The following is a 57,671-nucleotide window of genomic DNA, read 5'->3' as shown; positions in this document are numbered from 1 at the left end:
CTGGCTTGATCGAGCCCTGAGCCTTTGGCCGACTGAGCTATTGCCGCATCGTGGTTTTGACCTGCAGACACAATCTGCGGCGCAGTGGTTGCCCGAGGTTCTGGCTCACAGTGCGGGAGCGCAATACCTGATGTGCCTTAGCCTGGACACGTGGGCCTGCGAGGAACAGATAACATTGTGTCCGCCTGAGGAGATGGCTGGCGAAGCGGTTAGTGCGGTGCTGCTGCGCCGCCAATCGGCGCAGACAGATCCGAGGTCCCACAGCCCCCTGAAGCTGTTTGCGCCGATCGAACTGGATCACCTTGCTCGCACTTCACGGGATCGCCCCGATACGCAAATTTTCGAAAGGTTGATGACAGCGCTGTGTGAGGTTACGGCCATTAATCTTGCGCGAGTAAGCGTGCTGATCTCAGGTGGCGCGCTCGATCGCCAGCGGCTCATCCAGCTCAACGAGTATGCCCGGGACTTTTTGCCCGGGTTGGATCTTGACCGACAGATCTGCCTCAGCCCCCTTGGCGCTCGATTCGGGCCAGTGACCGAGCAATGGGTACAAATCGGCCTCGCCTGGCTGACCGCCCGCGCTGAACCTGGCTGCGCCGTTTGGATATTGGACCTTACCTCGGCCAACCAGACCCAAGGCTGGCTGATCGGCTGAAGCATCAAGGACTCATGACAAAGGGAGTTTGAACGGTGAATTCAATCACTGACACCGCGATGTCCTCGTTCGGCCATCCGCTGAGCCAGGCCGAGCGCTTGTTGCAACTGACAACACCCCAAGGGCAAGAGCTGTTCGCGCTGCGAGCCCATGGTCAGGAGCGGTTGGGTCGAGTGCCGCGTTACACGGTCGACGTGATCAATCAGGCTGCAGCATTCGACCCGGAGCTACTCATTGGTCAGGCGGTGCAACTGGGCATCAAGCTGGACGACGGTAGCTACAGCCCCAGGCATGGCTGGGTGGAAAGCGTGCGTTACCTGGGAAGCGACGGCGGGCTGGACGACTGGCAACTGGTCTTCGCTCCCTGGTTCAGCCTGCTGGAATACCGTGTGGATTGCCGGATCTGGCAGGAAATGAGCCTTCCCGACATCCTTGCCCAAGTGTTCCAGCACTATAGCCAGGCGAGGGGAGCGTACCGCTTCGAACTGTCACGGGAATATCCACTGCTGTCCTACGTCACCCAGTTCAACGAGACCGATGCCCATTTCGTGCAGCGTTGGTGTGAGCAAGAAGGTTTGTTCTGGTATGTGCAACATGAGGTGGACAGTCACTGCATCGTTTTCACTGACAGTCTCATGTTCCTGCCGACCCTCACCCCGGCGACCCTGCGGTTCCACACGCAACAGGCGGCCGACCTGCAAGACAGCATCACTCAATGGAGCCCCGGTGCCCGATTGCTCAATGGTGCAGTGCAAGCAAGCAGCAATGACTATTTCTGTCATGCCCGATCACAGGTCACGCGAACCGTGGCGCTGCCTGCTGCATCGGCGCCACCGGATCTCGAACGTTATCAATACCGGGGGCAATATGCCTGGCAGAATCCCGACCGTGGCGATTGGCTCAGCCGTGTGCAGATTGAACAGGACGAATCGGCTGCCAGACGCATACAGGGACAAGGCGGCGTGCGCCAGATGCAACCCGGTCATGGATTCGAACTGGCCCAACATCCGTTGTATGAATTCAAGACGATCAAGGAGCGCCAATTCCTGATCATCGCGGTGGAGTTCTTCGCCCAGAGCAACCTGCCAGTCGGCATGCAGCGAATCAGCCCGCCCGGCAGCCTGAATGCGCTTTTCGAATCCGAGCAGCGCCAGTCGATGTACGCAGTGAAAAGCGAAGGCTTCTACCTGAACCGCTTTGAGACTCAGCGACTGAACATCGCTTATCGCAGCCCGTTCGCTCATGCCAAACCGGCCAGTCCCGGCCCGCAGACCGCAGTCGTAGTGGCCCCGAGCGGCCGCGAAGTCTTTACCGACAGCCTTAATCGGATCTGCGTGCGCTTTCATTGGGACCGCCTGGTAAAGGATGGCGAACTGGGCTCATGTTGGCTGCGCATGATGCAGGCCAGCAGCGGCCAGGAGTGGGGGAGTGTGAATGTGCCCCGCTCTGGTGAGGAAGTTGTGATCACCTTCCTCGACAACGACATCGACCGGCCACTGGTGATGGGGCAAGTCTACGGCGGGCATAAGCCCGCCTGGCACTCAAGCGGTTTGATGAGTGGTTATAAAAGCCGGGAAATCCAGGGGCGCGGCTACAACCAGTGGGTGATGGACGACTCCACGGGCCAGGTTCGTACCCAGATCCACAGCAGTCATGGACACAGCCAGCTGAACCTCGGCTACCTGATAGATCAACAGGGCAATCAGCGCGGCGGCTTGCGCGGCACCGGTTTTGAGTTACGTACGGATGCCTATGGTGCCTTGCGCGCGCAGCAAGGGCTGTATCTGAGCACATGGCCGCGCAACAACGCTCAAGGCGGCCAGGTCGATGTTCGAGAAGCCCGGCTGCAACTGACGAATGCTCAGGAGCGCGTAAGGGCATTGTCCGAGGCCGCTCAGCAGCACAATGCCCTGCCGATGCAGGGGGGCGTCGACAGCCTTGAGCAACTGACCGCCGACACTCAGCTTAACTATGGCAGCAATGACAACAGCGTTTCCAGCGCCAAGCGGCAAACGCGCAACGCGGGTGATACCGATGCAGCGATCAGCAGTGGCGGCCGGGGCCAGACCCCCGGTTACTACAAACCGTTGCTGATCGCTTCGGCCCCGGCCGACATCGCCACTGCGACGCCGCAAAATACCCACCTGCACAGCGGCAAGCAGTTGACTCTCTCAACGGGTGAGGACATCAACCTCGCCAGCGGCAAGTCATTGCTGGCCAGCGTCGCTGAAGGGATCAGCCTGTTTGCCCGGGCGGCGGGCGCCAAATTGTTTGCGGCCAAAGGCAAGATCGAAATCCAGGCGCAGAGCGATTGCATCGAACTCACCGCCAGGGACAGCGTGCGCATTACGTCGACCGCACGCACCGTCGAGATCGCCGCGCAGGAGGAAATCCTGCTCACCAGCGGCGGCGCCTACATCCGTATCAAAGACGGCAATATCGAAATCCATGCGCCCGGCACCGTTGATGTAAAGGGTGTAAAGAAAACGTTCAGTGGCCCGGCGCAACTCAATCGCGATAACCCGGCGTGGCCCACAGCCTCGCTCAGGCAAACGCTCACATTGATGGTGGGGCAAAGCAGTGTCGCAGGTTATCAGCCCTGGGCAGGCATGCCTTACAAGGTGTTCGCCGATGGCGCGCCGGCTGGAAACGGCGTCATGGATGCCAGTGGCCAAATCGCCGTTGATCATCATGCCACCACCAGCCGTTACCGCATCGAGCTGGCTAACGGGGTCAAGTACAACGTGCCGGTGGCCGGCGACTACACGGATGATCCGGACAACGCCGAACGGGCGAATCAGGGTTTTCAACGCCATTCGAGCCAGCCACATCCCGAGATCACGCCCCCGGATGACGCCAGTCAGTTCCGCCAGGCTTACACCCAACTTAACTCGCCGAAGCCGGAGGCTTGAAGATGACCACCCCCACGATCACTGTCCCGGTAGCCACCAGCAAAACCATGTCATGTCAGCTCAACCTGCCGTGGTTCGTGCAGAACACCGAATACCATCCGGTGCCCGCGACATTCGAACCTCTGGTCAACGGCGAGCGTGCGTTCGGTGCGGTGTATGACGCCATCCTGGCGGCCAAAAGCAGCGTGGAAATCATCTGCTGGGGCTTTCAGCCTTCGATGTATTTCAAGCGGGGCGACACCAGTTCGCTGTGCATTGGAGATCTGCTGATCAAGAAAGCCAACGAAGGTGTTCAAGTCCGGATCCTGTGCTGGTACGACACGTTGCGCGTGGCCCAGACTTCGGAGAATTCGACCCCGGGTGACAACGTTTCCAATTGGTTCGGCAAGTTCAGGCAAAACCGAAACGACGCGCAAGTCGAGTATGACAAGTTGTGGTATCGGCAGATCCGGCTTGCCTACACCGGCGCTGAAACCGGTCCGATCGAGCTGGGACAACGCTTCTTCCGCATGCTGATGTGGGGCAATGAGCCCTCGTTGAGCATCAAGAACATCGAGTTCGTTACCCGCGACTTCGGCTTGCTTGACCGGGCAGAGATTGCCTGGCGGCTGGCCATGAAATCGATGGATGAGGATCGCAGTACACGCAACAAAGTCATGAGTTCGGTGGCGATGTTTGCCGAACCGACCCATCACCAGAAAATGGTCCTGGTGGATTATGAAAAACCGCAGGTCGCGGTGGGTTTTGTCATGGGGCATAACACGCTGGATGCCTACTGGGACAACGACCAGCACGGCTACGAGCGACTGCACCCACAGTTCGGACGCAATGGCGAAACGCCCAGGCAGGATATTTCCAGCCGGGTGACCGGCCCGGTGCTTGAGCACCTGAATCACAATTTTTGTGTGGCCTGGAAAAAAGAAACCCGCATCGACCTGCTGGCTTCTCGTCAACACATCGCCCCGCAACTTCACGTACGACCAGGGCATGGCACCGCCGTCATGGCCCAGATCCTCAGGACGCAAAGCCAGGACAACAAGCGAGACATCGAGAAGCTGTATTTGAAAGCCGTCAACAACACGACCCGATTCATCTACATCGAGAACCAATACTTTCGCTGGCCACCCCTGGCGGAAAAAATCAAAAGCGTTGCGCAAGCCCTCATCGACGGCGGGCGCGATCTCGAAACATATGGGCCGCTCTATCTCTTCGTCGTCACCAACTCCACCCAGGAGGCCATGGGTGACGGCTCGGTCAATACGTTCCGCATGTTGAAGCAATTGGGGCGTCCGGAACTGATGCCGGGGGTGGCCAGAGCCGAACGTCGTGACCAATTGTTGGCCGACATTGAGCAAGCCAAACAAGCAGAACGTTTGGCCACGGTGAACAAAGGGGTTTTTGAAAGAATATACGGCACTGACCCTGAGGCGTCGGCGGCGCGCTATTTCGAAACGCTGAAAACCAACCTGGCGCAGGCACGGGCCAAGGTTGAAACGCTTGAAAAAAGACTTCCAGGCCTTGATCGGGAAATTATTTCACCGTCCGAAATTCCCGGGTTGAAAGTGCATATCTGTACGTTGGTAGCGCCAGACTCACCGCCCGGACAGTGGATGGATGTGTATGTGCACAGCAAGTTGATGATTGTCGACGATGTTTTCACCACCCTCGGCTCAGCGAACATCAATACCCGCAGTATGCAGGTAGACAGTGAGTTGAATATTTGTATTGAGGATCCTGCGGTTACGAAGCCGTTGCGGGAGCATTTGTTTGGGGTGCATACGGGGGGTGAAGCGTTTGGATCTGATATGGATGGGATGTTCAAAAGGTGGAATGAGATTCTTGTAGAAAATAACGCCCGAAGAGTGGAGGGACTGCAAAGAAAAATGGCAATGGATTTAAAATCTCCAGTTGCGTCGTTAGTTGAATTTTTGCAAGAGAGTCCTGAAAGAAAGAATTGGGACTGAGCGATGAAGAAAGTAATTATTGTTTTATTTTTTTGTTTTTTTATGTTGGCGTGTTCGAAAAAGGAAGAAAGGATGCTCGAACCTTCGCAAATAGACTTTGCCTACGGTAAATTGGGGTTTAAGTGTGTGTATGAACGCGATTCCTTGCCGGAATTGAACAAGGACGCGGACGTCCTCTATCGGTATGGCCTTTACTTGGAAAAACGTAAAGGACAGAAGGATTACAACGACATCGCCCGCTATTATCGTATCGCGGCTGCACATGATCATTACAAAGCCGCGACTAATCTGCAATATCTGCTGTCAACCGGACAGACCCATTCTCCCGACTCAAGCAAAGAGACCATTGATCTAGCTGAGTACTATGTGGCCAAAGGCATTCCTGGGTCCTATTACGACATGGCGCATTACCTGGAGTTAGGTTATGGCGTCAAACAAGATGTTGCTGCTTCCAGAGCTTACTTTCGGAGGGCTGCCGACTTGGGAAGTCCAGACGCTCAGTATTACATAGGCCGGCTTCTCTCTTACGTTCCCAATACGGCTGATATCATGATGGCAATGTACAAGTGTGCGATGGAACAAGGGCATCGATTAGCAGGAAGAAGTTATTCAAGTTATACGAAAGTAATCGGAAAGTATCAAGAAGCTCTGCACGGTTATCATGCGGCAACCCGAAATGGCGACGATCTGAGTGCGTATAGCCTCGCTAATGCATTCAAAGGACCACCTGTGTCTAATGAACTAAGCTATTTGGCATTACATCGAGATGACGAACGCGTCGATCGATACAATAAAATCAGCGACTTCCTGACACGCCACGAACACCTCGGCGCAAAAGTTCCCGACCTGGATGACATCGTCCCACTCCCACCTGCGACCCTTCCCGAGTGGGATGGCACCTTCCAATGGAAACGAGAGCGTGACTCGGCGGTGCCCGTCATTCCTTCCGCAGAGCTGATCGAGAAACTCAGCGCAGAGAAAGGCCTCGACCCTGCCACCGGCCTGCCACTGCCAAAACTCAGCGAGGCCACCTGAGCATTACCGTGTGGATTTGTAAGTGGGCAGTTTGGGAAGTGAATGGATGATAGCGAAGGTACTCAATGAAACGTGATGACATGCGGCGAAACTTGATAAGTAATCGGCTTGGGGTGGGTAGGCTGTTACTGGCGTTTGTCAGCTACTTGCTGATCACGGCCTGCTCAGAAAAAGACGAGCCAATGCCTGAATCTGCGTCGGCGGACTTCGCTTACAGTAGTCTGGAATTCAAGTGCGTTCACGAAAGCGATTCGTTACCGGTATTGGATCAGGACGCGGACATTCTCTATCGGTATGGTATTTACCTGGAAAAACGTAAAGGGCAAAAGGATTACACTGAGATCGCCCGCTATTATCGTCTCGCAGCTGCACACGACCATTACAAAGCTGCGACAAATTTGCAATACCTCCTGTCAACTGGGTAAGCAAGTTCTCCTGGCGCAAGTAAGGAAGTTATCGATCTGGCTGAATATTATGTCGCCAAAGGCATCCCCGGGGCGTACTACGACATGGCGCATTACCTTGAGTTGGGTTATGGCGTTAAACAGGATGTTGCCGCGTCTAGAGCGTATTTTCGGCAGGCAGCCGATTTGGGGAATCCGCACGCCCAATACTACATAGGTAGACTTTTATCTTATGTGCCCAATATGGCAGATGTTATGTTGAAAATGTACAAGTGTGCTATGGAACAAGATAGTGCCCTAGCGGCAAGATACTACGCAGTTTACTCGAACGGCTCGGAGCTATACCAAGAGGCCCTGCGCGCACATCAAACAGCTATCCGAAATGGCAACGTCACTAGCGCACATAGTCTTGAAAATGCTTTTAAAGGACCACCGCCATCTGATGAACTTTACTATATGGCATTAGAACAAGATGACGAACGCGTCGATCGATACGGTAAAATTATGTTTTTTTTGAGTCGCCACGAACACCTCGGAGCAAAAATCCCCGACCTGGATGACATCGTCCCACTCCCCCCTGCAACCCTTCCCGAGTGGGATGGCACCTTCCAATGGAAAAGAGAGCGTGACTCGGCGGTGCCCGTCATTCCCTCCGCAGAGCTGATCGAGAAACTGAGCACAGAGAAAGGCCTTGATCCTGCCACCGGCCTGCCACTGCCCAAACCCACCGGGAGCTTTAATTGATCATGGCCCGGCACTGGCTGCCCGCGAATGGGCATTCTGAATAAACGCGGCGCACTTGAGTCCATCGCGAGCAGGCTCGCTCCTACAGTCGTTCGGTGTCGTTCACAAAATCCGCTGCCGCCACGGATCACTGTGGGAGCCAGCCTGCTGGCGATGGCGTCCTTGAATTCTTAGTAGTCCTCCCCGCGTTCGGTAATGTCCTTCTCGACCATGACCGCATCCGGATCCTGCCCCGCCGGAAACTTGCCTTTGAGATTCCAGGCAAAGGCGATGATCTCGGCAATCGTGCGATACAGCGCTTCCGGAATACTGTCGCCGAGCTCCATCCGCGCCAGCAGTCTCACCAGTTCGGCGTTTTCGTAGATCGGCACTTCATAGTCGCGGGCGATCCGCAGGATTTCTTCCGCCAGTTCTTCGTCACCCTTGGCTGTGAGGGTAGGGGCGTGGCTGCCGTCGTATTTGAGGGCGATGGCCTGGCGTGGGGCGTTGGGATTGTTCATGCGTTCTCGTCGACCCAGCGTTGTTCGAGGCGGGTTTGTGGGCCTTGGGGCGGTTTGCCGTGGTGGCAATCGAGATCGCCGACGTTCAGGCCGCAATCGAGCATGCGCGCGCGCAATGTCGCCAGATTGCTTTCGATGAGGCTGGCGGTGTACGGCCGTTCGGCCCACAGCTGACTGGACAGGCTGCCCTTGATCAACTGCGCCTGGACCTGAATCGGCCCCAGCGGCTCCATGTCGAAGGCCAGATCGACCCGCCAAAGTTGTTGTTTCGGCTCGCGCTCGTCGCGGCGTTCCTGGGATTGATCGCTATCCGGTGCGTCTTCGCGCTGGAACTTGATCTGTAAGGGCACGATGTCCTGCAGATTGCGCATCGGCACTTCCAGCTGCCAGGTGCTCATCAAACGTCCGTCGTTGGTCACTCCGGTCTGCTCCAGGCTCGACAATTGATGACTTTGCAGGCGTGAAACCGCGGCGGCGGCGAGGCGCAGCAGGTGTTCGAGGTCGTCTTCGCCGTCCGCGCTCTGCAACATCCGTTCGGGCAGTGGAAAACTGGTGGGCGACGGCTTGGCACTGACCTGTCCGAGCATGCCCAACGCGTTGCGCACGAAACTCGGCATCGCCTGGGCCAGGGTGTTGGCGGCGATGATTGCACCGAGATTGGTGCTGGCCGGCAGCCCCGGCGTCAGTTGCGCGATCAGCTTGAGCAGGTCGCCTTTCATGTCGGGTGCCAGTGCCGGGTTCTGGCCGGTCAGCAGTTTCGATTCGAGGAACGCACCGCTGCCGGCGAGCGCCAGCGCAAGGCCTTTTGGTGTACTCAGCTGATGAACGTCCGGCAGGCCGGCCAGCAGCTTGTCTACCGCAGCACGCACGTCACTGGAGTTCTGGTTCGAAGGCGGCAGGTTTTGCAGGAGCTTGAGCAAGCCATCCAGAGAACCCTGACGGCTGGTCTGGCTGACCAGTTGCTGGGTTACCGCCAACTGTTCCTGACGGCTGCTCAGCGGTACGAATTTCAGCGTATGCGTGTCCTGCACCTGCGCGCTGAGCAAGGTGCCGATGCGCAAGGGTTGCGGGCTGTCGACACTCAGGGTGCTGCCGCTCAATGCGGTATTGAGCAGGCTGACCATCGAGCGAAACACCGTCGGTTGGCCGGGCACTTGAGGCAACACCTGGGAGGTCAACACTTTGCCCTGCAACAGCGTACCGACTGGCAGTTGCGCGGTGTCGATGCGGGTGAGCGTGGCGACGCTGGAAGCAATGGCTTGTTGAACGGTGATCGCCAGATTGCCCGCCGACGGCTGGGTGACAGCCACGCTGGTGCCCTGGGCCAGCGGTTGATTACTGGTGGCCTGGACCGTGGTCTGGCGGCCGCTTTCGAGGGTGACCTTGAGCAATAGCTGGAACGTCTGGTCCGCCTGCTTGAGCGACAGCACTTCAGCCTTGGCGGTCTGGCCCGCCGTGATCAGACCTTCGATGGGCGTCAGCAGCTTGAGCAACTCGCCGCTTACTACCTGTGGGCGCGCAGATGTCGGGGTGATCTGCGGTAGCGGGAGGATGTTCATTTCGCCTGTCATACGCGGTCACAACCTTGGGAAAATGCACTCTTTAGAGTAGGAGCTGGCATGTATAATGCCGCGCAGTTGTATACAGAGTGCCGGAAACATTGCAATTATTTGATCCAGCTCGTTAGTTCGGGCCGCCATTACATTTATCCTGCATCTCTTTAACGGCCGCGCCAGAGCCGACTTGAACCGTATAAGGCCCGTGAACCCTTGACCAGTCCTGTCCTGCAAACCGTTGCCCTTGCCTGTGAGCGAGACCTTCGGCTGCTCTTCGAAAATCTCGATTTGCGACTGGCCAGTGGCGAAATGGTACAGATCAGCGGCCCCAACGGCAGCGGCAAGACGAGTCTGTTGCGTCTGTTATCAGGCCTGATGCAGCCGACGGCCGGTGAGGTTCTGCTCAACGGCCAGCCGTTGAACGAGCAACGCACCGAGCTGGCGCGCAATCTGTTGTGGATCGGCCATGCCGCCGGGATCAAGGACTTGCTGACGCCGGAAGAGAACCTGAGTTGGCTCTGTGCCCTGCATCAACCGGCTTCCCATGAAGCGATCCGGGACGCTTTGGCCGCAGTCGGGCTGCGCGGTTTCGAAGATGTGCCTTGTCACACATTGTCCGCGGGCCAGCAACGCCGCGTTGCCTTGGCGCGTTTGTATCTGGAGAGTCCGCCGCTGTGGATTCTCGACGAACCGTTCACGGCTCTCGATAAACAAGGCGTGGCGCAACTCGAAGAACACCTGGCCGTGCACTGCGAACGCGGTGGGATGGTGGTGTTGACCACTCACCATACGCTGAGCCGCATGCCGGCCGGTTACCGCGATATCGATCTGGGGAAATGGGCCGTATGAGTGTATTCGGCCTGTTGGTGGCCCGTGAGGCCCGATTATTGTTCCGCCGTCCTGCGGAGCTGGCCAATCCGCTGGTGTTTTTTGCGATTGTCGTTTCGCTGTTCCCGTTGGCGGTCGGTCCCGAGTCTCAATTGTTGCAAACCTTGTCTCCGGGGTTGGTCTGGGTGGCCGCGCTTTTATCGGTCCTGCTCTCGCTGGACGGGCTTTTCCGCAGTGATTTCGAAGACGGATCGCTCGAACAGTGGGTCCTTTCGCCGCACCCCCTGGCTCTTCTGGTTTTGGCCAAGGTGCTGGCACACTGGGCGTTTTCCGGCCTGGCACTGGTTTTGCTCGCACCCTTGCTGGCGTTGATGCTCGGTTTGCCTGCCGCCTGTCTGCCGGTGTTGCTGCTTTCGTTGTTGCTCGGTACACCGGTGCTGAGCCTGCTCGGAGCGGTGGGCGCAGCGCTGACGGTGGGTTTGAAGCGCGGCGGCCTGTTGCTGGCGTTGCTGATTTTGCCGTTGTACATCCCGGTGTTGATCCTTGGCAGTGGCGCCTTGCAGGCCGCCTTGCAAGGCATGCCGGCGACCGGTTATCTGCTGTGGCTGGGTAGCCTGACCGCCCTGGCGATAACCCTGACACCTTTTGCAATAGCTGCTGGCCTGAAGATCAGCGTCGGCGAATAATAACGAGGCCTGGTCATTTTTTGATCACTTCTTTTGAAGAAAGACAGGCCCTGGCTCTTCACAGTAAAGAGCAACCGTGACGGAAACACTATGAACTGGACGTGGTTTCACAAGCTCGGCTCGCCCAAATGGTTTTACGGCATCAGTGGCAAAATGCTGCCATGGCTGAGTGTCGCGGCGTTGCTGCTGATCGGCGTTGGAGTGGTCTGGGGCCTGGCGTTCGCCCCGCCGGACTACCAGCAGGGCAACAGCTTCCGCATCATCTATATCCACGTTCCGGCCGCCATGCTGGCGCAGTCCATCTACGTGATGCTGGCGGTGTGCGGCGTCGTCGGGCTGGTGTGGAAGATGAAACTGGCCGACGTCGCCCTGCAATGCGCAGCGCCCATCGGTGCCTGGATGACTGCCGTGGCGCTGGTCACCGGGGCGATCTGGGGCAAACCGACCTGGGGCTCATGGTGGGTCTGGGATGCACGACTTACGTCGATGCTTATCCTGCTTTTCCTGTACTTCGGTCTCATTGCGCTGGGCAACGCCATCAGCAATCGTGACAGTGCGGCCAAAGCCTGCGCGGTGCTGGCGATTGTCGGCGTGATCAATATCCCGATCATCAAATACTCGGTGGAGTGGTGGAACACCCTGCACCAGGGCGCGACTTTCACCCTCACCGAAAAACCGGCGATGCCCGCCGAGATGTGGCTGCCATTGCTGCTGACGGCGCTGGGTTTCTACTGCTTCTTCGGCGCGGTATTGCTACTGCGCATGCGCCTTGAAGTGCTCAAGCGCGAAGCACGGGCCAGTTGGGTGAAAGCCGAAGTGCAAAGCAGCCTGGAGGTCGCTCGATGAGTTTTGCGTCATTCGGCGATTTCCTCGCCATGGGCCATCACGGCCTGTATGTCTGGTCGGCCTATGGCATTTGCCTGGCAGTGCTGGCCCTCAACGTGGCGGCGCCGATCCTGGCCCGCAAGCGGTATCTGCAACAAGAGGCGCGTCGTCTGCGCCGGGAGAACGGCAAGTGAATCCCCTGCGTAAAAAGCGTCTGATCATCATTCTGGCGATTCTGGTCGGCGTCGGCGCTGCCGTCGGCCTGGCCCTGAGTGCCCTGCAGCAGAACATCAATCTGTTTTACACACCGACCCAGATCGCCAACGGCGAAGCCCCCCAAGACACGCGCATCCGCGCGGGCGGCATGGTCGAGGCCGGTTCCTTGCAGCGCTCCGGCGATTCGCTGGACGTGAAGTTCGTCGTCACCGACTTCAACAAATCCGTGACCATCGCTTATCGCGGCATCCTCCCGGACCTGTTCCGCGAAGGGCAGGGCATCGTTGCCCTGGGCAAACTCAATGCCGATGGCGTAGTGGTGGCCGATGAAGTGCTGGCCAAGCACGATGAAAAGTACATGCCGCCGGAAGTGACCAAGGCGTTGAAAGACAGCGGTCAATCGGCTCCAACGCCCGCGAAGGAGGGTTGATCCATGACATCCGGCATCTTCATTCCCGAGCTTGGCCATTTGGCCATGATCCTGGCCCTGTGTTTCGCTCTGGTTCAAGCCGTGTTGCCGTTGATCGGTGCCTGGCGCGGTGACCGTTTCTGGATGAGCCTGGCCCAGCCAGCCGCGTGGGGGCAGTTCGCGTTCTTGCTGTTCGCCTTCGGTTGCCTGACCTACGCCTTCATGGTCGATGACTTCTCCGTGGCCTATGTGGCCAATAACTCCAACAGTGCGTTGCCGTGGTACTACAAGTTCAGCGCGGTGTGGGGCGCCCACGAAGGTTCATTGCTGTTGTGGGCCTTGATCCTCGGCGGCTGGACCTTCGCCGTCTCAGTGTTCTCCCGGCAGCTGCCGCAAGTCATGCTGGCCCGCGTCCTGGCGGTGATGGGCATGATCAGCACCGGTTTCCTGCTGTTCCTGATTCTCACGTCGAACCCGTTCAAGCGCATCCTGCCGCAAGTGCCCGGCGATGGCGCCGACCTTAACCCGTTGCTGCAAGACATCGGCCTGATCGTGCACCCGCCGATGCTGTACATGGGCTATGTCGGTTTCTCCGTGGCCTTCGCTTTCGCCATCGCCGCGTTGATGGGCGGGCGACTCGACGCGGCGTGGGCGCGTTGGTCGCGTCCGTGGACCATTGTCGCCTGGGCTTTCCTTGGCATCGGTATCACCCTCGGTTCGTGGTGGGCTTACTACGAACTCGGCTGGGGCGGCTGGTGGTTCTGGGATCCGGTGGAAAACGCCTCGTTCATGCCCTGGCTGGTGGGCACGGCGCTGATTCACTCGCTGGCGGTCACCGAGAAACGCGGCGTGTTCAAGAGCTGGACCGTGCTGCTGGCGATTGCTGCGTTTTCGTTGAGCCTGTTGGGCACTTTCCTCGTGCGTTCCGGTGTGTTGACCTCGGTTCACGCCTTCGCCTCCGACCCGGAACGCGGCGTGTTCATCCTGATCTTCCTGCTGTTTGTGGTCGGCGGTTCGCTGACCCTGTTCGCCTTGCGCGCACCGGTGGTCAAGAGTCAGGTCGGTTTCAACCTGTGGTCCCGGGAAACCTTGCTGCTGGGTAACAACCTGGTGCTGGTGGTGGCGGCGTCGATGATCCTGCTCGGCACGCTGTACCCGTTGATTCTCGATGCCATGACCGGCGCCAAGCTGTCGGTCGGCCCGCCGTACTTCAACGCGCTGTTCATTCCATTGATGGCGTTGCTGATGCTGGTGATGGCGGTCGGCGTGATCGTGCGCTGGAAAGACACCCCGGTGAAATGGCTGGTCAGCATGCTGACCCCGGTGCTGCTCGGCAGTGCCGCGCTGGCGGTGGTGGCCGGCGTTGCCTACGGTGATTTCAACTGGGCAGTGCTGGCGACCTTCATGCTCGCCGCCTGGGTGTTGCTGGCCGGCGTGCGTGACATCTTCGACAAGACGCGCCACAAAGGCCTGATCAAAGGCCTGCCAACCCTGACCCGCAGCTATTGGGGCATGCAGGTGGCGCACCTGGGGATTGCCGTGTGTGCGCTGGGTGTGGTGTTGTCGAGCCAGAACAGTGCCGAACGCGACCTGCGCCTGGCGCCGGGTGAATCGATGGACCTGGGCGGTTACCAGTTCGTGTTCGAAGGCGCCAAGCACTTTGAAGGTCCGAACTTCACGTCCGACAAGGGCACCGTACGGGTGATCCGCGATGGCAAGGAAATCAGCGTGCTGCATCCGGAAAAACGCCTCTACACCGTGCAGAACTCGGTAATGACCGAAGCCGGGATCGACGCCGGTTTCACCCGTGACCTTTACGTCGCACTGGGCGAGCCGCTGGGCGATGGCGCCTGGGCGGTGCGCGTGCACGTCAAACCGTTCGTGCGCTGGATCTGGTTCGGTGGCTTGCTCACGGGCCTGGGCGGGTTGCTGGCGGCGCTGGATCGGCGTTATCGCGTCAAGGTCAAAAGCCGCGTGCGTGAAGCACTGGGCATGTCGGGAGCCACTGCATGAAGCGTTGGTTAATGTTGTTGCCGCTGGCGATTTTTCTGCTGGTGGCGGTGTTCCTCTATCGCGGTCTGTACCTGGACCCGGCCGAGCTGCCTTCGGCCATGATCGGCAAGCCGTTCCCGGAGTTTTCCCTGCCAGCGGTGCAGGGCGATAAAACCCTGACCCGCGCCGACATTCTGGGCAAGCCGGCGCTGGTCAACGTCTGGGGCACCTGGTGCATTTCCTGCCGGGTCGAGCACCCGGTGTTGAACAAACTGGCCGAGAAGGGCGTGGTGATCTATGGCATCAACTACAAGGACGTCAACGCCGATGCCTTGAAGTGGCTGGCGGAATTCCACAACCCGTATCAACTGGACATCCGCGACGATGCCGGCACCCTGGGCCTGAACCTCGGTGTTTACGGCGCTCCGGAAACCTTCTTCATCGACGCCAAGGGCATCATCCGCGACAAGTTCGTCGGCGTGATCGACGAGCAAGTCTGGCGTGAAAAACTGGCGGCCAAGTATCAGGCGCTGGTCGACGAGGCCAAGCCATGAAGCGTTGGATCGCCGCCGTTGTCCTGGGCCTGAGCATGGCCGGTGTGGCCCATGCCGCCATCGACACCTACGAGTTCGCCAAGGAAGGCGACCGCGAGCGTTTTCGCGAACTGACCAAGGAGCTGCGTTGCCCCAAGTGCCAGAACCAGGACATTGCCGATTCCAACGCACCGATCGCCGCTGACTTGCGCAAAGAAATTTTCCGCATGCTTGGCGAGGGCAAGGACAACCAGCAGATCATCGACTTCATGGTCGATCGCTACGGTGATTTCGTCCGTTACAAACCCGCCCTCAACGCCAAGACCGCCTTGCTCTGGTTCGGCCCTGCCGGCCTGCTGCTGGGTGGTTTGGTGATCATCGCGGTGATTGTCCGCCGTCGTCGTGTGCAACGCGCCGATACCCCGGACTCGCTTTCTGCCGAGGAGCGCAAGCGCCTCGATCAACTGTTGGATAAAAACCAAGAATGATTGATTTCTGGCTCGCTGCAGGTCTGCTCCTACTGGTGGCCCTGAGTTTTCTGCTGATCCCCATTCTGCGCAGTCGTCGCGCCCAGCTTGAAGAGGATCGTACCGCCCTGAACGTTGCGTTGTATCAGGAGCGCGTGGCTGAGTTGCAGACTCAGCAGGAAGAGGGCGTACTCGACGCCGCGCAAATGGCTGCCGGCCGCGCCGAAGCAGCCCGTGAATTACTCGCCGACACCGAGGGCGTTGCCGCGCCGCGTGTCTCGCGTCTGGGCAAACCGGCACCGCTGTTGGCGGCGATCCTGGTCCCCGTGCTGGGCTTGGCTTTGTACCTGCATTTCGGTGCCAGCGACAAAGTCGAGTTGACCCGGGAATTCTCCCAGGCACCGAAGTCGATGGAAGAAATGACCCAGCGTCTGGAGCGTGCAGTCGCGGCACAGCCAGACTCTGCTGAGGCGCTGTATTTCCTTGGCCGTACGTATATGACTCAGGATCGTCCGGCCGATGCAGCGAAAATTTTCGAGCGCACTGTGAACCTGGCCGGACGTCAGCCCGAATTGTTGGGGCAGTGGGCGCAGGCCTTGTACTTCGCGGATGGCAAGCAGTGGTCGGACAAGATCCAGGCGTTGACTGACGAAGCGTTGAAAGCCGACCCGAAAGAAGTCACCAGCCTCGGTTTGTTGGGCATCGCGGCATTCGAAGGCGAGCGTTACCAGCAAGCGGTCGATTACTGGAATCGCCTGCTTGAGCAATTGCCTGCGGACGATAAATCGCGGATCGCGCTGCAAGGCGGAATTACCCGCGCCACCGAGAAACTGGTCGCCAGCGGTGGTCAGGTGGCCAAGGCGCCAGCGGCCAAGGCATCGGCATTGCTCAAGGTCAGTGTCGATCTGGCTCCGGAGCTCAAGGCCAAGGTGCAGCCGGGTGACAGCGTGTTCATCTTCGCCCGCGCCACCTCCGGCCCACCCGCGCCATTGGCGGCCAAGCGCCTGACCGTGGCCGACCTGCCGGCAACCGTCGAACTGGGCGATGCCGACGCAATGATGCCGCAGTTGAAACTGTCGAACTTCCCTGAAGTCCAACTGGTTGCGCGCATCTCCCGCGCCGGCCAACCAACGGCTGGCGAGTGGATCGGTCGCAGCCAGCCACTGTCCAGCAGCACGACAGCGCCGCAAAAACTGACCATCGACAGCCCGGACAAATAACAGGAATGCAAACATGACCGCCATCGCTCGAATTACCCTGCTCAGCGTTGTTTTAGGGCTGAGCGCTTGTGCGGTTCAACGGCCTCCGATGGAGCAGCCGGCGCCGTCACGGATTCCGCCGTCGCAGCCAAGTACCAAGCCTGCACCGACTACCGTGCCGAGCAAACCGACGACGCCGGCCAAGCCAGCCAAACCGTTGCCTCGCACTTCCGCCAGTTTCGCGCCGCCGCCCGGGGGCAACAGTCACTGGGATCCCAAGCTTGGGGTTTATGTGCTGGATGATCAGCCCAATACTTTTTATCGCCAGCGAACCTATTACCGCTGGGATAATGGCTGGAGCCGTTCGATCAGTCCGAAGGGGCCTTGGGAGGAAACGGATATTCATGGGGTGCCGGGTGGTTTGGGCCGGCAGTTCGGGCAATGATGCAAAAGGCGACCGTCAAGGTCGCCTTTTTTTGGCCGTTGAAACCGTTGCGCCATCGTCGAACAATGCACGGTCAGGACCGTTTGCCAGTGGCCTTACCAATAAACGACCAATGCCGAGGGTATGTTGATGTCAGGCAGGTTGATCTATCTCATCGGACCTTCCGGTTCGGGCAAGGACAGCCTGTTGGATGCTGCGCGCGCGCGGCTGGCCGAACGTGGCTGCCGCATCGTTCGACGCGTGATCACACGTTCGGCCGAAGCGCTGGGTGAAGCGGCGCTGGGCGTCAGCACGCAGCAGTTCGCCGAGATGGAAGCACAGGGTGCGTTTGCCTTGAGCTGGCATGCCAATGGCCTCTCGTATGGCATCCCGCGGGAAATCGACGATTGGCTGGCCGCTGGCAATGACGTGCTGGTCAACGGCTCGCGCGGGCACTTGCAGAACGCTCGCGCGCGTTATCCGAACATGCACGTGGTGCTGCTGACCGTGGACCAAACCGTGTTGCGTGTACGTTTGTTGGCCCGAGGGCGCGAATCCGTGGCGGAAATCGATGCGCGACTGGCGCGCAATGCCCGTTTCAACAAGCGTGTCCTTGCCGACAACGACCCGACCTTGCGGATACTCGACAATTCCGGAGCCTTGGAAAATACAGTGACGCGCTTGCTTGAATGCATTGATGAGCAATCCGCATGGGCATGATGCTGGCGGCCGGGTCTACCTCGGTTGAATTTCGGTAAAAGCTTCGCCCCGTCATCGATGGGCACTGGCCTGTGTCATCAACAATCCCTGCACATATTCCACAAACGCCCGCGCCTTGGCGCTGGCCATTCTGCCGGTGGGGAACACGGCCCACAGGTCCTGATTGGGCAAGCTCCATTCGTGCATGACTTCACGGACCGCGCCGCTGGCCAGCTCCGGCGCGAACATCCACTGCGACGCCATGGTCAGCCCTTGATGGGACAGTACGGCCGCACGCAATCCTTCTGCGGCGCTGATGCGCAGGCGGCCATTGATGATCACCGATTGCTCCTCTCCAGCCTTTTTGAACAGCCAGTTGGCGCTGCCGCCCAGGGTGTAGACGATTGCCTGATGATTGCACAGGTCTGATGGACAAGTGGGTTCAGGGTGTTTTTCGAAGTACGCCGGTGTACCCAGCACGACGCGCCGACATTCGGCGATCTTGCACGCGGTGAGCCCCGAGTCGCTCAAGGTGCCCATTCGCAGAGCGACATCAACGCCTTCTTCCACCAGATTGACGTTGCGATCATCGAGCATCAGGTCAATGTTCAGTTCCGGGTTCTGCTCAAGAAATGGCCCAAGGTACGGCACGATATGTATTCGGCCGAACGTCACCGCAGTGCAGACACGCAGATTGCCAGTCAGCCCGCGGGCCGCACCGCGGGCGGCGGCCTCTGCCTCATCGGCTTCTTCGAGGGCGCGTTTGGCCCGCTCGAAGAATGCCAGCCCGGCCTCGGTGGGCGCCAGGCCCCGGGTGGAACGCAACAACAGTCGCACCGCCAGCCGCGATTCGAGTTGCGCGATGATTTTTGACACGGCGGGCTGACCGATATTCAGGCGTCTGGCCGCTGCGGAAAACGACCCGGTTTCCACCACATAGACAAAGGTTTCCATTGCGCCCAGGCGATCCATTTGTAGTCCTTTTAGAGATTCAATGCACAAGCGAACCTGCTGGCGATGGTCACCTATCGGTCAGGCCCTGGTCATTGAGTGTAATCGGGGCAGGCTTTGGCGTAACCGGCCACGCCGCTTTCTGCCGGAAAGGAAGAAGCGTCGGATAACACACTTTGTAAAACAGCCGAGCGTCGCGTCTGGCGTTTTTGTGCTTGAGTAAAGATAACTCTAGGGTTACTTTTGATTGGGCCGAAGCAAGGAGGCGGGTGGTGCAGAGCAGGCTATTGATCAAGGAAATGATGGAGGCGGGTTGGACACTGGATCGGGTCACTGGCAGTCATCACATCTTCACTCACCGTTTCAACCCATACACGATTCCCGTTCCCCATCCGAAAAAGGCTTTACCCCTGGGAACGGTCAAGAGCATCAGGAGGCGAGCCGGGCTGTACTGCCCGCCAGCCAGTTACGCAGGAGATCCATAATGCAATATCCAATCTGTATCGAATGGGGCGACGAGAACACTGCCATCGGTATTCAGATCCCCGACATTCCCGGTGCGGTCACGGCCGGGGATACCTTTGAAGATGCTTACAACGCTGCTGTTGAAATTGCCCACATCATGCTGCAGGAAATAGCCGCAGACGGAGAAACGATTCCGATGCCGACTTCAGCGGCGATGCATCGTGCCAATCCGGAATTCGCCGACATGGGCTGGGGCATGCTGGAACTGGACATCTCGCCTTACATGGGCAAAACCGAGAAGGTCAATGTCACCTTGCCCGGCTATGTGATCCAGCGTATCGACCGCTATGTGCGTGAGCACAATGTCAAAAGCCGCTCGTCATTTCTGGCGGATGCGGCGCTGGAGAAGCTGGTTCGGCAATAAGTATTTTCAACTGCACGGCAATCGAGAGCAGGCTCGCTCCCTCAGTGTTCACCCATGACTTGTGGGCGTGAGCCTGCTCTGGATGTTCTGAAACTAAGCCGTCGCCAACGCAGCCTTCTGCGAAACACACAGAAACCGCACCAGCGCCAACAACGCAAACGCACTGCCGACAATCACAATCCACAACCAGCCTCCGTGTTCGTACACCGGGCTGGCCACCGAAGAGCCGAATGCGCCGCCGATGAAGATGCTGGTCATGTACAACGCATTCAGGCGACTGCGGCTTTTTGCATCGAGGGCGTAGACCGCGCGCTGGCCGAGGACCATGTTCATCTGTACGCAGAAATCCAGCAGCACCCCGGTCACGGCGAGGCCGATGACGCTGTAGATCGGGTGGATGAACCCGGGCAAAAAGCTCAGGCTGGCGAACAGCAACGCCAACAGCGAAGCAATGCGAGTATGCCCGGCGTCGGCGAGACGACCAGCGATGGGCGCGGCGATGGCGCCGATGGCTCCAACCAGGGCGAAGATCGCGATCTGGCTTTGCGACAGTCCATGGTTGCGCGCCAGTTCCAGCGGCACGGCAGTCCAGAACAGGCTGAACGTGGCGAACATGCAACCCTGATAAAACGCTCGTTGACGCAACACCGGCTGCCGACGCAACAGCGTCCACAACGAACCCAGCAGTTGGCCGTAGGAGGCGCTGTGATCAGGCTGGCGCTTGGGAATGGTCACCGCCAGGACAATGCTGATCGCGGCCATCAAGATCGCCGCGATCACGAACATCGCTCGCCAGCCGAAATGGTCGGCGACGACACTGGAAACCGGTCGGGCCAGCAAAATCCCCAGCAGCAAACCACCCATGATCCCGCCGACCACGCGCCCGCGAGACTCTTCCGGCGCCAGATGCGCGGCCAGTGGAATCAGGATCTGCACCGACACCGAACTGAATCCCACCAGCAGCGAAATCAGCAAAAACACGTTCGGCTGATCGGTGAACGCCGCGCCCAGCAGGCTGGCAATCGCCACCAGTGTGGTGATGATCATCAGCCGGCGATTTTCCAGGAGATCGCCCAAGGGCACCAGGAAAAACAGGCCCAACGCATAGCCGATCTGGGTCAGCGAAACGATCAGGCTGGCCATGGTGTTGGTCAGGCCGATGTCTGGAGCAATCAGGCCGATGATCGGTTGGGCATAGTAGATGTTGGCGACAATGGCGCCGCAACAGAAGGCGAACAGCAGCACCATGCCTCGGGTCATTGTCGCGGTGCCATGAGGCACCTGGGTCGCGGGTTTCATAATGTGTCTCTTAGTACAGAGGGGATGCGCGCAGGGTAAGGGCCTGGCCGAAACGGCGGAAGAGGGATTGCAGTGATAGTAGTCATTCCATTGCGGAATGAGAGACGGGCTTGCGTTCTATCAAAGGCAAAAAGGCGACCTGCCCGGGTCGCCTTTTTTTGGGGCCCGAACTCAGGGTTTACGGAGCATAAATCTGGTCGAAAACACCGCCATCATTGAAGTGGGTTTTCTGCACGGTGCGCCAGTCACCGAAGGTCTTTTCCACCGACAGGAAGTCGACTTTCGGGAAGCGGTCGGTGTATTTGGCCAGCACGGCCGGGTCGCGCGGACGCAGGTAGTTGGCCGCAGCGATTTCCTGGCCTTGCGGCGACCACAGGTATTTCAGGTATTCCTCGGCAGCGGCGCGGGTGCCTTTCTTGTCGACGGTTTTGTCGACCACGGACACCGGTGGCTCGGCTTCAGCGGAGACGCTTGGGTAGATCACTTCGAACTGGTCGCGGCCGAATTCGCGGGCGATCATTTCCGCTTCGTTTTCAAAGGTCACCAGCACGTCGCCGATCTGGTTGGTCATGAACGTCGTCGTAGCGGCGCGGCCACCGGTGTCCAGTACAGGCGCTTGCTTGAACAGCTTGCCGACGAAGTCTTTGGCCTTGTTTTCGTCGCCGCCGTTTTTCAGCACATAGCCCCACGCCGACAGGTAGGTGTAGCGACCGTTACCGGAAGTTTTCGGGTTCGGCACGATGACTTGCACGCCATCCTTGAGCAAGTCCGGCCAGTCTTTCAGGGCTTTCGGGTTGCCCTTGCGCACGATGAACACCGTGGCTGAAGTGAACGGTGCACTGTTGTTCGGCAGGCGGGTGACCCAGTTGTCCGGCACCAGTTTGCCGTTGTCCGCCAGGGCGTTGATGTCGGTGGCCATGTTCATGGTGATCACGTCAGCCGGCAAACCATCGATGACTGAGCGCGCCTGTTTGCTGGAACCGCCGAACGACATTTGCAGAGTGATGTTTTCGTTGTGCTCGGCTTGCCAGTGCTTCTGGAACGCAGTGTTGTAGTCCTTGTAGAAATCGCGCATCACGTCGTAGGAAACGTTGAGCAGGGTCGGTGCAGCCTGAGCCACGCTAGACAGGGCCAGACCAGCCGCCAGGAATGAAGCGCCAAAGAGTTTTTTCACTGCGAATTCCTTGTTCTATTAAAAATGAGAGGCAATTTGCCAGCGACTATAGCCGGGCTCGCATAGGCCTTTAAAGATTAAAAAGCACTTTGCTTATTCCATTTTTTTGAACAGCGCGTTACCACAACGGGAGCAGAAGGCGGCACCGTGTTCGTGGCTGTTTTTCCGGCACACCGGGCAATCATGTTGCAGCTGTTCGCCGCGCATGGCGTTGGCCAATTCGGCGGTGAAAATCCCGGTGGGCACGGCAATGATCGAGTAACCGGTGATCATCACCAGCGACGAAACCACCTGGCCCAGCGGGGTTTTCGGCACGATGTCACCGAACCCCACGGTGGTCAGGGTCACGATCGCCCAATAGATGCCTTTGGGAATGCTGGTAAAGCCATGTTCCGGACCTTCGATCACGTACATCAGCGTGCCGAACACCGTCACCAGTGTGCAGACACTGACCAGAAACACCACGATCTTCTGCTTGCTGCCACGCAACGCCGACATCAAGTAGTTGGCTTGCTTGAGGTAAGGACTGAGCTTGAGCACGCGGAAGATCCGCAGCATCCGAATGATCCGGATGATCAGCAGGTACTGCGCATCGGCGTAATACAGCGCGAGGATCCCGGGCACGATCGCCAGCAGATCCACCAGCCCGTAAAAACTGAAGGCATAGCGCAAAGGCTTGGGTGAGCAGTACAGGCGCAGGATGTATTCGCCGAGGAAAATGACCGTAAAACCCCACTCGATATAGGCAAGTACATCGGCGTAGTTTTTGTGAATGCTGTCGATGCTGTCGAGCATCACGACCACCAGGCTGGCGAGGATGATCAACAGCAGAATGCCGTCGAAACGCCGGCCGGCCTTGGTATCGCTCTGGAAAATCATGACGTAAAGGTCTTCACGCCAATTTTTGCTGCTGTTCATGGAAAACGCCTGACTCGATGATCAGCGCAGCCTAGGTTGATTCTCCTCCAGAGTGCAAGGCGTATGGGGGACAGTGGCCTTGGCAAATATTTGCGCAACACTGCCAACCAGCCAGCAGGCAAGGATGAATGGCGCGGTCAAGGTCGGCATGCCGGCGGCGGCAAACATCGGTGTCAGCAGCAGCGCCAGTCCGATGCCGACCAGCGGCAGCCACGGGTGCTGGCGTTGCGAGCTGAGGGCGAGGGCGGCGAGTACGGCGTTGTATCCACCGAGGCCGAGCAACGCATTGTAGAAATCATGATTCAACATGCTCCAGCCCATGCCCGCGACAGAGGCCAGCAATGCCCAACAGAACGCACGGCGATCAGCGATCAGCAATCCGGCTGCAATCATCGCACCGGCCAGCGGATGACCGAGGAACATCACCTGGCCAATGCCTTTGAGCGGTGCGGCCAGCATGTTCAGCGGGCTGACTTCGATCAAGTACGCTGTTGTCGACGGTGTCGCGAAACACAGCAGCAGCCAGCCCAGCACGACGAAGGGCGTGGTGTAGGCGGGCAGGTACTGGCTGAGTCGCACGCGCTTGATCCACTGTTGCGTGATCATTGCGCTCAGGCCTCCAGCGGCCAGAATCAGCGGCGGCATCAGCGCCGACCAAGGGAAATACAGGCTCAGCAGCAGACCGAGCAGCACGCCGTTGTAGCTGAACAACCCGGCCTGGCGATCAGCCTTGGCATAGTTGCGGCGTTGCGCGGTGAGCAAACCGGCGACGCCGCCAAGCATTGCTCCGCCAAGCAGGGCTGGGGCGGTGAACAGGATGGCTGAAAGAATCAGCAAACCGCACAGCGGATTGCGCTGGAGGAAAATCTGGCTGAAGCCGTTGAGCAAGGCTTCGGCCCAGTCGGGGCAGTGGGTATTGAAGTGATTGGCAGGCATGATGAAGTCTAGGGCAGTGGGAAAAACCAAGGTCTTGCACGAACTTTGTGGCGAGGGAGCTCGCTCCCGCTGGGCTGCGAAGCAGCCCAAACTCGCTCAATGCGGTTTCTCTGTGGAACCCGTCATCAAAGCGACGACTGCTGCGCCGCCGAGCGGGAGCGAGCTCCCGCGCCACAGGCGTTGATCTTTAAATCAATGTTTCGATGCGCAAGGAGTTAGTCGACCCCGGCTGCCCAAACGGCACACCCGCAGTGATCAACAACGTGTCGCCGCGCTGCGCCATTCCTTGGGCCTGGGCGATCTCCAGGGCTGTTGAGCAGACTTCATCGACCTGACGCAGGCGATCGTTGACTACCGAGTGCACACCCCAGGCCACGGTCAGGCGACGAGCGGTTTGCAGGTTCGGTGTCAGGTTGAGGATCGGCACGGTCGGCCGTTCACGCGCAGCGCGCAAACTTGAAGTGCCCGACTCGCTGTAATTCACCAATACCGCCACCGGCAATACGTTGCTGATCCGGCGGATCGCGCAACTGATGGCATCGGAAACCGTGGCCTCGGCTTTCGGGCGGCTGACGTCGAGTTGTGCCTGATAGTCAGGGCCGTTTTCCACTTGGCGGATGATCTTGCTCATCATCTGCACGGCTTCGAGCGGGTATTCGCCAGACGCCGTTTCCGCCGACAGCATCACCGCGTCCGCACCTTCGGCCACGGCGTTGGCCACGTCGGTAACCTCGGCGCGGGTCGGGGCCGGTGAGAAGCGCATCGACTCCAGCATTTGCGTGGCCACCACCACCGGTTTACCGAGTTCGCGGCAGGTGCTGATGATGTTTTTCTGGATCTGGGGCACGCTTTCCGCCGGGACTTCCACGCCCAGGTCGCCGCGCGCGACCATGATCGCGTCGCTCAACTCGGCGATTTCCCGCAGTTGTTCAACCGCCGAAGGTTTCTCGATCTTGGCCATCAGGAACGCTTTATCGCCGATCAGTGTGCGGGCTTCGCGGATGTCGTCCGGGCGCTGTACGAACGACAGCGCCACCCAGTCCACACCCAGTTCCAGACCGAAACTCAGATCGCGACGATCCTTGGCGGTCAGCGGACTCAGGTCGAGCACTGCTTGCGGCACGTTCACCCCTTTGCGATCCGACAGTTCGCCGCCATTGAGCACCGTGGTGTCGATGGCGTCGGCGTACTTGGTGACCACCCGCAGGCGCAGCTTGCCGTCGTCCAGCAGCAGGTCCATGCCCGGCTCCAGCGCCGCAATGATCTCCGGATGTGGCAGATTGACCCGGCGCTCATCGCCCGGCGTGGTATCCAGGTCCAGGCGCAGGGCCTGGCCGCGCACCAGTTGCACCTTGCCCTCGGCAAACTTGCCAACCCGCAGTTTCGGGCCTTGCAGGTCCATCAGGATCCCCAGCGGGTAATTCAACTGGCGCTCGACCTCGCGGATCCACTGGTAGCGCTGGGCATGGTCGGCGTGATCGCCGTGGCTGAAGTTCAGGCGGAAGATGTTGACCCCCGCCAGCACCAACTCGCGGATGTCGTCGATACCGTCGATGGCCGGGCCGAGGGTGGCGAGGATTTTGACCTTTTTATCAGGCGTCATGATGTTGGGCTCTCGAGGATCAGGATGGCGCGGAAGTCGTTGACATTGGTACGGGTCGGCTCGGTGACGATCAATGCGTCGAGCGCCTCGAAGTAGCCATAGCCATTGTTGTTGTCCAACTCGTCGCTGGCGCTCAAGCCAAGGGCGGCGGCGCGGGCGTAGCTGTCGGGGGTCATGATGGCGCCGGCGTTGTCTTCGGACCCATCGATGCCATCGGTATCGCCGGCCAGCGCATAGACGCCGGGCAGCCCCTTGAGGCTGTCGGTCAGGCTGAGCAGGAACTCGGCGTTGCGTCCGCCACGGCCGTTGCCGCGCACGGTGACGGTGGTTTCGCCGCCGGAAAGAATCACGCAGGGCGCCGCCAGCGGTTGGCCGTGCAATACGATTTGCCGGGCGATGCCGGCGTGGACCTTCGCCACGTCTCGGGATTCACCTTCCAGGTCGCCGAGGATCAGCGGGCTGAAGCCGGCCTGACGGCATTTCACGGCCGCCGCTTCCAGTGACTGCTGCGGGCGGGCGATCAACTGGAAATGACTGCGGGCCAGGCTCGGATCGCCAGGCTTGACCGTTTCCGACTCCGGACTTTGCAGCCAGGTGCGCACCGAGGCCGGTACTTCGATGTGGTAGCGCTTGAGGATCGCCAGGGCTTCGGCGGATGTACTCGGGTCGGCCACGGTAGGGCCGGAGGCGATGACCGTGGCGAGGTCGCCCGGCACATCGGAAATCGCGTAGGTATAAACAGTGGCCGGCCAGCAGGCTTTGCCCAGCCGTCCACCTTTGATCGCCGAGAGGTGCTTGCGCACGCAGTTCATCTCGCCAATGGTCGCGCCAGACTTGAGCAGGGCTTTGTTGATCGATTGCTTGTCGGCCAGGGTGATGCCCTCGGCCGGCAGTGCCAGAAGGGCTGAGCCGCCACCGGAGAGCAGGAAGATCACCCGGTCGGTTTCCGTCAGGTTGCTGACCAGTTCGAATACGCGCTTGGCCACGGCTTGACCGGCCGCGTCAGGCACGGGGTGTGCGGCTTCGACCACTTCGATTTTTTCGCAGGGGGCGCCGTGACCGTAACGGGTCACCACCAGACCGGAGACTTCACCCTGCCAGCAGCGCTCGACCACCTGGGCCATGGCGGCTGCGGCTTTACCGGCACCGATGACGATCACTCGACCACTGCGGTCGGCAGGCAAATGAGCTTCGAGGACTTGCTGCGGATGCGCCGCGTCGATGGCTGTGGCAAACAGCTCGCGCAGCAGTTGTTGCGGATCGACCGACATGGCGGGCTCCCAATCTTATTGTTCTTGGTTAATGCTTCCCACGCTCTGCGTGGGAATGCCTCAATGGACGCTCTGCGTCCGCTTTGGGACGCAGAGCGTCCCGGGCTGCATTCCCACGCAGAGCGTGGGAACGAGCGGCGGGGCAGGATTAGTTCTTATCGCGAATCGAGAAATTCGCCATGTGTTCCAGGCCCTTGATCAGCGCCGAGTGGTCCCAGTTACTGCCACCGATGGCCGCGCAGGTGCTGAACACTTGCTGGGCGTTGGCGGTGTTCGGCAGGTTGATGTTCAGTTCCTTGGCACCTTGCAGGGCCAGGTTCAGGTCCTTCTGGTGCAGGCTGATGCGGAAGCCTGGATCAAAGGTGCCCTTGATCATGCGCTCGCCGTGCACTTCGAGGATCTTCGACGAAGCGAAACCGCCCATCAGTGCTTCACGCACCTTGGCTGGGTCGGCACCGTTCTTCGCCGCGAACAGCAGGGCTTCGGCCACTGCCTGGATGTTCAGCGCAACGATGATCTGGTTTGCCACTTTCGCGGTCTGACCGTCGCCGTTACCACCAACCAGGGTGATGTTCTTGCCCATTGCCTGGAACAGCGGCAAGGCGCGTTCGAAGGCATCGGCATCGCCGCCGACCATGATGCTCAGGGTCGCAGCCTTGGCGCCAACTTCACCGCCGGACACCGGGGCGTCGAGGTATTGCGCGCCTTTCTCGTTGATCTTGGCCGCGAAAACCTTGGTGGCGGTCGGCGAGATCGAGCTCATGTCGATCACGACTTTGCCTTTGCCGATACCCGCGGCAATGCCGTCGGCGCGGAACAGCACGTCATCGACCTGCGGGGTATCCGGCACCATGACGATGATGAATTCAGCTTCCTGGGCGACTTCTTTCGGGTTCGCCAGGGCAACGGCGCCAGCAGCAACCAGATCGGCAGGCGCGGCGTCGTGGTGTGCCGACAGGAACAGGCTGTGACCGGCTTTCTGCAGGTTCGCCGCCATTGGGTGGCCCATGATGCCGGTGCCGATAAATCCGATTTTAGCCATGAAAAAATCCTCTTGTTTTTGTGTAGCCAAATAATGTGCCGAACACACTTTGTGGCGAGGGAGCTTGCTCCCGCTCGGCTGCGAAGCAGTCGTAGATCCTGAGAACCGGTTCTGCCCGAATCACCATAGTGAATGGCTGTTGGGGGCGCTTCGCACCCCAGCGGGAGCAAGCTCCCTCGCCACAGAGGCCCGGTTTAAACTCAGATCGCGTTATGGGTTTTCAACCAGCCGAGGCCGGCTTCAGTGGTGGTCAGCGGCTTGTATTCGCAGCCGACCCAACCCTGGTAACCGATGCGGTCCAGGTGTTCGAACAGGAAGCGGTAGTTGATCTCACCGGTGCCTGGTTCGTTGCGCCCCGGGTTGTCCGCGAGCTGTACATGGTTGATCTCGCCCAGATGCGATTGCAGGGTGCGGGCCAGGTCGCCTTCCATGATTTGCATGTGGTAGATGTCGTATTGCAGGAACAGGTTGGCGCTGCCGACCTGCTCGCGAATCGACAGGGCTTGCGCGGTGTTGTTCAGGTAGAAGCCCGGGATGTCGCGGGTGTTGATCGCTTCCATCACCAGTTTGATGCCCGCCGCTTGCAGCTTGTCGGCGGCGTACTTGAGGTTGGCGACGAAGGTCTTCTCGACAGTGGCATCGTCCACGCCTTGCGGACGAATGCCGGCCAGGCAGTTGACCTGGGAGTTGCCCAGCACTTGCGCGTAAGCGATGGCCAGGTCGACTCCGGCGCGGAATTCTTCAACCCGGTCCGGCAGGCACGCGATACCGCGTTCGCCCTTGGCCCAGTCACCGGCCGGCAGATTGAACAGCACTTGGGTCAGACCGTTGGCGTCGAGCCTGGCCTTGATTTCGGCCGAGCTGAAGTCGTACGGGAACAGGTATTCGACACCACTGAAACCGGCCTTGGCGGCGGCGTCGAAACGGGCAAGGAAATCCTGTTCGGTGAACAGCATGGACAGGTTGGCTGCGAAACGCGGTCCCACGCTCTGCGTGGGAATGCCTCAATGGACGCTCTGCGTCCGCTTTGGGACGCAGAGCGTCCCGGGCTGCATTCCCACGCAGAGCGTGGGAACGATCATTCAGAGCGGTCAGCAGTTAATCAAGCAACGAAATCGCTGTTGGCGCATCGTTGCCGACCAGCGCCAGGTCTTCGAATTCGTTGACGGCGTTGATCTCGGTGCCCATGGAAATGTTGGTCACGCGTTCCAGAATAATCTCAACGATGACGGGCACCTTGAACTCTTCGATCAGTTCCTGAGCCTTGCGCAGGGCAGGCTGGATCTGAGCCGGTTCGAACACACGCAGTGCCTTGCAACCGAGGCCTTCGGCAACCGCGACGTGGTCGACACCGTAACCGTTGAGTTCCGGCGCGTTGAGGTTATCGAAGGACAGCTGCACGCAGTAATCCATGTCGAAACCGCGCTGTGCCTGACGAATCAGACCCAGGTACGAGTTGTTTACCACAACATGAATGTACGGCAGCTTGAACTGCGCGCCCACTGCCAATTCTTCGATCATGAACTGGAAGTCATAGTCCCCCGACAGGGCCACGACTTTACGGTTCGGATCAGCCTTGACCACACCCAGCGCTGCCGGAATGGTCCAGCCGAGCGGGCCGGCCTGACCGCAGTTGATCCAGTGACGCGGTTTGTAGACGTGCAGGAACTGCGCGCCGGCAATCTGCGACAGACCGATGGTGCTGACGTAGCAAGTGTCTTTGCCGAACACCTGGTTCATCTCTTCGTAAACGCGCTGCGGCTTGACCGGCACGTTGTCGAAGTGAGTCTTGCGTTGCAGGCTGGCCTTGCGCTGCTGGCAATCCTGCAGCCAGGCACTGCGGTTCTTCAGTTTGCCGGCGGCTTGCCATTCGCGAGCGACTTCGATGAACACGGTCAGCGCGGCGGCAGCGTCGGAAACGATGCCCAGGTCCGGGGTGAACACGCGGCCGATCTGCGTGCCTTCGATGTCGACGTGAATGAACTTGCGGCCTTCGGTATAGACATCGACCGAACCGGTATGACGGTTGGCCCAGCGGTTACCAATGCCCAGGACTACGTCGGATTTCAGCATCGTTGCGTTTCCGTAACGGTGCGAGGTTTGGAGGCCGACCATGCCGACCATCAGTGGGTGATCGTCCGGGATCGTACCCCAGCCCATCAGGGTCGGGATGACCGGGATACCGGTCAACTCGGCGAATTCCACCAGCAGGTCACTGGCGTCGGCATTGATGATCCCGCCACCGGCTACCAGCAATGGGCGTTCGGCCTGATCCAGCAAGGCCAGAGCCTTCTCGACCTGGACGCGACTGGCGGTCGGCTTGGCCAGCGGCAGTGGCTGGTAAGCGTCGATGTCGAATTCGATTTCAGCCATCTGCACGTCGAACGGCAGGTCGATCAGCACAGGACCAGGGCGGCCGGAGCGCATTTCATAAAAGGCTTTCTGGAACGCGTAGGGCACCTGGCCCGGTTCGAGAACGGTGGTTGCCCATTTGGTCACTGGCTTGACGATGCTGGTGATGTCGACAGCCTGGAAGTCTTCCTTGTGCATACGGGCGCGGGGTGCTTGCCCGGTGATGCAGAGGATTGGAATCGAGTCGGCCGAGGCGCTGTAGAGCCCGGTGACCATGTCGGTGCCGGCAGGGCCGGAAGTACCGATGCACACGCCGATGTTGCCGGCCTTGGTGCGGGTGTAACCCTCGGCCATGTGCGAGGCGCCTTCAACGTGGCGAGCGAGTACGTGATCGATGCCGCCGACCTTTTGCAGGGCGGAGTACAGCGGGTTGATGGCAGCACCCGGGATGCCAAAAGCGGTATCAACCCCTTCACGGCGCATCACCAGAACGGCGGCTTCGATTGCTCTCATTTTGCTCATGGTTTTGTGCCTCTTTACGTTTTGTAATTGTATACAAGTGGCTTTGCGCAGAGTGTATTCACGGCGGACGGCGCAGGTCAATCCATTTTCTCAAGCGCTCGTTTCATTCGTCGGAAGCCTGTTCTACTGTGGCTTTTCGTCGCATGTGGCGCTTTTCGATAATTATTGTATACAAAAAAATAGTTCATTGTGTTCTATTTGTGGCATCGGACTGCGGCACAACGGCGCAGTCCCACGGCTTTCCGAAAAACAAAATGAGGACGGCACCATGAGCGCTTTAACCTTGAAAGTCGCAGTCAACCTGGTCAACGAGGCCATCACCGCAGGGCGTGCAATCTGCGCAGCGCCCTTGACCATCGCCGTGCTGGACGCTGGCGGACACCTGATCACCCTGCAACGCGAAGACGGCGCCAGCCTGCTGCGCCCGCAGGTCGCCATCGGCAAAGCCTGGGGCGCCATCGCCCTGGGCAAGGGCTCCCGCCTGTTGGCACTGGACGCGCAACAGCGCCCAGCCTTCATCGCCGCGTTGAACAGCCTGGGCCAGGGCAGTGTGGTGCCGGCACCCGGAGGTGTGCTGATTCGGAATCAGGACGGGAACGTGCTTGGGGCGGTGGGGATCAGCGGGGATCTGTCGGATGTGGATGAGCAGTGTGCGATCACTGCGATCGAGGCGTTGGGGTTGAGGGCGGATGCGGGGGTTGTGGCTTGATCTTTGGCGACTGAACCAGCGTCATCGCTGGCAAGCCAGCTCCCACAAGGACTGGGGTGTTCACATATTTTGCGGACACCATCAGACCTGTGGGAGCAGGCTTGCCAGCGATTGCAGTCTGCCAGACACATCCAGCTAAAAGTGTGTGTTACCGCTCAGAGTTTCCCGGTCTAGCCTTTTCATGAGTTCATCATGAGAGAGGCAACGGAATGCCTGATTTCCCCGCATCAAACCGTCTGCGAACAGGCCGCTATGCCGAGCCCAGTCGAATCTATTTGCTGACGACCAACACGCTGGATCGAGAGCCGATTTTTACTGACTTCGCTTTGGGCAGATTGGTGGTTCATCAATTTCGTCGGGCACAGAATCTGGGATTGGCAAAATCACTGGCCTGGGTGGTCATGCCAGACCATTTTCATTGGCTGGTCGAACTGGAAAACTCCTCACTGCGCAGACTAATGCGCGAGACAAAGTCGCTTGTTACTCGAGAGGTGAATTTTTTCAGTAACAGGAACGGGCCGCTTTGGCAGCAGGGCTTTCACGACCGTGCGTTAAGGCGGGAAGATGATTTGGTGAAGATGGCGCGCTATGTAGTGGCCAACCCCTTGCGGGCTGGTCTGGTCGAGAGAATTGGTGATTACCCGCTGTGGGACGCCGTCTGGGTTTGAGTCAATATCGAGTCGCCTTCATCGCTGGCAAGCCAGCTCCCACAGCGAAGTGTGTCGTTCACAAGATTGGGTGCAACACAAAAACCTGTGGGAGCTGGCTTGCCAGCGATGGGCCACCACGGACTATCAATCCGGCTCACACCCCTTCAACACCAACCGAATAATCGTCTGCGCAGCCGCTTCGTAATCCTCTTCGTCGAGCTTGGCCTTGCCGGTGATGGCGGTGATTTGCCAGTCGAAGTCGGCGTAGGTCTGGGTCGCAGCCCAGATACTGAACATCAGGTGGTTGGGGTCGATCGGGGCGATCTGGCCGCGGTCGATCCAGCTCTGGATGCACTCGATGTTGTGCTTGGCCTGGCTGTTGAGCTGTTCCACCAGGTCGGTGCTCAGGTGCGGTGCGCCGTGCATGATTTCGCTGGCAAACACCTTGGAGGCGAAAGGCAGGTCGCGGGAGATGCGGATTTTCGAGCGAATGTAGCCGCTCAGCACTTCGCTGGGCACGCCGTCGGGGTTGAATGGCGTCGAGGCTTGAAGGATCGGTTCGATGATACTTTCCAGGACCTCGCGGTAGAGGTTTTCCTTGGATTTGAAGTAGTAGTAGACGTTGGGCTTGGGCAATCCCGCCTTGGCTGCGATATCGCTGGTTTTGGTCGCTGCGAAGCCCTTGTCGGCAAATTCTTCACTGGCGGCACGCAGGATCAGTTGTTTGTTGCGCTCGCGGATGGTGCTCATAAACCAGGGGGTTCCTTGCCTGTTCTGGCGGTTGCGCATGGTAGCACCGGCGTTCGGCGGCGCTCAAGAATGCACCATGCGGCGCTCGGCCACGCTATGCTGCACCGCATTTACTGAAGAAGGAAACCGATTCATGGCAGGAAGCAGTTTGCTGTTGCTGATCGACGACATTGCTGCGGTGCTGGATGACGTGGCCCTGATGACCAAAATGGCCGCCAAGAAGACGGCCGGCGTGCTGGGTGATGATCTGGCGCTCAATGCCCAGCAGGTCAGCGGTGTGCGTGCCGAACGGGAAATTCCGGTGGTGTGGGCGGTAGCCAAGGGCTCGTTCATCAACAAGCTGATTCTGGTGCCGTCGGCCATTGCCATCAGCGCGTTCATCCCATGGCTGGTCACGCCATTGTTGATGGTCGGTGGCGCTTATCTGTGTTTCGAGGGCTTCGAGAAACTTGCGCACAAGTTCTTGCACAGCAAAGCCGAAGATCAGGCTGAACATGCCGAACTGGTCGAGGCGGTAGCGGACCCGGCGGTGGACCTGGTGGCGTTCGAGAAGGACAAGATCAAAGGCGCCATTCGTACCGATTTCATCCTTTCCGCAGAAATCATTGCCATTACCCTTGGCGTTGTCGCTGACTCGGCGCTGACCCAGCAAATCGTCGTGCTCTCGGGCATCGCTATTGTCATGACTGTCGGCGTATACGGGCTGGTGGCCGGCATCGTCAAGCTCGATGATCTAGGCCTGTGGCTGACACAGAAACCCGGCCAAGTGGCCAAAAACATCGGCGGCGGGATTCTACGCGCGGCGCCGTACATGATGAAAAGCCTGTCGGTGATCGGCACGGCGGCGATGTTCCTGGTGGGTGGCGGCATCCTGACCCACGGCGTGCCGGTGGTGCATCACTGGATCGAAAGTGTCAGCGCAGCGGCGGGCGGTGCCGGGTTTATCGTGCCAACGTTGCTCAATGCGGTCGCGGGAATTGTGGCTGGGGCGGTGGTGTTGCTTGGGGTGATGGCTATCAGCAAAATCTGGAAAGTTGCGAGAGGCTGAAAATAACGCAGCCTGCGATAGCTCCTACAGGCTGCGATCTTGGCGATGTATGCCGCGCAAAATGAAAAAGGCCATTCGACTGGAATCGAATGGCCTTTTTTGTTGCCGCCGAATTACTCGGCTATCTGCAGTTTGCGCGACTCGGTGTACACGTAACGCACCTTCTCGTACTCGAACGGCGAGTTCAGCTGGCCATAGCGGAAGCTGGTCTGATAGCGCTTGTCGACGCCACGCAGGACCCAGACTTCCGGATGGTTGGAGCTGACTTCGGCAACGTTGAGGAAGTTGATTGCGTTCTCGGCGCTGTAATCGACCAACAAGCCGCCAGTGTCACGCAGGTTCGACGGGCCAAGTATCGGCAGTACGAAGTAGGCGCCGCCCGGAACACCATAGAAGCCCAGCGTCTGGCCGAAGTCCTCGCTCTGGCGTGGCAGGCCCATGGCGGTGGCCGGGTCCCACAGGCCGGCAATACCAATGGTGGTGTTGAGCAGCAGCCGACCGGTGATCTCCATGGAGCGCTGGCCCTTGAACTGCAACAGGCTGTTCAACAGGTTTGGCACGTCGCCCAGGTTATTGAAGAAGTTGCTGACGCCGGTACGCAAAAAGCTCGGCGTGATGTAGCGATAGCCATCGACCACCGGCAGGAACACCCATTGGTCGAACCGGTAGTTGAAGTGGTAAACGCGACGGTTCCATTCTTCCAGCGGGTCATAGACGTTCAGTGCGCTGAGCGTCGAACGTTCGAACTCACGCTGATCCAGCCCCGGGTTGAATTTGAGTTTGCTCAACGGCTCCTTGAAACCGTCACTGTCGACAACGACTGGAGCATTGGCTTTGCTGTTGTCGGCATTGGCAACGCCTGCACAGAGTAACGCAGCGATAAGCAGGAGATATTTAGCCACGGAAGAACTCCAGCATGGCGTCGCTGTTGACGCGGTAGTTAAGGTTGCCGCAATGGCCGCCCAGCGGGTAAACGGTCAAGCGATCGCCGAACGTCTGGCGCAGGAACCCGAGGTCACCCGGGCCGAGGATCACGTCGTCAGCGTTGTGCATGACGGCAATTTTCGGGCTGTCGCGCAGGTAATCCTTCAGTGCGTACAAGCTCACCTGGTCGATCAGTTGCAGCAGGCTGCCACCGTCGGTGCGCGCACGCCACATCGGGATCACCTGTTCAGTGATGTAGCAGTCGAAATCACACTGCAATGCACGCTTGAGGTACGGGGTGAGACTGGTGCCTTCTGTAATCGGTGTTTTCGGGGGAGTGATCAGGCCGCGGCGGTTGATCAGGTCCGAGGTAAAGGCGATATCGGCCGCCGAGAAGCGGAACGAGGTACCGATCAGCATGGCCATCTGTTCGTTGGTGAGGTGCTGCTTGGACTGCTGGAAGTCGTAGAGCAGGGCATCGTTGAGGTCGATGTAGCCCTTTTGTTGGAAGTAGCGGGTCAACTTGTTCAGTACCAGCTCATAGAAGGTAGTGGTGTTGTTGATGCCCTTGACCTCGGTCTGAACCAGTTTGTCGAGATTGGTGATCGAGGTGTAGAGATTGACCGGCGGGTTGAGCAGCAGCACCTTTTTGAAATTAAAGCTGCGGCGGGTTTCGTCCAGGTGCGCGACGAAGGCTGCATCCAGTGCGCCGAGGCTGTAACCGGTCAGGTAGAAATCGGTCACCGGTACGTTAGGGTTCTGCGCCCGCACGGATTGCATCACCCGGTACATGTCTTCGGCATCTTCCTTGGTGATGCCCGGGGTCGCGAAGCGGGACGCGGCACTCATGAAGTCGAAACTGGTGGGCGACGACAATTGCACCACGTGGTAACCGGCTTTGTAGTAGAGCTTTTTCAGGTATTCGTTGAGGCTGCTGTCGTAGCGCGCGCCCGTGCCGGCGATCAGGAAAATCAGCGGTGCCGCTTTATCCTGGGTGGCGATGCGATAGGTGAGTTTCTTCACTGCCCAAAAATTGTCCGGCAGTTCGAACGCACGCTCAGGGCGCAAGGTGATGCTGCGATCCGACTGATTGATGTCGTCGTCAAGCGGCAGTTCGGGACGCAAATCCGGTGGCGTCGTGGCAATGGTTGCCTCGAACGGGTTAGTCAGGGGATAGCCATAACTGGCGGCGTCGATGTCGACCGCCAGTGCGGACGCACTCAAGATAAGGCCGCCAAACAGGGCGGCGAAGCGCAAGGAACGGAGCATGACTAGATCCCTTAGAGGAAGGTGCCGAATGAAGTTCGCAGGCTATGACCACTGGATTTGCGCCAAAGTGCCACGCATCGGCACCAAACAGGCTTAATTCGGAGTAATAGTAGCTCGACGATACACTTTGCAGCGATTGAAAGGCCAGTTAACTGTTGTTAGCGCTTGCGAAAGACCGTCGGGAGATTAAGCTGACCGCCGTTTTCGTTGATTGGAGTGTTTCATGTCCCGCCGTCTGCCCGTGATCCTGCTGCTCATTGTGCTGCCTCTATGGCTGGCCGCCAGTTATGGCGCGCGTTATGGCTTTATGGAAGATGCACAGTGGGTCGGCCTCTGCGTGGATGAGGCGAGCCGCTGGGAATGTCAGGTTCGCTCGAACCTGGGCCTGATGATTCACTTCAAGATTCTGGGCTATGGCGCACTGGCCGCTGCCATCATCGGCTTTGTCGTGCCGGGACGGGCAGGGTGGTGGCTGGCGGTATTGGCGCTGGCATTGGGTTTTCCGGCTTTGGCCTTGTACAACACGACGCTGGCGGTGTTTGCGGTGGTGATTGCGGGGTTGCGGTTGGTCAGAGAAACCCGTAGCGCTTGACTGTCAGCCATCGCGGGCAAGCCCGCTCCCACAGGTTCATCGGCGAACACGCAATTGTGAACGACAACGATCCTTGTGGGAGCGGGCTTGCCCGCGATGAGGGCCGTAAATTTGATTAGGGTTAAACCTTGCGAACGCGCAAGCAGCGCCACAACGCCGCCACCATCAACCCACTCACCAACGCCCAGCCCCAAGCCTGCTGATTCTGCAGACCTTCCCGGAACAACTGCGGCGCAATGCCCGCTCCGATGATGAAGGTCAGCAACGCGATTTCCCGGCGCGGCACGCTCACCGGACGGCACAGATACACCAGTGCCGGCACGATGAACGCGACGCTCGGGAAGCTGCGGTAGCGCGGGTCAAATACCAGCTCCAGCATGCTCACCGCCGCTGCAAAGCCGATCACCGCAACCAGCCAGCCTGAGCGACGCTCAAGTGCGTTGAACGCCTGTGCTCGCCATCCTGTACGAGGGCTCAGCGTCAGGGCGGCGTGCACCAGCACTAACAGGTTCAGCGCAGTCAGCAATGCCACCCACAACCACTCGCTGGTGAAACGGGTAGTCACGCGGGCGAGGTCGCCCCACACGCCGATGGAGCACGCAGCCAATGCCGCAAACAACGGCAGGACCAGCGCTGCGCGGGTGCTGCGGACGCGGCCGCCCAGCACAAGCGTCCCGACAAAGATCAGGCCGCCCACAACCAGCCACTGCGACCAGTACGGTACGTTCGACACCGGACCGGCCAGCACGCCTTTGTCCTGCCGATCGGCATCGAACAGCCCCCAGTAGCCACCCACGGCGCCTTCACTGGCGCGTTTCCATGGCTGGTCGAAGGCTTCGATCAGGTTGTAGTGCCAGCCGTGCTGCTCGGCCATGGTGACAAAACCGCGAATGAATTTCGCTTCGTTGACTCGGCTCGGCAGAGCGGTTTCGCGCTGACGGCCTTCGCTGGGCCAGCCGGTTTCGCCAATCATCACGTCCTTGGGTGCGAACTTGTTGCCGAACACCTGACGCACTTCGGCGACGTGTTGCAGTGCGGCATCGATGTTCGAAGGATCGTCTTCCCAGTACGGCAACAAGTGGATGGTCAGGAAATCCACGGCCGGCGCGATTTCCGGATGCTTGAGCCAAAACTCCCAGACGTCGGCATAGGTGACGGGTTGCTTGACCTGGCTTTTGACCTTGGTGATCAGCCGGGCCAGTTGTGCCCCGGTGACTTCTTTGCGCAGCAGGGTTTCGTTGCCGACGATCACAGCGGTCACCACGTCGGCGTTGGCGTTGGCCGACGCAATCAGCAGGTCGACTTCTTTTTCGGTATCCACCGTGTTGCTGTTGACCCAGGCGCCGATCATCAGCTTCAAGCCGTGTTTACGTGCGAGGTCGGGCAGGGCTTCGAGCCCGGTCATGGAGTAGGTGCGGATGCATTCGAAGCTTTTGGACAGCAGCGCGAGGTCGGCGTCCATGCGCTCCGGGCGCAGGTTGAACGGTACGTCGAACGGCGATTGGTCTTTGTCAAACGGGGTGTAGGAGGCGCATTGCAGTTTGTGCGTGGCGCTGGCGACATCCGGCAGGGTCACCGGTTTACCAATGCCGTACCAGAAACCACAAAGGGCAAAAAGCCCCAGCAGGCAGGCGAACAGATAAGCAAAAAAAGGAGAGCGAGATGTCGCGGGCATGATCAGGCCGTCTGGGAGCAAAGCGGCGCATGTTACCTGCATTTGTACTGTGCTTGGTGGCTCGCATGATTTTGACATGCAAAGTTCGGGCGGATTGTCCGGGGCGTTTGTCGCCCTCAGGATTAATGGCGTTCTGATGTCGTTTCTCGATGCCTTGAGGTCGCTGGCAGAGCAGGTCGCTTATAGCGTCAGGTTGATTATCGGAGGCGTCAGTACCCTCGTTGATAAACGCGCTGATGATTGAACGGGTTTGCGGTGAAGCGTGATGGGGGCGCTGTGCACCAGAACAATACGTTGACGCGACTCGGCACCCGTCGAGCGCAGCACTTTCGGGGAAGTAACGATGAAGATGCGACGACTTTTAGGTGCAGGTGCCGCACTGGTACTTGTGATGGGTTCCACATTCGCCAATGCCGAGAGCAAGACCCTGAGCATCGGTTACGTTGACGGCTGGTCCGACAGCGTCGCGACGACTCACGTAGCTGCTGAAGTCATCAAGCAGAAACTCGGATATGACGTGAAGCTGCAAGCCGTCGCGACCGGGATCATGTGGCAGGGTGTAGCCACCGGCAAACTCGACGCCATGCTCTCGGCCTGGTTGCCGGTGACCCACGGCGATTACTGGGCCAAGAACAAGGATCAGGTGGTCGACTACGGTCCGAACTTCAAGGACGCAAAAATCGGCTTGATCGTGCCGGAATACGTCAAGGCCAAGTCGCTGGAAGACCTGAAGACCGACGACAGCTTCAAAAAACGCATCGTCGGCATCGATGCCGGTTCAGGCGTGATGCTTAAAACCGAGCAGGCCATCAAGGACTACGACCTGACCGGTTACCAGCTCAAGGCCAGTTCCGGCGCTGGCATGATTGCCGAACTGACCCGTGCCGAAAAGAAGAACGAATCCATTGCCGTGACCGGTTGGGTACCGCACTGGATGTTCGCCAAGTGGAAATTGCGTTTCCTCGAAGACCCGAAAGGCGTGTATGGCGCGGCTGAAACCGTGAACAGCATCGGCAGCAAGGAGCTGGCAACAAAAGCACCGGAAGTGGCCAAGTTCCTGAAGAACTTCCAGTGGGCTTCGAAAGACGAGATCGGCGAAGTCATGCTGGCGATCCAGGAAGGCGCCAAGCCGGACGCGGCAGCGAAGGACTGGGTAGCCAAACACCCGGAGCGTGTTGCTGACTGGATCAAATGATGTGAGCTGAAGTTTCTATTGAGCTCCTCTCAAAGCCGCTTGGCGTAACTGCCAAGCGGCTTTTGCTTTTCTGTAGGAGCCAGGCTTGCCGGCGAAGGCACCTGCAAAATCGCCATCGCCGGCAAGCCTGGCTCTTGCGGGGGTTGCCCCGCACCGAAGTTTGGCAATTCTGTCATGTGGTACTAAGACTAAGGTCGTCTGGAACCTGCCCCGCAGCCGCATAGAGTGGATACCGTTCCAACTTAATCTGTGCTGCGAGGATAAAAACAATGAACGACAGCATTTACCTCTCGATTCAAAACAGCCCGCGATTCAAGGAGCTGGTTAGCAAGAGGGAACGATTCGCCTGGATTCTATCGGCGATCATGCTAGGGCTTTACTCCGGATTCATCCTGTTGATTGCTTACGGGCCGCATGTGCTGGGGGCAAAAATCAGCCCTGAGTCATCGATTACCTGGGGCATACCGATCGGTGTCGGTCTGATCATTTCGGCCTTCATCCTGACGGGTATTTACGTACGACGCGCCAACGGCGAGTTCGACGACCTGAACAATGCGATTCTCAAGGAGGCTCAGCAATGATCCGGCGTCTAATGGCTCTTTTGAGCATCGCAGCGTTCGCACCTGGCGCCTGGGCGGCTGACGCCCTGACCGGCGCCGTTCAGAAACAACCGCTCAACGTGTCGGCGATCGTGATGTTCGTCGCCTTCGTCGGTGCCACCCTGTGCATCACCTACTGGGCATCCAAGAAAAACAACTCGGCCTCCGACTACTATGCGGCGGGTGGCAAGATCACCGGTTTTCAGAACGGTCTGGCGATTGCTGGCGACTACATGTCGGCGGCATCCTTCCTGGGTATTTCCGCGCTGGTGTTCACTTCCGGCTACGATGGCCTGATCTACTCGATCGGCTTCCTGGTGGGCTGGCCAATCATTCTGTTCCTGATTGCCGAGCGCCTGCGTAACCTGGGTAAATACACCTTTGCCGACGTGGCGTCCTATCGCCTGGGCCAAACCCAGATCCGCTCGCTGTCCGCTTGCGGATCGTTGGTGGTGGTAGCGTTTTACCTGATCGCGCAAATGGTCGGTGCCGGCAAGCTGATCCAGCTGTTGTTCGGTCTGGACTATCACGTCGCGGTGATTCTGGTCGGTGTGCTGATGTGCATGTACGTGCTGTTCGGCGGCATGCTGGCGACCACCTGGGTGCAGATCATCAAGGCTGTGCTGTTGCTGTCCGGTGCCTCGTTCATGGCGCTGATGGTGATGAAGCACGTAGGCTTTGACTTCAACACATTGTTCTCCGAAGCGATCAAGGTTCACGCCAAGGGCGAAGCGATCATGAGCCCGGGCGGTCTGGTCAAGGACCCGATTTCGGCCTTCTCGCTGGGTCTGGCGCTGATGTTCGGTACCGCTGGCCTGCCACACATTCTGATGCGCTTCTTCACCGTGAGTGACGCAAAAGAAGCTCGCAAGAGCGTGCTGTACGCGACTGGCTTCATTGGCTACTTCTATATCCTGACTTTCATCATCGGCTTCGGCGCGATCCTGCTGGTCAGCACCAACCCGGCCTTCAAAGATGCGGCTGGCGCACTGTTGGGCGGTAACAACATGGCGGCGGTGCACCTGGCCAACGCGGTGGGCGGCAGTATCTTCCTGGGCTTCATCTCGGCGGTAGCGTTCGCGACCATTCTGGCAGTGGTTGCCGGTCTGACCCTGGCCGGTGCTTCGGCGGTGTCCCACGACCTGTATGCCAGCGTGATCAAGAAAGGCAAGGCCAACGAGAAGGATGAAATCCGCGTCTCGAAAATCACCACCATCGCTCTGGCAGTGCTGGCGATTGCTCTGGGTATCCTGTTCGAAAGCCAGAACATCGCGTTCATGGTTGGTCTGGCGTTCTCCATCGCAGCGAGCTGCAACTTCCCGGTCCTGCTGCTTTCCATGTACTGGAAAAAGCTGACGACTCGCGGTGCGATGATCGGTGGCTGGCTGGGTCTGGTCAGTGCTGTTGGCCTGATGGTGCTTGGCCCGACCATCTGGGTGCAGATCCTGCATCACGAGAAGGCGATCTTCCCGTATGAGTACCCAGCGCTGTTCTCGATGATCATTGCCTTCGTCGGCATCTGGTTCTTCTCGATCACCGACAAGTCGGCGGCGGCTGACAACGAGCGGGCGCTGTTCTTCCCGCAATTCGTTCGCTCGCAGACTGGTCTGGGGGCGAGCGGGGCGGTTTCACACTAAGGCTTGATGCTTTTATATAAGTAACGCAGTAATGAAGGATGCCCCGGTCGAGAGACCGGGGCATTTTTTATTGGGCGGTTATCGAACCGAATCTGCGGGATTTGCACGATTTACTGTAGGAGCGAGCCTGCTCGCGAAAAACGTCCAGGCAACACGGAGGCATTCAGGCAACCCGCGTTAGCGTTTACGTCAATCGCGAGCAGGCTCGCTCCTGCGGGGGCATGGTGGTTGGTTGTCAGGACGCCATCGCTGGCAAACAAGCTCCCACAGGGACTGCGGTTTAGCGGGAGAAATGTGTACGTCTGCAATCGGGTCGGGCACCAGTTCGCCTCGATGTTTGAGCGATGAGGCTCACTAACAAAAACGGCCCCTATATAAATAGAGGCCGTTTCCGGTACAGCTCAACTCGCTACAGCAAGACAGATCTTACTTGCGGTCTTCCAGCTTGGTGATGTCACGCGACTCGTAGCCGGTGTACAACTGGCGTGGACGGCCGATCTTGTACGGGCTGGAGAGCATTTCCTTCCAGTGGGAGATCCAGCCAACGGTCCGCGCCAGGGCGAAGATCACGGTGAACATGCTGGTTGGAATGCCGATCGCCTTGAGGATGATCCCCGAGTAGAAGTCGACGTTCGGGTACAGCGAGCGTTCGATGAAGTACGGGTCGGTCAGGGCGATCTCTTCCAGGCGCATGGCCAGTTCGAGTTGCGGATCGTTCTGGATGCCCAGTTCTTTCAACACTTCGTCGCAGGTCTTTTTCATCACGGTGGCGCGTGGGTCACGGTTTTTGTAAACGCGGTGACCGAAGCCCATCAGTTTGAACGGATCGTTCTTGTCCTTGGCCTTGGCGATGTATTTGTCGATGTTCGAGACGTCGCCAATCTCATCGAGCATGGTCAGAACGGCTTCGTTGGCACCGCCGTGGGCAGGGCCCCACAGTGCAGCGATACCGGCGGCGATACAGGCGAACGGGTTGGCACCCGAAGAACCTGCCAGGCGCACGGTGGACGTCGAGGCGTTCTGCTCGTGGTCGGCGTGGAGGATGAAGATCCGGTCCATGGCCTTGGCGAGTACCGGGCTGATCGGTTTGATCTCGCACGGGGTGTTGAACATCATGTGCAGGAAGTTTTCCGCGTACGTCAGGTCGTTGCGCGGGTACATCATGGGTTGGCCCATGGAGTACTTGTAAACCATCGCTGCCAGGGTCGGCATCTTGGCAACCAGGCGGATCGCGGAGATTTCGCGATGCTGCGGGTTATTGATGTCCAGGGAGTCGTGGTAGAACGCCGAGAGCGCGCCGACTACGCCGCACATGACGGCCATCGGGTGGGCGTCGCGACGGAAGCCGTTGAAGAAGGTCTTCAGCTGCTCGTGAACCATGGTGTGGTTCTTCACGGTGCTGACGAACTGGGCCTTCTGTTCTGCAGTCGGCAGTTCGCCGTTGAGCAGCAGATAGCAGGTTTCCAGGTAGTCCGACTTTTCAGCCAGCTGTTCGATCGGGTAGCCGCGGTGCAGCAGGATGCCGTTGTCGCCGTCGATATAGGTAATCTTCGACTCGCAAGAGGCGGTCGACATGAAACCTGGGTCAAAGGTGAAGCGGCCCGTGGCCGTCAGGCCCCGAACATCGATAACATCGGGACCAACGGTGCCGGTTAAAATGGGCAGCTCGACGGGGGCTGCGCCCTCGATGATCAACTGCGCTTTTTTGTCAGCCATGTGGCCTCCTATTTATGCTTGAAATCATCAGACAGACCCCCCACGCAGGGCCCGCACCACTATAGTGAGATAAATTCGAATGTCAATTTGCCTAAAGTCTTGCTCCAGAAGGCTTTAACCGTACTTTTTTCTCGAAATTGCCTGCCATTTACGCCTTTTATGCCCGTTGCGCAATCCGCTGTTTGGGTTAGGTCTTTGCGTTGTCATTAGTAGCCTAACTGTCTATACTCGGCCACCGACCGCCAAGGGCTTTTGGGCCTGCTTTATTGGGGGTCGCATCCCTGGGTGGTGGTTACCTGACCAGTGCACTCCCCAACAACTTTGCCCTGATTGTTAGGGGCTCTTCAGTGTGAAAAAAAAGCCGTGAAAAGCCAACGACCTGTAAACCTAGACCTAAGGACCATCAAACTCCCCATCACCGGCGTTACGTCGTTTCTTCACCGTGTTTCCGGCATCATCCTCTTCCTGGGCCTTGGCTTCATGCTTTATGCATTGGGCAAGTCCTTGGGTTCCGAGGAAGGTTTTGCCGACGTGAAGGCATGCTTGACCAGCCCGCTGGCCAAGTTCGTAGCATGGGGCCTCCTGTCCGCTCTTCTGTATCACCTGGTAGCCGGTGTGCGCCACTTGATCATGGATATGGGCATCGGTGAGACGCTGGAAGGCGGCCGCCTGGGCTCGAAAATTATCATCGCCGTTTCCGTGGTGTTGATCGTTCTGGCAGGAGTTTGGATATGGTAACCAGCGTTACGAACCTTTCGCGTTCCGGCCTTTATGACTGGATGGCGCAACGTGTGTCTGCGGTCGTTCTCGCGGCTTATTTCATTTTCCTGATCGGATACCTCGCTGCGAACCCGGGCATTGGCTACGACCAATGGCACGGCCTGTTCGCCCACAACGGGATGCGTATCTTCAGTCTGCTGGCCCTCGTGGCCCTGGGCGCTCACGCCTGGGTCGGCATGTGGACCATCGCGACCGACTACCTGACGCCAATGGCGCTGGGCAAGTCCGCGACTGCAGTACGTTTCCTTTTCCAGGCAGTATGCGGCGTTGCGATGTTCGCTTACTTCGTCTGGGGTGTGCAGATTCTCTGGGGTATCTGATTCATGGCTAACATTCCAACGATTTCTTTCGACGCCATCATTATTGGTGGTGGCGGTGCCGGCATGCGCGCAGCGCTGCAACTGGCACAAGGTGGTCACAAGACTGCCGTGATCACCAAGGTGTTCCCGACCCGTTCGCACACTGTATCCGCCCAGGGCGGCATCACCTGCGCCATCGCGTCGGCCGACCCGAACGATGACTGGCGCTGGCACATGTACGATACCGTCAAGGGTTCCGACTACATCGGTGACCAGGACGCTATCGAATACATGTGTCAGGAAGGCCCGGCTGCCGTTTTCGAGCTGGACCACATGGGTCTGCCGTTCTCGCGTACCGAGCAAGGCCGTATCTACCAGCGTCCATTCGGCGGTCAGTCGAAGGATTACGGTAAAGGCGGGCAGGCTGCCCGTACCTGCGCCGCTTCCGACCGTACCGGTCACGCGCTGCTGCACACCCTTTATCAGGGTAACCTGAAAGCCGGTACCACGTTCCTGAACGAGTACTACGCTGTTGACCTGGTGAAGAACGCTCAAGGCGAGTTCGTCGGTGTTATCGCCATCTGCATCGAAACCGGCGAAACCACCTACATCCGTGCCAAGGCCACTGTTCTGGCCACCGGCGGTGCAGGTCGTATCTACGCTTCGACCACCAATGCCCTGATCAACACCGGTGACGGCGTTGGCATGGCGCTGCGTGCCGGCGTGCCGGTACAAGACATTGAAATGTGGCAGTTCCACCCGACCGGCATCGCCGGCGCCGGTGTACTGGTTACAGAAGGTTGCCGTGGTGAAGGTGGTTACCTGATCAACAAGCACGGCGAGCGTTTCATGGAGCGTTACGCTCCGAACGCCAAAGACCTTGCCGGTCGTGACGTAGTTGCCCGTTCGATGGTTAAAGAAATCATCGCCGGCAATGGTTGCGGTCCGAATGGCGACCACGTAATGCTCAAACTCGACCACCTGGGCGAGGAAGTGCTGCACAGCCGTCTGCCAGGCATCTGCGAACTGTCGAAGACTTTCGCACACGTTGACCCGGTGGTTGCTCCGGTTCCGGTTGTTCCAACCTGCCACTATATGATGGGCGGCGTTGCCACCAACATTCATGGCCAGGCGATCACTCAGGACGCTGACGGCGCCGACGCCATCATCCCTGGCTTGTTCGCCGTGGGCGAAGTGGCTTGCGTATCGGTTCACGGTGCCAACCGTCTGGGCGGCAACTCGCTGCTCGACCTGGTGGTATTCGGTCGCGCCGCCGGCCTGCACCTGGAAAAGGCGCTGACCGACGGTATCGAATACGACGACGCCACCGACGCCAACATCGAAGCTGCCCTGGCGCGCCTGTCCGCTCTGAACGAGCGTACCGAGGGCGAAGACGTGGCGACCCTGCGTCGCGAGCTGCAAAACTGCATGCAGAACTACTTCGGTGTATTCCGTACCGGCGAATACATGCAGAAGGGTATTGCCCAGCTGGCCGATCTGCGCAAGCGCATCGCCAACGTCAAGATCAACGATAAGTCGCAAGCGTTCAACACCGCGCGTATCGAAGCTCTGGAACTGCAAAACCTGCTGGAAGTGGCTGAAGCTACGGCCATCGCTGCCGAAGTTCGTAAAGAGTCCCGCGGCGCTCACGCCCGTGAAGACTTCGAAGATCGTGACGACGAAAACTGGCTGTGCCACACCCTGTACTTCCCGGGTGACAAGCGCGTGACCAAGCGTGCTGTGAACTTCTCGCCGAAGACTGTTCCGACTTTTGAACCTAAGATTCGGACTTATTAAGGGTGGCCGCCATGTTGCAAGTCAGCGTTTATCGTTACAACCCTGATCAGGACGCCGCGCCGTTCATGCAGGAATTCCAGGTCGATACCGGTGGTAAAGACCTGATGGTGCTGGACGTACTGGCCCTGATCAAAGAGCAGGACGAAGGTTTCTCCTATCGTCGCTCTTGCCGTGAAGGCGTATGTGGTTCCGACGGCATGAACATCAACGGCAAGAACGGCCTGGCCTGCGTCACGCCACTGTCTGCTGTTGTAAAAGGTAACAAGTTGATCGTTCGTCCTCTGCCAGGTTTGCCGGTTATCCGTGACCTGGTCGTCGATATGAGCATCTTCTACAAGCAATACGAGAAGGTTAAGCCATTCCTGCAGAACGACACGCCGGCTCCGGCCATCGAGCGTCTGCAGTCCCCTGAAGAGCGTGAAAAGCTCGACGGTCTGTACGAGTGCATCCTGTGCGCTTGCTGCTCGACCTCTTGCCCATCCTTCTGGTGGAACCCGGACAAGTTCCTGGGCCCGGCTGCCCTGCTGCAAGCGTACCGCTTCCTGGCAGACAGCCGCGATACCAAGACTACCGAGCGACTGGCTTCGCTGGATGACCCGTTCAGCGTATTCCGCTGCCGCGGGATCATGAACTGCGTCAACGTATGTCCGAAAGGCCTGAACCCGACTAAGGCCATCGGTCACATCCGTAACATGTTGCTGCAAAGCGGCGTGTGATTCAGCTGCTGCAAATGTAGTACCGCTGTACCCGTAGATGCTGCGGCGCAGGCTTCAACCGGCGCCGTAGTTTTAACCTGAGCAGCAGCTTATAAGGCTGCGGCTCTTATTTTGAAGAAATGAGACAAGCAGGGGCATCCGGGCTGGTACCCGGACTATCAGTGTGATCCTAGTGGCTTGTTTTGGTCGCTGCATTCGGACTTCTGCAAGTTTGCTCGGTGTCGACACCGGTGGTGTTCCCCTAACCGAGGGTGACCAAGCATGCAAGAAAGCGTGATGCAGCGCATGTGGAACAGCGCCTACCTATCCGGTAGTAACGCTGCCTATGTGGAAGAGCTCTACGAGCTCTACCTGCACGACCCTAACGCTGTGCCAGAAGAGTGGCGCACCTACTTCCAGAAGTTGCCAGCTGACGGCAACTCTGCCACCGATGTTTCGCACTCCACAATTCGCGATCATTTCGTCTTGCTGGCAAAGAACCAGCGCCGCGCCCAACCGGTTTCCGCCGGCAGCGTGAGCAGTGAGCACGAGAAGAAGCAAGTTGAAGTGCTGCGATTGATCCAGGCCTACCGTATGCGTGGCCACCAGGCAGCCCAGCTTGACCCGCTGGGGCTGTGGCAGCGTCCTGCACCTGCAGACCTGTCGATCAATCATTACGGCTTGACCAATGCCGATCTTGATACGACCTTCCGTGCCGGCGACCTGTTCATCGGCAAAGAGGAAGCGAGCCTACGCGAAATTCACGAAGCGTTGCAGCAGACATATTGCCGCACCATCGGCGCTGAATTCACGCACATCACCGATTCCGAGCAGCGCCAGTGGTTCCAGCAGCGTCTGGAAAGCGTGCGCGGCCGTCCGACGTACTCCGCCGACATCAAGAGCCATTTGCTTGAGCGCGTGACCGCCGGTGAAGGCCTGGAGAAATACCTGGGCACCAAATACCCGGGTACCAAGCGTTTCGGTCTGGAAGGCGGCGAGAGCCTGATTCCGATGCTCGACGAGTTGATCCAGCGTTCCGGCTCGTACGGCACCAAGGAAATCGTCATTGGCATGGCCCACCGTGGCCGTCTGAACGTGCTGGTCAACACCTTCGGCAAGAACCCGCGCGAGTTGTTCGACGAGTTCGAAGGCAAGAAGAAGGTCGAGCTCGGTTCCGGTGACGTTAAATACCACCAGGGCTTCTCGTCCAACGTGATGACCACCGGCGGTGAAGTGCACCTGGCCATGGCCTTCAACCCGTCCCACCTGGAAATCGTATCGCCAGTGGTCGAAGGTTCGGTTCGTGCCCGTCAGGATCGTCGCAACGACCCTACCGGTGAAAAAGTCCTGCCGATCTCCATCCACGGCGACGCTGCTTTCGCAGGTCAGGGCGTGGTGATGGAAACCTTCCAGATGTCGCAGACCCGCGGTTTCAAGACCGGCGGCACCGTGCACATCGTGATCAACAACCAGGTCGGTTTCACCATCAGCAACCCGCTGGACTCGCGTTCCACCGAGTACGCCACCGACGTCGCGAAAATGATCCAGGCGCCGATCCTCCATGTGAATGGTGATGATCCGGAAGCCGTCCTGTTCGTGACCCAGTTGGCCATCGACTACCGCATGCAGTTCAAGCGTGACGTGGTGATCGATCTGGTCTGCTACCGTCGTCGCGGCCACAACGAGGCCGACGAGCCAAGCGGTACCCAGCCTCTGATGTATCAGCAGATCACCAAGCAGCGCACCACCCGTGAGCTGTATGCCGATCGTCTGACCCAGGCCGGTGTACTTGACGCAGAGCGTGTTCAGGCGAAAGTCGACGAATACCGCAACGCGCTGGACAACGGTCTGCACGTAGTGAAAAGCCTGGTCAAAGAGCCGAACAAAGAGTTGTTCGTGGACTGGCGTCCGTATCTGGGCCACGCCTGGACCGCGCGTCACGACACTCGTTTCGATCTGAAGACCCTGCAGGAACTGTCCGCCAAGCTGCTGGAAATTCCGGAAGGCTTCGTGGTTCAGCGCCAGGTCGCGAAGATCTACGAAGACCGTCAGAAGATGCAAGCCGGCGGCCTGCCGATCAACTGGGGTTACGCCGAAACCATGGCGTACGCGACCCTGGCGTTCGAAGGTCACCCGATCCGCATGACCGGCCAGGACATCGGCCGCGGTACGTTCTCGCACCGTCATGCCGTGCTGCACAACCAAAAAGACGCGGGCACCTACATCCCGCTGCAGAACCTGTACGACGGTCAGCCACGCTTCGACCTGTACGACTCGTTCCTGTCCGAAGAAGCGGTGCTGGCGTTCGAATACGGTTATTCGACCACCACGCCGAACGCGCTGGTTATCTGGGAAGCCCAGTTCGGCGACTTCGCCAACGGCGCCCAGGTCGTGATCGACCAGTTCATCACCAGTGGCGAGCACAAGTGGGGCCGTCTGTGCGGCCTGACCATGCTGCTGCCACACGGTTATGAAGGTCAGGGGCCGGAGCACTCCTCGGCTCGTCTGGAGCGTTACCTGCAGTTGTGCGCCGAGCACAACATTCAGGTGTGCATGCCGACGACGCCGGCTCAGATCTACCACTTGCTGCGCCGTCAGGTGATCCGCCCGCTGCGCAAGCCGCTGGTAGTCCTGACTCCGAAGTCGCTGCTGCGCCACAAACTGGCCATCTCGACCCTGGAAGATCTGGCCGAAGGTTCGTTCCAGACCGTTATCCCGGAAATCGATGCCCTGGACCCGAAAAAGGTCGAGCGCGTTGTTCTGTGTAGCGGCAAGGTCTACTACGACCTGCTGGAAAAACGCCGTGCCGAAGGCCGTGACGATATCGCCATCGTGCGTATCGAGCAGCTGTACCCATTCCCTGAGGATGACTTGAAAGAAGTCCTGGCTCCTTACACCAACGCCAAGCATGCCGTTTGGTGTCAGGAAGAGCCGATGAACCAGGGTGCGTGGTACTGCAGCCAACACCACATGCGTCGCAGCATCAGCAATCTCAACAAGTCTCTCGTACTTGAGTACGCGGGCCGTGAGGCTTCTGCTGCACCGGCATGCGGTTACGCATCGATGCACGCCGAGCAGCAGGAACAATTGCTGCAAGCGGCCTTTACTGTTTAACGCCTTCGCGCACCTGAAACCGAATTTAAGGACCCACAGATAATGGCTATCGAAATCAAAGCCCCCACTTTCCCGGAATCGGTTGCCGATGGCACCGTTGCCACCTGGCACAAACAACCGGGCGACGCTGTAAAGCGTGACGACCTGATCGTCGACATCGAAACCGACAAGGTTGTGCTGGAAGTGTTGGCCACTGCTGACGGCGTACTGGGCGCTATCGTCAAGAACGAAGGCGACACCGTTCTGTCCGACGAAGTCCTGGGCTCCATCGAGGCGGGCGGCGCTGCTGCTGCCCCGGCTGCCGCTGCTGCTCCGGCCGCCGCACAAGCCGCTGCTCCAGCTGCCGAAGGCGAAGACGATCCAGTCGCTGCTCCTGCTGCTCGCAAGCTGGCTGAAGAAAACGGCATCAACATCGCTTCCGTTGCCGGTACTGGCAAAGGCGGTCGTGTGACCAAGGAAGACGTGGTTGCAGCTGTTGCTGCCAAGAAAGCCGCTCCGGCTGCCGCGCCTGCCAAGGCTGCTGCTCCTTCGGCTGCCGCTCCTGTGTTCGCCGCTGGCGACCGCATCGAGAAGCGCGTGCCGATGACCCGCGTTCGTGCCACCGTGGCCAAGCGTCTGGTTGAAGCTCAGTCGAACATGGCGATGCTGACCACTTTCAACGAAGTCGACATGACTGAAGTCATGGCGTTGCGTTCGAAGTACAAGGATCTCTTTGAGAAGAGCCATAACGGCGTGCGTTTGGGCTTCATGTCGTTCTTCGTGAAAGCGGCCACCGAAGCGCTGAAACGCTTCCCGGCTGTCAACGCTTCGATCGATGGCGGCGACATCGTTTACCACGGCTACGCTGACGTCGGCGTTGCAGTTTCCAGCGATCGCGGCCTGGTTGTACCGGTTCTGCGCAACGCCGAACTGATGAGCCTGGCTGAAATCGAAGGCGGCATCGCCACCTTCGGCAAGAAAGCCCGCGACGGCAAACTGTCGATGGACGAAATGACCGGTGGTACTTTCACCATCACCAACGGTGGTACTTTCGGTTCGATGATGTCGACTCCGATCGTCAACCCGCCACAAGCCGCTATCCTGGGCATGCACAACATCATCCAGCGCCCAATGGCCATCAACGGCCAGGTCGTTATCCGCCCGATGATGTACCTGGCTCTGTCCTACGATCACCGTCTGATCGATGGCAAAGAAGCTGTGACCTTCCTGGTGACCATCAAGAACCTGCTGGAAGATCCGGCTCGTCTGTTGCTGGATATCTGATAGAAGCAGCCATGAGCTGCAAGCTCGAGCTGTCGGAAAACCCGCAGCTTGGCTTGCAGCTTGCGGCTTGAAGCTTTTCGCTAAAGAGGATTTTTTGAATGTCGCAGAAATTTGACGTAGTAGTGATCGGCGCTGGCCCTGGCGGCTATGTGGCTGCCATCAAGGCCGCCCAACTCGGCCTCAGCACTGCCTGCATCGAGAAGTACACCGACAAGGAAGGCAAACTCGCGCTGGGCGGTACCTGCCTGAACGTCGGCTGCATTCCATCCAAGGCCCTGCTGGATAGCTCGTGGAAGTACAAGGAAGCCAAAGAAGGCTTCGCGATCCACGGTATCAATCACGCTGGCGTGACCATGGACGTGCCAGCAATGGTCGGCCGCAAGGCCACCATCGTCAAAGGCCTGACCTCTGGCGTTGCGACCCTGTTCAAAGCCAACGGTGTGACTTCCATTGAAGGTCACGGCAAGCTGCTGGCCGGCAAGAAAGTCGAAGTCACCAAGCCTGATGGCTCGGTAGAAATCATCGAAGCCGAGAACGTGATCCTGGCTCCAGGTTCGCGCCCGATCGACATTCCGCCAGCTCCGGTTGACCAGAATGTGATCGTCGACTCCACCGGCGCCCTGGAATTCCAATCCGTACCTAAGCGTCTGGGCGTGATCGGCGCCGGCGTTATCGGTCTGGAACTGGGTTCGGTCTGGTCGCGTCTGGGTGCAGAAGTGACTGTCCTGGAAGCCCTGGACACCTTCCTGATGGCAGCCGACACCGCCGTTTCCAAGGAAGCGCTGAAAACCCTGACCAAACAGGGCCTGGACATCAAGCTGGGCGCTCGCGTGACCGGTTCGAAAGTCAACGGCGACGAAGTCGTTGTGAACTACACCGATGCCAACGGCGAACAGAACATCACTTTCGACAAGCTGATCGTAGCCGTTGGTCGCCGTCCGGTGACCACTGATCTGCTGGCTGCCGACTGCGGCGTGACCCTGGACGAGCGCGGTTTCGTGCACGTTGATGATCTTTGCGCTACCACTGTACCGGGCGTCTACGCCATTGGTGACGTGGTTCGCGGCATGATGCTGGCGCACAAGGCGTCCGAAGAAGGCATCATGGTTGTCGAGCGCATCAAGGGCCACAAGGCCCAGATGAACTATGATTTGATCCCTTCGGTTATTTATACTCACCCGGAAATCGCGTGGGTCGGTAAAACCGAGCAGGCCTTGAAAGCTGAAGGCGTTGAAGTTAACGTCGGCACCTTCCCGTTCGCAGCCTCCGGCCGTGCCATGGCTGCCAACGATACCGGTGGTTTCGTCAAGGTCATCGCCGATGCCAAGACAGACCGCGTACTGGGCGTCCACGTGATTGGCCCTAGCGCTGCCGAACTGGTTCAGCAGGGCGCGATCGGTATGGAGTTCGGCACCAGCGCTGAAGACCTGGGCATGATGGTTTTCTCCCATCCGACCCTGTCTGAAGCCTTGCACGAAGCTGCTCTGGCAGTGAATGGCGGCGCCATCCACATCGCCAACCGCAAGAAGCGTTAAGAGATAATAAGAAACCACGGCGGTTTGGCCCGTCGTGAGCCTTGCATGCAAGACTCACCGCGGAATATCCGCTGGACGCAGTCTTGCATAGCTGCACCGGGTATCCGGAAGGCTATGCAAGCAGCAGTCACAGGTGGTGCGGCACTTGAATGAGTGCAGCACCGAATGCGCAGTACCTAACGAAGACGGTAATAAGCATGAATCTTCACGAGTATCAGGGTAAGCAGCTGTTCGCTGAGTACGGCCTGCCAGTTTCCACCGGTTACGCGGTAGACACCCCGGAAGCAGCAGCAGAAGCTTGCGACAAAATCGGCGGCAGCGAGTGGGTTGTCAAAGCCCAGGTCCACGCCGGTGGTCGCGGTAAAGCGGGCGGCGTCAAGCTGGTTCGCAGCAAAGAAGACGCCAAAGCCTTCGCACAGCAGTGGCTGGGCAAGCGTCTGGTGACTTACCAGACTGACGCCAATGGTCAGCCAGTCACCAAGATCCTGGTTGAATCGTGCACTGATATCGCTAAAGAGCTGTACCTGGGCGCTGTCGTTGACCGTTCGAGCCGTCGTATCGTGTTCATGGCTTCCACCGAAGGTGGCGTGGACATCGAGAAAATCGCTCACGACACTCCAGAAAAAATTCTGAAAGCCACTATCGATCCACTGGTTGGCGCTCAGCCATTCCAGGGTCGCGAGCTGGCATTCCAGCTGGGTCTGGAAGGTAAGCAAGTTGCTCAGTTCGCCAAGATCTTCGTAGGTCTGGCCAAGCTGTTCAAGGATCACGACCTGGCCCTGCTGGAAGTGAACCCGCTGGTGATCAAGGCTGACGGCGATCTGCACTGCCTGGACGCCAAGATCAACATCGACGCCAACGCCATGTACCGTCAGCCTAAGCTGAAGACTTTCCACGATCCGTCGCAAGACGATCCGCGCGAAGCGCACGCTGCCAAGTTCGAACTGAACTACGTAGCGCTGGAAGGCAACATCGGTTGCATGGTCAACGGTGCTGGCCTGGCCATGGGTACCATGGACATCGTCAACCTGCATGGCGGCAAGCCAGCCAACTTCCTCGACGTGGGCGGCGGTGCTACCAAAGAACGCGTTACCGAAGCGTTCAAGATCATCCTGTCCGACACTAACGTCGCTGCAGTACTGGTCAACATCTTCGGCGGCATCGTTCGTTGCGACATGATTGCCGAAGGCATCATCGGTGCAGTGAAAGAAGTCGGCGTGAAAATCCCGGTTGTTGTTCGCCTTGAAGGCAACAACGCTGAGCTGGGCGCTAAAGTACTGGCAGAAAGCGGTTTGAACATCATCGCTGCTACCAGCCTGACCGACGCTGCTCAACAAGTTGTCAAAGCTGCGGAGGGCAAATAATGAGCGTCCTGATCAATAAAGACACCAAAGTTATCTGCCAGGGTATTACCGGTTCGCAAGGTAGTTTCCACACCCAGCAAGCCATCGAGTACGGCACCAAGATGGTTGGTGGTGTAACTCCAGGCAAAGGCGGCACCGAGCACCTGGGTCTGCCAGTGTTCAACACCGTGAAAGACGCTGTAGCTGCCACTGGCGCCACCGCCAGCGTGATCTACGTTCCGGCTCCTTTCTGCAAAGACTCGATCCTGGAAGCTGCCTTCGGCGGCATCAAGCTGATCGTGTGCATCACCGAAGGCATTCCTACCCTGGACATGCTGGACGCTAAAGTTAAGTGCGACGAGCTGGGCGTAGTCCTGATCGGCCCTAACTGCCCAGGCGTGATCACCCCAGGCGAATGCAAGATCGGCATCATGCCAGGTCACATTCACTTGCCAGGCAAGGTCGGTATCGTTTCGCGTTCCGGCACCCTGACCTACGAAGCTGTGAAGCAGACTACTGACGCCGGTTTCGGTCAGTCGACTTGCGTCGGCATCGGTGGTGACCCGATCCCGGGTTCGAACTTCATCGACATCCTGAAGCTGTTCCAGGAAGACCCGAAGACCGAAGCGATCGTGATGATCGGTGAGATCGGCGGTTCGGCTGAAGAAGAAGCGGCTGCCTACATCAAGGCACACGTGACCAAGCCGGTTGTTTCCTACATCGCTGGTGTGACTGCTCCTCCGGGCAAGCGCATGGGCCATGCTGGCGCAATCATCTCTGGCGGCAAAGGCACTGCAGACGAGAAATTCGCTGCGCTGCAAGACGCAGGCGTTAAAACCGTGCGTTCGCTGGCAGACATCGGCAAGGCTCTGGCCGAGCTGACTGGTTGGGCTGTCAAGTAAGCCTCGCGCTTAGCTGACGCTTTACCAAACAAAGGCCACCTTCGGGTGGCCTTTGTCGTTTCCGGGATTAAAGATATTCGCAGGCCTTTTGTGGCGAGGGAGCTTGCTCCCGCTGGGCCGCGAAGCGGCCCCTAAACCTGCAAATATCATTGTTCCAGACCCACCTTATTGCCTGCCTCTTGCGTCTGCTTTGCAGCCGAGCGGGAGCAATCTCCCTCGCCACAGAGATCGGTTGTGAAATTTAGATATGTAAACGCGACATTGAAGTGTCGCGTATCGGAATGTTCGCCCTCTATCAGTGCGTTTTTCAGCCAAATTCGTTAGGCTACGCGCCATTTTTGCGTCCGCGGCCCACAAGGCAGCAACGCGCTAAAAGGGTCGGTCTTATACGGACTGACAGCATTTCCCTCACCCATAGGGAAATCCATCTCTAAATTCCGATTCAGTAGTGTGGTATTTCCTTAATGAAAGTGTTGAAAGGCCAGGACATCCTGGCACTTGGTTTTATGACGTTTGCCCTGTTCGTCGGGGCTGGCAACATCATCTTCCCGCCTATCGTCGGCTTGCAGTCCGGACCTCATGTCTGGATGGCGGCGCTGGGCTTTCTGGTCACGGCGGTCGGCCTGCCGGTGATCACGGTTGTGGCGCTGGCCAAGGTGGGCGGCGCGATGGACGCGCTGAGCAGCCCGATCGGTAAAGTCGCCGGTGGTCTGCTGGCAGCGGCTTGCTACCTCGCGGTCGGTCCGTTGTTCGCGACGCCGCGTACGGCCACCGTTTCTTTCGAAGTGGGCCTGGCGCCATTGACCGGTGAGAGTCCGTTGGCGCTGTTCCTCTACAGCTCGGTGTACTTTCTGCTGGTGTTCTTCATCTCGCTGTATCCGGGGCGTTTGCTCGACACTGTTGGGCGCTTCCTTGCGCCGCTGAAAATCATCGCCCTAGCCGTGCTGGGCATTGCCGCGTTCGCCTTGCCAGCCGGTGACATCGGGCACGCAACCCCTGAATACGTTGCAGCACCGTTCTCCCAAGGCTTCATCAATGGTTACCTGACCATGGATACCTTGGGTGCCCTGGTATTCGGTATCGTCATCGTCAATGCGATCCGCTCCCGCGGTGTCGAATCGCCAGCGCTGATCACTCGTTACGCGATCATCGCCGGGCTGATTGCCGGTGTAGGTCTGGCACTGGTTTACGTCAGCCTGTTCCGCCTCGGTTCGGGTAGCCACGAAGTAGCCGCCGGCGCGACCAATGGCGCGGCGGTATTGCACGCCTACGTGCAGCACACGTTCGGTTCGTTGGGCAGTGGCTTCCTTGCAGTGTTGATCTCCCTGGCGTGCCTGGTGACGGCGGTCGGTCTGACCTGTGCCTGCGCCGAGTACTTCAGTCGTGTGGTGCCGCTGTCCTACAAGACGCTGGTGATCATTCTTGCCGCCTTCTCGCTGCTGGTGTCCAACCTGGGCCTGACCAAGCTGATTGCGTTCTCGATCCCGGTGCTCACCGCGATCTACCCGCCGTGCATCGTTCTGGTGGCGTTGAGCTTCTGCAAGGATTTCTGGCATGAGCAGGGTCGTATCCTCGGCCCGGTCATGCTGGTGTCGTTCATCTTCGGCATGATTGACGCCCTCAAGGGTGCTGGTCTGGCAGACTGGATGCCGAGTCAAATGGCGCATCTGCCACTGAGCGAGCAGGGACTGGCCTGGCTGGTGCCGTCGGTGATGACCCTGGTGGTCGCCGTGGTTTGCGACCGTCTGTTGGGCAAGCGCGAGGAAGCGCTGGCGTAAGCATTGCCGACCCGTCACAAGCGGGCTGACAGGCAGAAACAGAAATGCCCCGTATCAATCGATACGGGGCATTTTTTATGGGTTTGAGGCAGTGTCTTTTTCCCTGAGCTAACGTCGAAGCACTACCTGTGCAGGAGCGAGGCTTGCCTGCGAATGCGGTATGTCAGTCGATGTATCGGTTGAATGGTCTATCGCTTTCGCGGGCAAGCCTCGCTCTTACAGGTTTCACCGTCGCCACCGTCTCACAGGGAATTGCATGTCGTTCATTCACGCCAACCTGATCCACATTCTTGCCGCCATCTGGTTTGTCATCTGCTGGGGCGGTTACACACGTTATGCCACCTGGAAGGGCCGTGACACGGCGTGCCTGGCCAGCGTTCTGCACCTCTATCGCGA

Annotated in this window: 52 protein-coding genes and 1 pseudogene (2 of these 53 cut by a window edge); 36 read left to right on the top strand and 17 right to left on the bottom strand. The window is 58.8% G+C overall.

Going from position 1 to position 57,671, the window contains the following annotated elements; translation table 11 throughout:
• From ASD60_RS05385 to ASD60_RS29770, 5 genes and pseudogenes are all read left to right on the top strand, one after another.
• Window positions 1-655, top strand: the 3' portion of a protein-coding gene (locus tag ASD60_RS05385) for a hypothetical protein (protein ID WP_056852999.1). The gene continues 425 nt to the left of window position 1, outside the view; only the last 655 of its 1,080 coding nucleotides appear in the window; its start codon lies beyond the left edge, outside the window; the stop codon is at window positions 653-655.
• A gap of 35 nt (window positions 656-690) precedes the next feature.
• Entirely contained in the window at window positions 691-3,567 is a 2,877-nt protein-coding gene (locus ASD60_RS05380) for a type VI secretion system Vgr family protein (protein ID WP_056852998.1), read from the top strand.
• A gap of 2 nt (window positions 3,568-3,569) precedes the next feature.
• Window positions 3,570-5,531: a phospholipase D-like domain-containing protein gene (locus tag ASD60_RS05375; protein ID WP_056852997.1), complete on the top strand. Its 1,962-nt coding sequence runs from the start codon at window positions 3,570-3,572 to the stop codon at window positions 5,529-5,531.
• Window positions 5,532-5,534: 3 nt separating this feature from the next.
• Window positions 5,535-6,566, top strand: a complete 1,032-nt coding sequence (locus tag ASD60_RS05370) for an SEL1-like repeat protein (RefSeq protein WP_236708406.1) — start codon at window positions 5,535-5,537, stop codon at window positions 6,564-6,566.
• An 80-nt stretch (window positions 6,567-6,646) separates the two neighbouring features.
• A pseudogene (locus ASD60_RS29770) lies at window positions 6,647-7,714 on the top strand (SEL1-like repeat protein).
• Between the two features lie 170 nt (window positions 7,715-7,884).
• Here ASD60_RS29770 and ASD60_RS05360 read toward each other — a convergent pair.
• Entirely contained in the window at window positions 7,885-8,214 is a 330-nt protein-coding gene (locus ASD60_RS05360; protein WP_056852996.1) for an EscU/YscU/HrcU family type III secretion system export apparatus switch protein, read from the bottom strand.
• Window positions 8,211-9,785, bottom strand: a complete 1,575-nt coding sequence (gene fliK / locus ASD60_RS05355; RefSeq protein WP_056852995.1) for a flagellar hook-length control protein FliK — start codon at window positions 9,783-9,785, stop codon at window positions 8,211-8,213. The genes ASD60_RS05360 and fliK overlap by 4 nt, the downstream gene beginning before the upstream one ends.
• A gap of 198 nt (window positions 9,786-9,983) precedes the next feature.
• Between fliK and ccmA the strand changes: the two genes are divergently transcribed.
• The 11 genes from ccmA to phnN all read left to right on the top strand — a co-directional run bounded on the left by ccmA (window position 9,984) and on the right by phnN (window position 18,069).
• Window positions 9,984-10,619 carry a cytochrome c biogenesis heme-transporting ATPase CcmA gene (gene ccmA / locus ASD60_RS05350; RefSeq protein ID WP_056852994.1) on the top strand — a complete coding sequence of 212 codons (636 nt, stop codon included), beginning with the start codon at window positions 9,984-9,986 and terminating at the stop codon, window positions 10,617-10,619.
• Window positions 10,616-11,284: a heme exporter protein CcmB gene (ccmB, locus tag ASD60_RS05345; RefSeq protein WP_007980754.1), complete on the top strand. Its 669-nt coding sequence runs from the start codon at window positions 10,616-10,618 to the stop codon at window positions 11,282-11,284. Before ccmA ends, ccmB begins: the two co-directional genes overlap by 4 nt.
• A 90-nt stretch (window positions 11,285-11,374) precedes the next feature.
• Entirely contained in the window at window positions 11,375-12,130 is a 756-nt protein-coding gene (locus ASD60_RS05340) for a heme ABC transporter permease (RefSeq protein ID WP_056852993.1), read from the top strand.
• On the top strand, window positions 12,127-12,303 hold the full coding sequence (gene ccmD, locus ASD60_RS05335) for a heme exporter protein CcmD (protein WP_008055370.1): 177 nt from the start codon (window positions 12,127-12,129) through the stop codon (window positions 12,301-12,303). Before ASD60_RS05340 ends, ccmD begins: the two co-directional genes overlap by 4 nt.
• Entirely contained in the window at window positions 12,300-12,755 is a 456-nt protein-coding gene (ccmE, locus tag ASD60_RS05330; protein WP_056852992.1) for a cytochrome c maturation protein CcmE, read from the top strand. Before ccmD ends, ccmE begins: the two co-directional genes overlap by 4 nt.
• A 3-nt stretch (window positions 12,756-12,758) precedes the next feature.
• A complete protein-coding gene (locus ASD60_RS05325; RefSeq protein WP_056852991.1) occupies window positions 12,759-14,747 on the top strand; it encodes a heme lyase CcmF/NrfE family subunit in 1,989 nt (662 codons plus the stop codon).
• The gene (locus ASD60_RS05320) at window positions 14,744-15,280 is read left to right on the top strand and encodes a DsbE family thiol:disulfide interchange protein (RefSeq protein WP_056852990.1); all 537 of its coding nucleotides are present in this window, start codon (window positions 14,744-14,746) and stop codon (window positions 15,278-15,280) included. Before ASD60_RS05325 ends, ASD60_RS05320 begins: the two co-directional genes overlap by 4 nt.
• Window positions 15,277-15,747 carry a cytochrome c-type biogenesis protein gene (locus ASD60_RS05315; protein WP_056852989.1) on the top strand — a complete coding sequence of 157 codons (471 nt, stop codon included), beginning with the start codon at window positions 15,277-15,279 and terminating at the stop codon, window positions 15,745-15,747. The genes ASD60_RS05320 and ASD60_RS05315 overlap by 4 nt, the downstream gene beginning before the upstream one ends.
• A complete protein-coding gene (gene ccmI / locus ASD60_RS05310) occupies window positions 15,744-16,946 on the top strand; it encodes a c-type cytochrome biogenesis protein CcmI (protein ID WP_056852988.1) in 1,203 nt (400 codons plus the stop codon). The genes ASD60_RS05315 and ccmI overlap by 4 nt, the downstream gene beginning before the upstream one ends.
• Window positions 16,947-16,959: 13 nt before the next feature.
• Window positions 16,960-17,370 (top strand): hypothetical protein, encoded by a 411-nt coding sequence (locus tag ASD60_RS05305; RefSeq protein WP_056852987.1) that lies wholly within the window; start codon window positions 16,960-16,962, stop codon window positions 17,368-17,370.
• A gap of 129 nt (window positions 17,371-17,499) precedes the next feature.
• Window positions 17,500-18,069, top strand: coding sequence for a phosphonate metabolism protein/1,5-bisphosphokinase (PRPP-forming) PhnN (gene phnN / locus ASD60_RS05300; RefSeq protein ID WP_056853166.1), 570 nt, complete (start codon window positions 17,500-17,502; stop codon window positions 18,067-18,069).
• Window positions 18,070-18,120: 51 nt separating this feature from the next.
• Here the strand turns inward: phnN and ASD60_RS05295 are convergent, their stop codons facing one another.
• Window positions 18,121-19,020 (bottom strand): LysR family transcriptional regulator, encoded by a 900-nt coding sequence (locus tag ASD60_RS05295; RefSeq protein ID WP_056852986.1) that lies wholly within the window; start codon window positions 19,018-19,020, stop codon window positions 18,121-18,123.
• Window positions 19,021-19,271: 251 nt separating this feature from the next.
• Between ASD60_RS05295 and ASD60_RS05290 the strand changes: the two genes are divergently transcribed.
• The gene (locus ASD60_RS05290) at window positions 19,272-19,484 is read left to right on the top strand and encodes a type II toxin-antitoxin system HicA family toxin (RefSeq protein WP_056852985.1); all 213 of its coding nucleotides are present in this window, start codon (window positions 19,272-19,274) and stop codon (window positions 19,482-19,484) included.
• On the top strand, window positions 19,484-19,888 hold the full coding sequence (locus ASD60_RS05285) for a type II toxin-antitoxin system HicB family antitoxin (RefSeq protein ID WP_056852984.1): 405 nt from the start codon (window positions 19,484-19,486) through the stop codon (window positions 19,886-19,888). The genes ASD60_RS05290 and ASD60_RS05285 overlap by 1 nt, the downstream gene beginning before the upstream one ends.
• A 93-nt stretch (window positions 19,889-19,981) precedes the next feature.
• On the opposite strand, the gene ASD60_RS05280 is transcribed toward ASD60_RS05285, so the two are convergent.
• The 9 genes from ASD60_RS05280 to gcl all read right to left on the bottom strand — a co-directional run bounded on the left by ASD60_RS05280 (window position 19,982) and on the right by gcl (window position 31,005).
• Window positions 19,982-21,187: an MFS transporter gene (locus tag ASD60_RS05280; RefSeq protein WP_056852983.1), complete on the bottom strand. Its 1,206-nt coding sequence runs from the start codon at window positions 21,185-21,187 to the stop codon at window positions 19,982-19,984.
• 178 nt (window positions 21,188-21,365) lie between these two features.
• A complete protein-coding gene (locus tag ASD60_RS05275; RefSeq protein ID WP_056852982.1) occupies window positions 21,366-22,361 on the bottom strand; it encodes a sulfate ABC transporter substrate-binding protein in 996 nt (331 codons plus the stop codon).
• 93 nt (window positions 22,362-22,454) lie between these two features.
• Window positions 22,455-23,279, bottom strand: coding sequence for an ion transporter (locus ASD60_RS05270; protein WP_056852981.1), 825 nt, complete (start codon window positions 23,277-23,279; stop codon window positions 22,455-22,457).
• Between the two features lie 21 nt (window positions 23,280-23,300).
• The gene (locus ASD60_RS05265) at window positions 23,301-24,215 is read right to left on the bottom strand and encodes an urea transporter (protein ID WP_056852980.1); all 915 of its coding nucleotides are present in this window, start codon (window positions 24,213-24,215) and stop codon (window positions 23,301-23,303) included.
• 187 nt (window positions 24,216-24,402) lie between these two features.
• Window positions 24,403-25,818 (bottom strand): pyruvate kinase, encoded by a 1,416-nt coding sequence (pyk, locus tag ASD60_RS05260; protein ID WP_056852979.1) that lies wholly within the window; start codon window positions 25,816-25,818, stop codon window positions 24,403-24,405.
• Window positions 25,815-27,089 carry a glycerate kinase type-2 family protein gene (locus tag ASD60_RS05255; RefSeq protein WP_056852978.1) on the bottom strand — a complete coding sequence of 425 codons (1,275 nt, stop codon included), beginning with the start codon at window positions 27,087-27,089 and terminating at the stop codon, window positions 25,815-25,817. The genes pyk and ASD60_RS05255 overlap by 4 nt, the downstream gene beginning before the upstream one ends.
• 148 nt (window positions 27,090-27,237) lie before the next feature.
• Window positions 27,238-28,131, bottom strand: coding sequence for a 2-hydroxy-3-oxopropionate reductase (locus ASD60_RS05250; RefSeq protein ID WP_056852977.1), 894 nt, complete (start codon window positions 28,129-28,131; stop codon window positions 27,238-27,240).
• 200 nt (window positions 28,132-28,331) lie between these two features.
• Complete coding sequence (gene hyi / locus ASD60_RS05245; RefSeq protein ID WP_269083287.1) at window positions 28,332-29,117, bottom strand: hydroxypyruvate isomerase; 786 nt, start codon at window positions 29,115-29,117, stop codon at window positions 28,332-28,334.
• A gap of 112 nt (window positions 29,118-29,229) precedes the next feature.
• A complete protein-coding gene (gene gcl, locus ASD60_RS05240) occupies window positions 29,230-31,005 on the bottom strand; it encodes a glyoxylate carboligase (protein ID WP_015096202.1) in 1,776 nt (591 codons plus the stop codon).
• 268 nt (window positions 31,006-31,273) lie between these two features.
• Here gcl and ASD60_RS05235 point away from each other — a divergent pair, with 268 nt between their 5' ends.
• Together ASD60_RS05235 and ASD60_RS05230 are read left to right on the top strand one after the other, a co-directional pair.
• Window positions 31,274-31,714 (top strand): GlcG/HbpS family heme-binding protein, encoded by a 441-nt coding sequence (locus ASD60_RS05235; protein ID WP_056852976.1) that lies wholly within the window; start codon window positions 31,274-31,276, stop codon window positions 31,712-31,714.
• A 209-nt stretch (window positions 31,715-31,923) separates the two neighbouring features.
• Entirely contained in the window at window positions 31,924-32,382 is a 459-nt protein-coding gene (locus tag ASD60_RS05230) for an REP-associated tyrosine transposase (RefSeq protein WP_056852975.1), read from the top strand.
• Between the two features lie 126 nt (window positions 32,383-32,508).
• Here ASD60_RS05230 and ASD60_RS05225 read toward each other — a convergent pair whose 3' ends face one another.
• Entirely contained in the window at window positions 32,509-33,114 is a 606-nt protein-coding gene (locus tag ASD60_RS05225; protein ID WP_056852974.1) for a TetR/AcrR family transcriptional regulator, read from the bottom strand.
• Between the two features lie 133 nt (window positions 33,115-33,247).
• Here ASD60_RS05225 and ASD60_RS05220 point away from each other — a divergent pair, with 133 nt between their 5' ends.
• Entirely contained in the window at window positions 33,248-34,162 is a 915-nt protein-coding gene (locus ASD60_RS05220) for a DUF808 domain-containing protein (RefSeq protein ID WP_056852973.1), read from the top strand.
• A gap of 113 nt (window positions 34,163-34,275) precedes the next feature.
• Here the strand turns inward: ASD60_RS05220 and ASD60_RS05215 are convergent, their stop codons facing one another.
• Together ASD60_RS05215 and ASD60_RS05210 are read right to left on the bottom strand one after the other, a co-directional pair.
• Entirely contained in the window at window positions 34,276-35,064 is a 789-nt protein-coding gene (locus ASD60_RS05215; protein WP_056852972.1) for an MlaA family lipoprotein, read from the bottom strand.
• A complete protein-coding gene (locus ASD60_RS05210; RefSeq protein WP_056852971.1) occupies window positions 35,057-36,355 on the bottom strand; it encodes a serine/threonine protein kinase in 1,299 nt (432 codons plus the stop codon). The genes ASD60_RS05215 and ASD60_RS05210 overlap by 8 nt, the downstream gene beginning before the upstream one ends.
• Before the next feature lie 223 nt (window positions 36,356-36,578).
• Between ASD60_RS05210 and ASD60_RS05205 the strand changes: the two genes are divergently transcribed.
• Window positions 36,579-36,947: a hypothetical protein gene (locus tag ASD60_RS05205; protein ID WP_056852970.1), complete on the top strand. Its 369-nt coding sequence runs from the start codon at window positions 36,579-36,581 to the stop codon at window positions 36,945-36,947.
• Between the two features lie 121 nt (window positions 36,948-37,068).
• Here ASD60_RS05205 and ASD60_RS05200 read toward each other — a convergent pair whose 3' ends face one another.
• Window positions 37,069-38,664, bottom strand: coding sequence for a glycoside hydrolase family 17 protein (locus ASD60_RS05200; protein ID WP_056852969.1), 1,596 nt, complete (start codon window positions 38,662-38,664; stop codon window positions 37,069-37,071).
• 301 nt (window positions 38,665-38,965) lie between these two features.
• On the opposite strand from ASD60_RS05200, the gene ASD60_RS05190 reads away from it, so the two are divergent.
• From ASD60_RS05190 to ASD60_RS05180, 3 genes are all read left to right on the top strand, one after another.
• Window positions 38,966-39,817, top strand: coding sequence for a glycine betaine ABC transporter substrate-binding protein (locus tag ASD60_RS05190; protein ID WP_056852968.1), 852 nt, complete (start codon window positions 38,966-38,968; stop codon window positions 39,815-39,817).
• 269 nt (window positions 39,818-40,086) lie between these two features.
• Window positions 40,087-40,398: a DUF485 domain-containing protein gene (locus ASD60_RS05185; RefSeq protein WP_056852967.1), complete on the top strand. Its 312-nt coding sequence runs from the start codon at window positions 40,087-40,089 to the stop codon at window positions 40,396-40,398.
• Window positions 40,395-42,053, top strand: a complete 1,659-nt coding sequence (locus tag ASD60_RS05180) for a cation acetate symporter (protein ID WP_056852966.1) — start codon at window positions 40,395-40,397, stop codon at window positions 42,051-42,053. The genes ASD60_RS05185 and ASD60_RS05180 overlap by 4 nt, the downstream gene beginning before the upstream one ends.
• Window positions 42,054-42,479: 426 nt before the next feature.
• On the opposite strand, the gene gltA is transcribed toward ASD60_RS05180, so the two are convergent.
• Window positions 42,480-43,769, bottom strand: a complete 1,290-nt coding sequence (gltA, locus tag ASD60_RS05175; RefSeq protein WP_056852965.1) for a citrate synthase — start codon at window positions 43,767-43,769, stop codon at window positions 42,480-42,482.
• 363 nt (window positions 43,770-44,132) lie between these two features.
• On the opposite strand from gltA, the gene sdhC reads away from it, so the two are divergent.
• The 11 genes from sdhC to ASD60_RS05120 form a co-directional block, all read left to right on the top strand.
• Window positions 44,133-44,507, top strand: a complete 375-nt coding sequence (sdhC, locus tag ASD60_RS05170) for a succinate dehydrogenase, cytochrome b556 subunit (protein WP_056852964.1) — start codon at window positions 44,133-44,135, stop codon at window positions 44,505-44,507.
• Window positions 44,501-44,869 carry a succinate dehydrogenase, hydrophobic membrane anchor protein gene (gene sdhD / locus ASD60_RS05165; RefSeq protein WP_007977503.1) on the top strand — a complete coding sequence of 123 codons (369 nt, stop codon included), beginning with the start codon at window positions 44,501-44,503 and terminating at the stop codon, window positions 44,867-44,869. The genes sdhC and sdhD overlap by 7 nt, the downstream gene beginning before the upstream one ends.
• Window positions 44,870-44,872: 3 nt before the next feature.
• Window positions 44,873-46,645: a succinate dehydrogenase flavoprotein subunit gene (sdhA, locus tag ASD60_RS05160; RefSeq protein ID WP_056852963.1), complete on the top strand. Its 1,773-nt coding sequence runs from the start codon at window positions 44,873-44,875 to the stop codon at window positions 46,643-46,645.
• Between the two features lie 11 nt (window positions 46,646-46,656).
• Complete coding sequence (locus ASD60_RS05155; protein ID WP_056852962.1) at window positions 46,657-47,361, top strand: succinate dehydrogenase iron-sulfur subunit; 705 nt, start codon at window positions 46,657-46,659, stop codon at window positions 47,359-47,361.
• Window positions 47,362-47,622: 261 nt separating this feature from the next.
• Window positions 47,623-50,454 (top strand): 2-oxoglutarate dehydrogenase E1 component, encoded by a 2,832-nt coding sequence (locus ASD60_RS05150; RefSeq protein WP_056852961.1) that lies wholly within the window; start codon window positions 47,623-47,625, stop codon window positions 50,452-50,454.
• A 42-nt stretch (window positions 50,455-50,496) separates the two neighbouring features.
• Entirely contained in the window at window positions 50,497-51,717 is a 1,221-nt protein-coding gene (odhB, locus tag ASD60_RS05145) for a 2-oxoglutarate dehydrogenase complex dihydrolipoyllysine-residue succinyltransferase (RefSeq protein ID WP_056852960.1), read from the top strand.
• Between the two features lie 98 nt (window positions 51,718-51,815).
• Window positions 51,816-53,252 (top strand): dihydrolipoyl dehydrogenase, encoded by a 1,437-nt coding sequence (lpdA, locus tag ASD60_RS05140; RefSeq protein WP_056852959.1) that lies wholly within the window; start codon window positions 51,816-51,818, stop codon window positions 53,250-53,252.
• Between the two features lie 197 nt (window positions 53,253-53,449).
• Window positions 53,450-54,616, top strand: a complete 1,167-nt coding sequence (gene sucC, locus ASD60_RS05135; RefSeq protein ID WP_007919879.1) for an ADP-forming succinate--CoA ligase subunit beta — start codon at window positions 53,450-53,452, stop codon at window positions 54,614-54,616.
• Window positions 54,616-55,497 (top strand): succinate--CoA ligase subunit alpha, encoded by an 882-nt coding sequence (gene sucD, locus ASD60_RS05130; protein ID WP_007919877.1) that lies wholly within the window; start codon window positions 54,616-54,618, stop codon window positions 55,495-55,497. The genes sucC and sucD overlap by 1 nt, the downstream gene beginning before the upstream one ends.
• Window positions 55,498-55,961: 464 nt before the next feature.
• The gene (brnQ, locus tag ASD60_RS05125) at window positions 55,962-57,275 is read left to right on the top strand and encodes a branched-chain amino acid transport system II carrier protein (protein WP_056852958.1); all 1,314 of its coding nucleotides are present in this window, start codon (window positions 55,962-55,964) and stop codon (window positions 57,273-57,275) included.
• 256 nt (window positions 57,276-57,531) lie between these two features.
• Window positions 57,532-57,671: the beginning of a DUF599 domain-containing protein gene (locus ASD60_RS05120; protein ID WP_056852957.1), read on the top strand. 598 nt of this gene lie beyond the right edge of the window; the window shows 140 of its 738 coding nt (coding positions 1-140); the start codon lies at window positions 57,532-57,534; its stop codon lies off the right edge, out of view.

The sequence above is a fragment of the Pseudomonas sp. Root562 genome, from assembly GCF_001427125.1.
In the GTDB taxonomy this organism is placed as follows: domain Bacteria; phylum Pseudomonadota; class Gammaproteobacteria; order Pseudomonadales; family Pseudomonadaceae; genus Aquipseudomonas.
The sequence above is the reverse complement of the archived record's forward strand: the minus strand, read 5'-3'. Positions and strand labels throughout refer to the sequence as shown.

Bases quoted from the DNA above. Each gene is read 5' to 3' on its own strand.
- ASD60_RS05180 (WP_056852966.1), top strand. From the start codon at position 40,395: ATGATCCGGCGTCTAATGGCTCTTTTGAGCATCGCAGCGTTCGCACCT.
- ASD60_RS05285 (WP_056852984.1), top strand. From the start codon at position 19,484: ATGCAATATCCAATCTGTATCGAATGGGGCGACGAGAACACTGCCATC.
- odhB (WP_056852960.1), top strand. From the start codon at position 50,497: ATGGCTATCGAAATCAAAGCCCCCACTTTCCCGGAATCGGTTGCCGAT.
- ASD60_RS05295 (WP_056852986.1), bottom strand. From the start codon at position 19,020: ATGGATCGCCTGGGCGCAATGGAAACCTTTGTCTATGTGGTGGAAACC.
- ASD60_RS05340 (WP_056852993.1), top strand. From the start codon at position 11,375: ATGAACTGGACGTGGTTTCACAAGCTCGGCTCGCCCAAATGGTTTTAC.
- fliK (WP_056852995.1), bottom strand. From the start codon at position 9,785: ATGACAGGCGAAATGAACATCCTCCCGCTACCGCAGATCACCCCGACA.
- sucD (WP_007919877.1), top strand. From the start codon at position 54,616: ATGAGCGTCCTGATCAATAAAGACACCAAAGTTATCTGCCAGGGTATT.
- ASD60_RS05280 (WP_056852983.1), bottom strand. From the start codon at position 21,187: ATGAAACCCGCGACCCAGGTGCCTCATGGCACCGCGACAATGACCCGA.
- pyk (WP_056852979.1), bottom strand. From the start codon at position 25,818: ATGACGCCTGATAAAAAGGTCAAAATCCTCGCCACCCTCGGCCCGGCC.
- gltA (WP_056852965.1), bottom strand. From the start codon at position 43,769: ATGGCTGACAAAAAAGCGCAGTTGATCATCGAGGGCGCAGCCCCCGTC.
- ASD60_RS05250 (WP_056852977.1), bottom strand. From the start codon at position 28,131: ATGGCTAAAATCGGATTTATCGGCACCGGCATCATGGGCCACCCAATG.
- ASD60_RS05225 (WP_056852974.1), bottom strand. From the start codon at position 33,114: ATGAGCACCATCCGCGAGCGCAACAAACAACTGATCCTGCGTGCCGCC.
- ASD60_RS05305 (WP_056852987.1), top strand. From the start codon at position 16,960: ATGACCGCCATCGCTCGAATTACCCTGCTCAGCGTTGTTTTAGGGCTG.
- sdhD (WP_007977503.1), top strand. From the start codon at position 44,501: ATGGTAACCAGCGTTACGAACCTTTCGCGTTCCGGCCTTTATGACTGG.
- sdhA (WP_056852963.1), top strand. From the start codon at position 44,873: ATGGCTAACATTCCAACGATTTCTTTCGACGCCATCATTATTGGTGGT.
- brnQ (WP_056852958.1), top strand. From the start codon at position 55,962: ATGAAAGTGTTGAAAGGCCAGGACATCCTGGCACTTGGTTTTATGACG.
- ASD60_RS05190 (WP_056852968.1), top strand. From the start codon at position 38,966: ATGAAGATGCGACGACTTTTAGGTGCAGGTGCCGCACTGGTACTTGTG.
- ASD60_RS05255 (WP_056852978.1), bottom strand. From the start codon at position 27,089: ATGTCGGTCGATCCGCAACAACTGCTGCGCGAGCTGTTTGCCACAGCC.
- lpdA (WP_056852959.1), top strand. From the start codon at position 51,816: ATGTCGCAGAAATTTGACGTAGTAGTGATCGGCGCTGGCCCTGGCGGC.
- ASD60_RS05230 (WP_056852975.1), top strand. From the start codon at position 31,924: ATGCCTGATTTCCCCGCATCAAACCGTCTGCGAACAGGCCGCTATGCC.
- sucC (WP_007919879.1), top strand. From the start codon at position 53,450: ATGAATCTTCACGAGTATCAGGGTAAGCAGCTGTTCGCTGAGTACGGC.
- ASD60_RS05325 (WP_056852991.1), top strand. From the start codon at position 12,759: ATGACATCCGGCATCTTCATTCCCGAGCTTGGCCATTTGGCCATGATC.
- ASD60_RS05235 (WP_056852976.1), top strand. From the start codon at position 31,274: ATGAGCGCTTTAACCTTGAAAGTCGCAGTCAACCTGGTCAACGAGGCC.
- gcl (WP_015096202.1), bottom strand. From the start codon at position 31,005: ATGAGCAAAATGAGAGCAATCGAAGCCGCCGTTCTGGTGATGCGCCGT.
- ASD60_RS05375 (WP_056852997.1), top strand. From the start codon at position 3,570: ATGACCACCCCCACGATCACTGTCCCGGTAGCCACCAGCAAAACCATG.
- ASD60_RS05265 (WP_056852980.1), bottom strand. From the start codon at position 24,215: ATGCCTGCCAATCACTTCAATACCCACTGCCCCGACTGGGCCGAAGCC.
- phnN (WP_056853166.1), top strand. From the start codon at position 17,500: ATGTCAGGCAGGTTGATCTATCTCATCGGACCTTCCGGTTCGGGCAAG.
- ccmD (WP_008055370.1), top strand. From the start codon at position 12,127: ATGAGTTTTGCGTCATTCGGCGATTTCCTCGCCATGGGCCATCACGGC.
- ccmI (WP_056852988.1), top strand. From the start codon at position 15,744: ATGATTGATTTCTGGCTCGCTGCAGGTCTGCTCCTACTGGTGGCCCTG.
- ASD60_RS05205 (WP_056852970.1), top strand. From the start codon at position 36,579: ATGTCCCGCCGTCTGCCCGTGATCCTGCTGCTCATTGTGCTGCCTCTA.
- ASD60_RS05220 (WP_056852973.1), top strand. From the start codon at position 33,248: ATGGCAGGAAGCAGTTTGCTGTTGCTGATCGACGACATTGCTGCGGTG.
- ASD60_RS05150 (WP_056852961.1), top strand. From the start codon at position 47,623: ATGCAAGAAAGCGTGATGCAGCGCATGTGGAACAGCGCCTACCTATCC.
- ASD60_RS05185 (WP_056852967.1), top strand. From the start codon at position 40,087: ATGAACGACAGCATTTACCTCTCGATTCAAAACAGCCCGCGATTCAAG.
- ASD60_RS05210 (WP_056852971.1), bottom strand. From the start codon at position 36,355: ATGCTCCGTTCCTTGCGCTTCGCCGCCCTGTTTGGCGGCCTTATCTTG.
- ASD60_RS05270 (WP_056852981.1), bottom strand. From the start codon at position 23,279: ATGAACAGCAGCAAAAATTGGCGTGAAGACCTTTACGTCATGATTTTC.
- ASD60_RS05200 (WP_056852969.1), bottom strand. From the start codon at position 38,664: ATGCAGGTAACATGCGCCGCTTTGCTCCCAGACGGCCTGATCATGCCC.
- ASD60_RS05370 (WP_236708406.1), top strand. From the start codon at position 5,535: ATGAAGAAAGTAATTATTGTTTTATTTTTTTGTTTTTTTATGTTGGCG.
- ASD60_RS05315 (WP_056852989.1), top strand. From the start codon at position 15,277: ATGAAGCGTTGGATCGCCGCCGTTGTCCTGGGCCTGAGCATGGCCGGT.
- ASD60_RS05360 (WP_056852996.1), bottom strand. From the start codon at position 8,214: ATGAACAATCCCAACGCCCCACGCCAGGCCATCGCCCTCAAATACGAC.
- ASD60_RS05320 (WP_056852990.1), top strand. From the start codon at position 14,744: ATGAAGCGTTGGTTAATGTTGTTGCCGCTGGCGATTTTTCTGCTGGTG.
- ccmB (WP_007980754.1), top strand. From the start codon at position 10,616: ATGAGTGTATTCGGCCTGTTGGTGGCCCGTGAGGCCCGATTATTGTTC.
- ASD60_RS05155 (WP_056852962.1), top strand. From the start codon at position 46,657: ATGTTGCAAGTCAGCGTTTATCGTTACAACCCTGATCAGGACGCCGCG.